The sequence below is a fragment of the Burkholderia diffusa genome, from assembly GCF_001718315.1.
GTDB classification, from domain to species: domain Bacteria; phylum Pseudomonadota; class Gammaproteobacteria; order Burkholderiales; family Burkholderiaceae; genus Burkholderia; species Burkholderia diffusa_B.
Genome location: NZ_CP013363.1, coordinates 2570529 through 2619120 on the forward strand (window position 1 = coordinate 2570529; position 48592 = coordinate 2619120).

The 48592-nt window shown below is 64.5% G+C and carries 34 protein-coding genes and 1 pseudogene (1 of these 35 running past the window's edge); 16 read left to right on the forward strand and 19 right to left on the reverse strand.

From position 1 onward, the window contains the following. Positions 1-232, reverse strand: partial view of a transcriptional regulator GlcC gene (gene glcC, locus WI26_RS26630; protein ID WP_059467372.1) — the 5' portion only. 539 nt of this gene lie to the left of the window's left edge; the window shows 232 of its 771 coding nt (coding positions 1-232); the start codon lies at positions 230-232; the stop codon falls past the left edge of the window. Between the two features lie 232 nt (positions 233-464). Here glcC and glcD point away from each other — a divergent pair, with 232 nt between their 5' ends. The 8 genes from glcD (at position 465) to WI26_RS26670 (ending at position 11214) form a co-directional block, all read left to right on the forward strand. Further along, on the forward strand, positions 465-1964 hold the full coding sequence (gene glcD, locus WI26_RS26635; RefSeq protein WP_069227712.1) for a glycolate oxidase subunit GlcD: 1500 nt from the start codon (positions 465-467) through the stop codon (positions 1962-1964). Then, entirely contained in the window at positions 1964-3046 is a 1083-nt protein-coding gene (gene glcE, locus WI26_RS26640; protein ID WP_069227713.1) for a glycolate oxidase subunit GlcE, read from the forward strand. Before glcD ends, glcE begins: the two co-directional genes overlap by 1 nt. Before the next feature lie 24 nt (positions 3047-3070). Further along, the gene (gene glcF, locus WI26_RS26645; RefSeq protein WP_069227714.1) at positions 3071-4291 is read left to right on the forward strand and encodes a glycolate oxidase subunit GlcF; all 1221 of its coding nucleotides are present in this window, start codon (positions 3071-3073) and stop codon (positions 4289-4291) included. 22 nt (positions 4292-4313) lie between these two features. Beyond that, positions 4314-4718 (forward strand): GlcG/HbpS family heme-binding protein, encoded by a 405-nt coding sequence (locus WI26_RS26650; RefSeq protein WP_059914112.1) that lies wholly within the window; start codon positions 4314-4316, stop codon positions 4716-4718. Between the two features lie 35 nt (positions 4719-4753). Next, positions 4754-6928: a malate synthase G gene (locus WI26_RS26655; protein WP_059508402.1), complete on the forward strand. Its 2175-nt coding sequence runs from the start codon at positions 4754-4756 to the stop codon at positions 6926-6928. 547 nt (positions 6929-7475) lie between these two features. Then, the gene (locus WI26_RS26660) at positions 7476-9038 is read left to right on the forward strand and encodes a sensor domain-containing diguanylate cyclase (RefSeq protein ID WP_069227715.1); all 1563 of its coding nucleotides are present in this window, start codon (positions 7476-7478) and stop codon (positions 9036-9038) included. Between the two features lie 120 nt (positions 9039-9158). Beyond that, positions 9159-10538 (forward strand): cache domain-containing protein, encoded by a 1380-nt coding sequence (locus WI26_RS26665; RefSeq protein WP_069227716.1) that lies wholly within the window; start codon positions 9159-9161, stop codon positions 10536-10538. Positions 10539-10569: 31 nt separating this feature from the next. Next, entirely contained in the window at positions 10570-11214 is a 645-nt protein-coding gene (locus tag WI26_RS26670; protein WP_069227717.1) for a response regulator, read from the forward strand. A gap of 125 nt (positions 11215-11339) precedes the next feature. On the opposite strand, the gene WI26_RS26675 is transcribed toward WI26_RS26670, so the two are convergent. After that, a complete protein-coding gene (locus tag WI26_RS26675) occupies positions 11340-11936 on the reverse strand; it encodes an MlaC/ttg2D family ABC transporter substrate-binding protein (protein ID WP_059467381.1) in 597 nt (198 codons plus the stop codon). A 327-nt stretch (positions 11937-12263) separates the two neighbouring features. On the opposite strand from WI26_RS26675, the pseudogene WI26_RS26680 reads away from it, so the two are divergent. Both WI26_RS26680 and WI26_RS26685 read left to right on the forward strand, forming a co-directional pair. Continuing rightward, positions 12264-14895, forward strand: a pseudogene (locus WI26_RS26680) (MMPL family transporter); the annotation flags it as partial. Further along, entirely contained in the window at positions 14891-15919 is a 1029-nt protein-coding gene (locus WI26_RS26685; RefSeq protein ID WP_069227883.1) for a VacJ family lipoprotein, read from the forward strand. The pseudogene WI26_RS26680 and the gene WI26_RS26685, both read left to right, overlap by 5 nt. A gap of 105 nt (positions 15920-16024) precedes the next feature. Here WI26_RS26685 and tssM read toward each other — a convergent pair whose 3' ends face one another. From tssM to WI26_RS26740, 12 genes are all read right to left on the reverse strand, one after another. Further along, positions 16025-19963, reverse strand: coding sequence for a type VI secretion system membrane subunit TssM (gene tssM / locus WI26_RS26690; RefSeq protein ID WP_069227718.1), 3939 nt, complete (start codon positions 19961-19963; stop codon positions 16025-16027). Between the two features lie 28 nt (positions 19964-19991). Beyond that, positions 19992-20915: a type IVB secretion system protein IcmH/DotU gene (icmH, locus tag WI26_RS26695; protein ID WP_069227719.1), complete on the reverse strand. Its 924-nt coding sequence runs from the start codon at positions 20913-20915 to the stop codon at positions 19992-19994. 50 nt (positions 20916-20965) lie between these two features. Next, a complete protein-coding gene (locus tag WI26_RS31865; RefSeq protein ID WP_081334362.1) occupies positions 20966-21220 on the reverse strand; it encodes a PAAR domain-containing protein in 255 nt (84 codons plus the stop codon). A gap of 277 nt (positions 21221-21497) precedes the next feature. Beyond that, positions 21498-22679 (reverse strand): RHS repeat domain-containing protein, encoded by a 1182-nt coding sequence (locus tag WI26_RS33310; protein ID WP_269465992.1) that lies wholly within the window; start codon positions 22677-22679, stop codon positions 21498-21500. A 717-nt stretch (positions 22680-23396) separates the two neighbouring features. Continuing rightward, entirely contained in the window at positions 23397-23852 is a 456-nt protein-coding gene (locus tag WI26_RS32450) for a hypothetical protein (protein WP_155768823.1), read from the reverse strand. Beyond that, complete coding sequence (tssI, locus tag WI26_RS26710; RefSeq protein WP_069227722.1) at positions 23821-29892, reverse strand: type VI secretion system tip protein TssI/VgrG; 6072 nt, start codon at positions 29890-29892, stop codon at positions 23821-23823. The genes WI26_RS32450 and tssI overlap by 32 nt, the downstream gene beginning before the upstream one ends. Before the next feature lie 70 nt (positions 29893-29962). Next, complete coding sequence (gene tssF / locus WI26_RS26715; RefSeq protein WP_069227723.1) at positions 29963-31840, reverse strand: type VI secretion system baseplate subunit TssF; 1878 nt, start codon at positions 31838-31840, stop codon at positions 29963-29965. A 378-nt stretch (positions 31841-32218) separates the two neighbouring features. Next, the gene (locus WI26_RS26720; RefSeq protein ID WP_069227724.1) at positions 32219-32926 is read right to left on the reverse strand and encodes a phosphorylase; all 708 of its coding nucleotides are present in this window, start codon (positions 32924-32926) and stop codon (positions 32219-32221) included. A gap of 3 nt (positions 32927-32929) precedes the next feature. Next, positions 32930-34903: a squalene--hopene cyclase gene (gene shc / locus WI26_RS26725; protein ID WP_059594051.1), complete on the reverse strand. Its 1974-nt coding sequence runs from the start codon at positions 34901-34903 to the stop codon at positions 32930-32932. 11 nt (positions 34904-34914) lie between these two features. Further along, positions 34915-36168 (reverse strand): hydroxysqualene dehydroxylase HpnE, encoded by a 1254-nt coding sequence (gene hpnE / locus WI26_RS26730; protein ID WP_069227725.1) that lies wholly within the window; start codon positions 36166-36168, stop codon positions 34915-34917. A 4-nt stretch (positions 36169-36172) separates the two neighbouring features. Beyond that, positions 36173-37021 carry a presqualene diphosphate synthase HpnD gene (gene hpnD, locus WI26_RS26735; RefSeq protein WP_059538792.1) on the reverse strand — a complete coding sequence of 283 codons (849 nt, stop codon included), beginning with the start codon at positions 37019-37021 and terminating at the stop codon, positions 36173-36175. Between the two features lie 257 nt (positions 37022-37278). Beyond that, the gene (locus tag WI26_RS26740) at positions 37279-37611 is read right to left on the reverse strand and encodes a hypothetical protein (RefSeq protein ID WP_069227726.1); all 333 of its coding nucleotides are present in this window, start codon (positions 37609-37611) and stop codon (positions 37279-37281) included. Positions 37612-37817: 206 nt separating this feature from the next. Here WI26_RS26740 and WI26_RS26745 point away from each other — a divergent pair, with 206 nt between their 5' ends. Beyond that, entirely contained in the window at positions 37818-38702 is an 885-nt protein-coding gene (locus WI26_RS26745; protein WP_069227727.1) for an alpha/beta fold hydrolase, read from the forward strand. Positions 38703-38740: 38 nt separating this feature from the next. On the opposite strand, the gene WI26_RS26750 is transcribed toward WI26_RS26745, so the two are convergent. Genes WI26_RS26750 through WI26_RS26760 form a run of 3 tightly spaced genes read right to left on the reverse strand, consistent with a single transcriptional unit; the run spans position 38741 to position 40675 of the window. Beyond that, entirely contained in the window at positions 38741-39691 is a 951-nt protein-coding gene (locus tag WI26_RS26750; RefSeq protein ID WP_059467386.1) for a GGDEF domain-containing protein, read from the reverse strand. Then, positions 39688-40314 carry a chemotaxis protein CheC gene (locus WI26_RS26755; protein ID WP_059467387.1) on the reverse strand — a complete coding sequence of 209 codons (627 nt, stop codon included), beginning with the start codon at positions 40312-40314 and terminating at the stop codon, positions 39688-39690. Before WI26_RS26755 ends, WI26_RS26750 begins: the two co-directional genes overlap by 4 nt. Beyond that, positions 40307-40675, reverse strand: a complete 369-nt coding sequence (locus WI26_RS26760; protein ID WP_040138947.1) for a response regulator — start codon at positions 40673-40675, stop codon at positions 40307-40309. The genes WI26_RS26755 and WI26_RS26760 overlap by 8 nt, the downstream gene beginning before the upstream one ends. A 466-nt stretch (positions 40676-41141) precedes the next feature. Between WI26_RS26760 and WI26_RS26765 the strand changes: the two genes are divergently transcribed. Beyond that, positions 41142-43385, forward strand: coding sequence for a hybrid sensor histidine kinase/response regulator (locus WI26_RS26765; protein WP_069227728.1), 2244 nt, complete (start codon positions 41142-41144; stop codon positions 43383-43385). 46 nt (positions 43386-43431) lie between these two features. On the opposite strand, the gene WI26_RS26770 is transcribed toward WI26_RS26765, so the two are convergent. Then, on the reverse strand, positions 43432-43986 hold the full coding sequence (locus tag WI26_RS26770; RefSeq protein ID WP_069227729.1) for an NADPH-dependent FMN reductase: 555 nt from the start codon (positions 43984-43986) through the stop codon (positions 43432-43434). Positions 43987-44360: 374 nt separating this feature from the next. Here WI26_RS26770 and WI26_RS26775 point away from each other — a divergent pair, with 374 nt between their 5' ends. Next, positions 44361-44957, forward strand: a complete 597-nt coding sequence (locus WI26_RS26775) for an RNA polymerase factor sigma-70 (RefSeq protein ID WP_069227730.1) — start codon at positions 44361-44363, stop codon at positions 44955-44957. Further along, positions 44938-45177, forward strand: a complete 240-nt coding sequence (locus WI26_RS31875) for a zf-HC2 domain-containing protein (protein WP_081334363.1) — start codon at positions 44938-44940, stop codon at positions 45175-45177. The genes WI26_RS26775 and WI26_RS31875 overlap by 20 nt, the downstream gene beginning before the upstream one ends. 291 nt (positions 45178-45468) lie before the next feature. On the opposite strand, the gene arsC is transcribed toward WI26_RS31875, so the two are convergent. After that, positions 45469-45825, reverse strand: coding sequence for an arsenate reductase (glutaredoxin) (gene arsC, locus WI26_RS26780; RefSeq protein WP_069227731.1), 357 nt, complete (start codon positions 45823-45825; stop codon positions 45469-45471). A 912-nt stretch (positions 45826-46737) separates the two neighbouring features. On the opposite strand from arsC, the gene parA reads away from it, so the two are divergent. Together parA and WI26_RS26790 are read left to right on the forward strand one after the other, a co-directional pair. Beyond that, positions 46738-47400, forward strand: coding sequence for a ParA family partition ATPase (gene parA, locus WI26_RS26785; RefSeq protein ID WP_040138954.1), 663 nt, complete (start codon positions 46738-46740; stop codon positions 47398-47400). Between the two features lie 23 nt (positions 47401-47423). Further along, positions 47424-48485, forward strand: a complete 1062-nt coding sequence (locus WI26_RS26790) for a ParB/RepB/Spo0J family partition protein (protein WP_059508394.1) — start codon at positions 47424-47426, stop codon at positions 48483-48485. Positions 48486-48592 lie beyond the last annotated feature (107 nt).

The following is a 48592-nucleotide window of genomic DNA, read 5'->3' on the forward strand; positions in this document are numbered from 1 at the left end:
TCGCGACGAACGAACCCTTGCCGTGCGTCGTGTCGATGATTCCGCGCGCGCGCAGCAGCTTCATCCCTTCCCGCACGGCCGTGCGCGACACGCCGAGCTTCTCGGTGAGCCGCCGCTCGGACGGCAGCGCCTGCCCGGCCTTGAGCACGCCGTCGACGATCAGCTGCTCGATCCGCTCGGCGACGACGTCGGCGACATTGCGCGCCGGCGCTTGTCGATCCTGCTTTTCCATACTGGTATGACCACTTCGGAAGAATATCGTCGATTTTCGCACAAATCCTTGTAGTAATTGGGTTTTATATCGTCGATCAAACCAGCCTCGAAGCCCGTTTCGAAAAACTGGTATGACCACACCTTCGACGTCTGGACACACCCCTTCCGCCCGCCAAGAATGCGGTCCATCCGGCGCGCCGTGCATCCCGCGGCCGCCTGCATGGTGGAGTTGGTGGAGACGGAGACACACGATGAGTTTCACCTACGACGAACGGATCGACGGCCCGCTGGCGACCGTCGATCGCGACACAGTCGTCGCAGCACTGCACGCGGCGGCGCCCGGCCTCGACGTACTGCACGAGCGCGAGGCGCTCAAGCCGTTCGAGTGCGACGGCCTTGCCGCATACCGCACGGTGCCGCTCGCGGTCGCGCTGCCCGACACGGTCGAGCAGGTCCGCGCGGTGCTGCGCGTCGCGGCCGCGCACGGCGTGCCGGTGGTCGCGCGCGGCGCGGGCACCGGCTTGTCGGGCGGCGCGATGCCGCTCGAAAAGGGCATCCTGCTCGTGATGTCGAAGTTCAACCGGATCCTCGGAATCGACGCCGATGCCGGCATCGCGCGAGTGCAGCCCGGCGTGCGCAACCTCGCGATCTCGCAGGCCGCGGCGCCGTACGGCCTCTACTACGCGCCCGATCCATCGTCGCAGATCGCATGCTCGATCGGCGGCAACGTCGCCGAAAACGCGGGCGGCGTGCACTGCCTCAAATACGGGCTGACGGTGCACAACATCCTGAAGGTCGAGATCCTGACGATCGACGGCGACACGCTGACGCTCGGCGCCGACGCGCTCGACGCCCCCGGCTTCGACCTGCTCGCGCTGTTCACCGGCTCGGAGGGGATGCTCGGCATCGTCACCGAGGTGACGGTGAAACTGCTGCCGAAACCGCCGAGCGTGAAGGTGCTGATGGCGAGCTTCGACGACGTCGCCGAAGCCGGCGCGGCGGTCGCGCGGATCATCGGCGCGGGCGTGATCCCCGGCGGGCTCGAGATGATGGACAACCTTGCGATCCGCGCGGCCGAGGACTTCATCCATGCGGGCTATCCGGTCGACGCGCAAGCCATCCTGCTGTGCGAACTCGACGGCGCGGCCACCGATGTCGACGAAGACGCGGAACGCGTCGCCGCGCTGCTGCGCGACGCGGGCGCATCGGAGATCCGGGTCGCGCGCGACGAAGCGGAGCGTCAGCGCTTCTGGGCCGGCCGCAAGAACGCGTTCCCGGCGGTCGGCCGCATGTCGCCCGACTACTACTGCATGGACGGAACGATCCCGCGCCGCGAGCTGCCGCGCGTGCTCGAAGGCATCGCCGCGCTGTCCGCCGAATACGCGCTGCCGGTCGCGAACGTGTTCCATGCGGGCGACGGCAACATGCATCCGCTGATCCTGTTCGACGCGAACCGCACCGGCGAGCTCGACCGCGCGGAGGCGCTGGGCGGCAGGATCCTCGAGCTGTGCGTCGCGGTGGGCGGCAGCATCACCGGAGAACACGGCGTCGGGCGCGAGAAGATCAACCAGATGTGCGTGCAGTTCAACGCCGACGAAATCACGTTCTTCCACGCGGTGAAGGCCGCGTTCGATCCGCAGCGCCTGCTCAATCCCGGCAAGAACATCCCGACGCTGCATCGCTGCGCCGAATTCGGCGCGATGCACGTGCATCACGGCAAGCTGCCGTTTCCCGAACTGGAGCGCTTCTGATGCGACGCGAACGCGAACCCGAATCGATCGACGACAGCGCGGCGCTCATCGCGCAGGTCGACGCCGCGATCCACGATCGCCAGCCGCTGCATATCCACGGCGCGGGCACGAAGGCGTTCGTCGGCCGCGCCGTCGAAGGCCGCACGCTCGACGTGCGCACACACCGCGGCATCGTCGCGTACGACCCGACCGAACTCGTCATCACCGCGCGCGCGGGCACACCGCTCGCGGAACTGGAGGCGATGCTCGACGCGGCCGGCCAGATGCTGCCGTGCGAGCCGCCGACGTTCGGCGGCTCGGCCACCGTCGGCGGGATGTTCGCAGCCGCGCTGTCGGGGCCGCGCCGCCCGTGGGCCGGCGCGGTGCGCGACTTCGTGCTCGGCTGCCGCGTGATCACCGGCCACGCGAAACATCTGCGCTTCGGCGGCGAGGTGATGAAGAACGTCGCGGGCTACGACGTGTCGCGGCTGCTCGCGGGCAGCTTCGGCTGCCTCGGCGTCGTGACGGAGGTGTCGCTGAAGGTGCTGCCGAAGCCGCGCGCGACCGGCGATCTGGCGCTGTCGCTCGCTGCCGCCGAAGCCGTGCAGCGGGTCGCCGGATGGCGTCGCGCGGGGCTGCCGCTCGCGGGCGCGTGCCACGCGGACGGCGTGCTGCGCGTGCGACTCGAAGGCGGCGAAGGCTCGGTAAAGGCCGCGCGCGACACGATCGGCGGCGAGCGCATGGACGATCGCGACGACGGGTTCTGGCCGCGACTGCGCGACCTGTCGTTGCCCTTCTTCGACGATCCGCGCCCGCTGTGGCGCGTGTCGGTGGCGGCCGCCGCGCCGCTCGATTCGCTCGCCGGCGCGCAGCTCGTCGACTGGGGCGGCGCGCAGCGCTGGCTGAAAACCAGCGCTGCTCCGGCCGACGTGCAGCGGTTCGCCGCGCAGTGGGGCGGCCATGCGACCTGCTTCACGCCCGGCACGACGTCCGAACCGTTGCAGCCGCTGCCGCCCGCGCTGCTGCGCGTGCACCGCCAGTTGAAGGCGCAACTGGATCCGCATGCGATTTTCAACCCCGGCCGCCTGTACGCGGACGTCTGAACGCCAACCCGATTCGAACCGCCGATGCAAACCAATCTCAGCGAAGCCAGCAAGGCCCTCGACCGGGCCGACGAAGCGGAAGCGATCCTGCGCGCATGCGTGCACTGCGGCTTCTGCAATGCGACCTGCCCGACCTACCAGGTGCTCGGCAACGAGCTCGACGGGCCGCGCGGACGCATCTACCTGATCAAGCAAATGCTCGAGGGTGAACCGTGCGGCGAACGCACGCAGCAGCATCTCGACCGCTGCCTGAGCTGCCGCAACTGCGAGACGACCTGTCCGTCCGGCGTGCGCTATCACACGCTGCTCGACATCGGCCGCGCGGAAGCCGAGAAGCGCGCGCGGCGTCCGGCGCGCGAGCGCATGCTGCGCGCCGGCCTGCGTCACGTCGTGCCGCGGCCGGCGACTTTCGCCGCGCTGCTGAAGGCCGGCCGTGCGCTGCGGCCGCTGCTGCCCGGCGCGCTGCAGGACAAGATCCCGGCCGCCGTGCCCGCGGCCACACCGCGCCCGCCCATGCGCCATGCCCGGCGCGTGCTGATGCTGGAAGGCTGCGTGCAGCCCGCGTTGTCGCCGAACACGAACGCGGCTGCCGCGCGCGTGCTCGACCGGCTCGGCATCAGCGTGACGCCCGCGCGCGAGGCCGGCTGCTGCGGCGCGACCGAATATCACCTGAACGCGCAGGATGCCGGGCTTGCACGCGCACGCCGCAACATCGATGCGTGGTGGCCCGCGATCGAGGCCGGCGCGGAAGCGATCGTGCTGACGGCGAGCGGCTGCGGCGCGTTCGTGAAGGAATACGGCGATCTGTTGCGCTCCGACCCCGCCTATGCGGACAAGGCGCGGCGCGTCAGCGCGCTCGCGCGGGACCTCGCGGAAGTGATCGCGGCCGAACCGCTCGACGCACTGGCCGATGCGACGCCGCGCCGCGTCGCGGTCCACTGCCCATGCACGCTGCAGCACGCGCAGCGGCTCGGCGGCGCGGTGGAGGGCATCCTGACGCGGCTCGGCTTCGATCTGACGAATGTCGCCGACGGCCATCTGTGCTGCGGCTCGGCGGGCACCTATTCGCTGACGCAGCCCGAACTCGCCGCCCGGCTGCGCGACAACAAGCTCGACGCGCTCGAAGCCGCACGGCCCGACCTGATTGTCACGGCCAACGTCGGCTGCCAGACTCATCTGAACGGCGCGGGCCGCACGCGCGTGCGCCACTGGATCGAGCTCGTCGACAACCGACTCGTCAACTGACCGCTGATTCCGGAGGAACACCATGAAAACGAAGCCCGAACTCGAACTCGCCGACGTCGAACGCATGCTCGCCGCCGCCCGCGCGGAAGCCGAGCGTCACGGCTGGGCCGTGTCGATCGCCGTCGTCGACGACGGCGGGCATCTGCTCGCGTTCGCACGCCTCGACGGTGCGTCGGCGGCCAGCGCCAGCATCGCGCAGGACAAGGCGCGCGCGGCGGCGCTCGGCCGTCGCGAGACGAAGGCGTATGAGGATATGATCAACGGTGGCCGCACAGCGTTTCTGAGCGTGCCGCTGACGGGGTTGCTCGAAGGCGGCGTGCCGGTGACGGTGGATGGCCGTATTGCGGGCGCGATCGGTGTGTCTGGCGTAAAGTCCGAACAGGATGCGCAGATCGCCCGCGCCGGCACACAAAGCGTCGCGGCCTGATCCGCGCGCGTTTTTCATCCCCGGGAGGAATCACGATGATCGACCAAGCAGGACTGCAAGTCGCCCCAGCGCTGAGCCAGTTCATTGAAAACGAAGCACTGCCGGGTACCGGCATCGACAAGGCCGCATTCTGGAGCGGTTTCTCGGCCCTGGTGCACGACCTCGCGCCGCGCAACCGCGAACTGCTCGCGGAACGCGACCGCCTGCAGCAGGAACTCGACGCGTGGCATCGCGCGCACCCCGGCCCGGTGCGCGACCATGCCGCGTATCGCGCGTTCCTCGAACGAATCGGCTACCTCGTGCCGGTCCCGTCGAATGTCGCGGCAGCCACCGCGAACGTCGACAGCGAGATCGCGACGCAGGCCGGCCCGCAGCTCGTCGTGCCGCTCTCGAACGCGCGTTATGCGCTGAACGCCGCGAACGCACGGTGGGGCAGCCTGTACGACGCACTGTACGGCACCGACGCGCTGCCGGAGGACGGCGGCGCCGAGCGCACCACGGCCTACAACCCGACGCGCGGCCAGCGCGTGATCGACTACGCACGCGACGTGCTCGACAACGCGGCGCCGCTCGCGAGCGGCTCGCACCGCGACGCACTGCGCTATCGCGTGGAAGACGGCCAGCTCGCCGTCGAAACCGGCAAGGGCGTCGTGCACCTCGCACAGCCCGCGCAGTTCGTCGGTTATCAAGGCGCGGCAGGCGCACCATCCGCGATTCTGCTGAAGCACAACGGCCTGCACCTCGAGATCCAGATCGACGCGTCGACCCCCATCGGCCGCGCCGATCTCGCAAACGTGAAGGACGTCGTGCTCGAAGCCGCGGTCAGCACGATCATCGACTGCGAGGATTCGGTCGCGGCGGTCGACGCCGAAGACAAGGTTCAGCTCTATCGCAACTGGCTCGGCCTGATGCAGGGCACGCTGGTCGAGGAAGTCGCGAAGGGCGGCAAGACCTTCACGCGCCGCCTGAACGCCGATCGCGAATACACGACGCCGGCCGGCGGCACGCTGACGCTGCACGGCCGCTCGCTGCTGTTCGTGCGCAACGTCGGCCACCTGATGACCAACGGCGCGGTGCTCGACCGCGACGGCAACGAAATTCCGGAAGGGATTCTCGACGGCGTCGTCACGGTGCTGTGCTCGCTGCACGACCTGAAGGCGAAGCGCAACTCGCGCACGGGCTCGATCTACATCGTGAAGCCGAAGATGCACGGCCCCGTCGAAGTCGCGTTCGCCGACACGCTCTTCGCGCGCATCGAGGATCTGTACAACCTGCCGCGCAACACGCTGAAGATGGGCATCATGGACGAGGAGCGCCGCACCAGCGTGAACCTCGCCGCGTGTATCGCCGCGGCCGCCGCGCGCGTCGCGTTCATCAACACCGGCTTCCTCGACCGCACCGGCGACGAGATGCACACCGCGATGGAAGCGGGCCCGATGATCCGCAAGGGCGACATGAAGACGTCGGCATGGATCCAGGCGTACGAGCGCAACAACGTGCTCGCCGGGCTGTCGGCCGGCCTGCGCGGCCGCGCGCAGATCGGCAAGGGCATGTGGGCGATGCCGGACCTGATGCATGCGATGCTCGAGCAGAAGATCGCGCATCCGCGCGCCGGCGCGAACACCGCGTGGGTGCCGTCGCCGACCGCCGCGACGCTGCATGCGCTGCACTACCACCTCGTCGACGTGCAGGCCGTCCAGCAGGAACTCGAAAAGACGCCGTATGCAAGCGAACGCGACGCGCTGCTCGAAGGCCTGCTGACCGTGCCGGTCGTCGAACGCGCCGAGTGGAGCGAAGCCGAGATCCTGAGCGAAGTCGAGAACAACGCGCAGGGCATCCTCGGTTACGTCGTGCGCTGGGTCGAGCAGGGTGTCGGTTGCTCGAAGGTACCGGACATCCACGACGTCGGCCTGATGGAAGACCGCGCGACGCTGCGCATCTCGAGCCAGCACATCGCGAACTGGCTGCGCCACGGCGTGATCACCGAGGCGTTCGTGCTCGACGTGTTCAAGCGGATGGCGCGTGTCGTCGATCAGCAGAATGCCGGCGATCCGAACTATCGCCCGATGGCACCCGGCTACGACCAGTCGACGGCATTCAAGGCCGCGTGCGCGCTGGCGCTGCAAGGCACGTCGCAGCCGAGCGGTTATACCGAGCCGCTGCTGCATCGTTTCCGGCTCGCATACAAGGCGCAGCAGCGCGGCGCGTAAACCATCGGCATGCGGGCTTTCCCGCATGCGGTTTCGCGAAACGGGCGGCCATCATGGCCGCCCGTTTTTCATCCGCGAATTCACGCGGCCCCTGAAATCGATAATCGGCCCATATCGCACGACTTCAAGTTGCCGCTTCACCGGCCGTTAAAGCAGTAAAACCGATCGTAAGATTCGTGCCGCTCTCGCCCCCGCGCAAAGCCTTGTACGGCAACGCTCCACGCGCGATTGGCAAGTATCCGCCGCGACGATAATTTGATCCGGATCAACGGTCCGCAACATTCTGCGCGTAGACGAATACGCGCGTTATACTCGGATCAATCCGCGCCGCCCGATTCGTCGGATCGTCGAATCGCGGCCAATCGTCCCGGTGAATGGCGTGATTCCTGCGGTTTATCCGGCCGCAATCATCGATGATCGGCGCCGGTTCCGCCGGTCGATCGGCGGCATGCGCATTGGAGACCGCATACCCGATCGCCGCCGACAAATCATACGAACAATCGCATCGGCCCGCCGCCTGGCGGCGATGCCCATCGATCCACGGACCATGGCAGAAACCGACTACGCAATGCCCAGCGAATCCGGCCTCACGGGCCGTATCGCCGCGCAACTGCGCCGGGTCCTGCTGCCGCACCTGATCTTCTATTCAGGGCTGCTGATCGCGCTGCTTCTATTGCTGCTGTGCGCCATCGTGCTGTACGAAGGCCGCATCGACGCGCGCGATCTCGCGCGCACCACCCAGGAGAACATCGCGCTGATGGCGTCGTGGGACATCGAGCGCAACATCGAGATCTATTCGCTGTCGCTGCAGGCGGTCGTCGACGGCTCGAACGATCCCGCGGTCGCCACGCTGCCGATGTCGCTGCGCCGCCAGGTGCTGTTCGACCGCGCGACGACGGCCAAATACCTCGGCGGCATCTACGTGCTCGACGCGAACGGCGACATCGCGGTCGACGGCATGAGCGATGTGCCGCGCAAGGCCAACTTCGGCAACGAACCGTATTTCACGGTGCACCGCGACCACCCGAACGTCGGCCTGTACGTCAGCGATCCGTACCATTCGCGGCTGCGCGGCGGCTCGCTGAGCATCGCGCTCAGCCGGCGGATCACGCGGCCCGACGGGTCGTTCGGCGGCGTCGCCGTGATGTCGATCCGCCTCGAATATTTCCAGAACCTGTTCTCGCGCCTGGCGCTCGGCGATCGCGGCTCCGTCGCGTTGATCAACACCGACGGCCGGATGGTCGCGCGCAAGCCGTACGATCCGGCGATCGTCGGCCGCGACATCAGCAAGGCCAGCACGTTCCGGCACTTCATGACCGCGAACGAGGGCAGCTTCGCCGATACCGCGTCGATCGACGGCGTGCGGCGCCTGTACGTGTTCCGGCATCTCGACAACCTGCCGCTGATCATCATGGTCGCGCGTTCGGAAGCCGACACCTATGCCGCGTGGTACGACCGCGCGATTCCGATCGGCTCGGCGATGGTCATGCTCGCGCTCGGCTTCGTCGGCCTGTCGCTGCTGCTCGACGTGCAACTGCGCAAGCGTCACCGCGCGGAAGCGGAACTGCGGGCGCTCGCACGCACCGACGGCCTCACCGGCCTCGACAACCGTCGCATGCTCGACGTCACGCTCGAGCGCGAATGGCGCCGCGCGGCACGCTCGCAACACGCGCTGTCGCTGCTGTTCGTCGACGTCGATCACTTCAAGCGCTACAACGACACGCAAGGCCATCAGGCCGGCGACGACGCGCTCGCCGCGGTTGGCCGCTGCATCGCAGGCTGCCTGCGGCGCCCGGCCGACTACGCGGCCCGCTACGGCGGCGAGGAGTTCGTCGTCGTACTGCCCGACGTCGACACGGCCGGCGCCGTGGCGATCGCCGAAGCGGTCCGCACCGGCATCCTCGATCTCGGCATCCGGCACGCCGCGGGCTCGTCCGACCGCCTGACCGCGAGCATCGGCGTGACGACCTGCTATCCGGAACGCGGCGACAGCATCCAGGCCGCGCTGAAGCTCGCCGACGACGCGCTGTACCGTGCGAAGGAACGCGGGCGCAACCGGGTCGTCGTGCAGACGGCCGCGAGCGTCGATCGCACGCCGCGGCGCGCCTGAGTCACGACGGGCCGGCAGGCCGCTGCGCTGCCGCCCGCGGGCGAAATCGCCGACAATATCGGCTCGCCGCGCCGCCGCGCCACCCATGCGCCGGCCGGCCCGCGCCCGCTTCACACCACCATGAGACTCAAGGCAAAGATTTTCCTTCTGGCCATCGTGCCATTCCTGCTCGCGATCGCCGGAATCGGTTTCGGCGTGCGGCAGCAGGCAACGTCGCTCGCGCGCACGCAGCATGCGACGATTCAGGCCGCGTACCTGTCCAGCAAGGAAGTCGAACTGAGGCATTACGTCGAGCTCGCGACGAGCGCGATCATGCCGCTGTACGACGCGAGCGGCCGCAACGCGCGCGACGACGCATTGCTGCGCACGCAGGCGCTCGCGATGCTGCAGAAGATGGATTTCGGCCCCGACGGCTATTTCTTCGTGTACGACCTGCACGGCAATGCGCTGATGCATCCGCGCGAGCCCGAGCGCGTCGGTCACAACTACTGGTCGATGCGCGACCCGCAGGGCGCGCTGACGATCCAGCAGCTGATCGGCGCCGCGTCACGCGGCGGCGGCTACGTGCGCTACACGTGGCAACGGCCGTCGACCGGCAAGGCCGCGCCGAAGCTCGGCTACGTCGTCGCGCTCGAGCGCTGGGGCTGGATGGTCGGCACCGGCATCTATCTCGACGACGTCGACACCGCGCTGCAACGCATCGACGCGCGCGCGTCCGCGAACATCGAGCGGACGATGAGCTGGCTCACCGCGATCGCGCTGACCGGCGCGGCGGTGATCGCCGTCTGCGCGCTGGTGCTGAACGTCAGCGAGTCGCGCAGCGCCGACGCGAAGCTCAAGCAGCTCGCGCAGCGTGTCGTCGAATCGCAGGAGCAGGAGCGCGCGCGGCTGTCGCGCGAACTGCATGACGGGATCAGCCAGATGATGGTGTCCGCGAAGCTGATGCTCGAATCCGCGCTCGCGCGCTTCGAGCGCGGCGCGACGCGGATGACGGAAGCCGAGCAGGCGCTCGCGTCGGGCATCGGACGGCTCGGCGACACGCTGCGCGAAGTGCGACGCATCTCGCATGCGCTGCGCCCGGCGATGCTCGACGATCTCGGCCTCGCGGCCGCGCTCGAACAGCTCGTGCGCGAGCTCGGCGCCGAAAGCGGCATCGACATCGGCTACACGCAGGTGGCACACAGCGGCGCGCGGCCGTTGCCCGCGCCCGTCAACACGGCGCTGTTCCGGATCGCGCAGGAAGCACTCAGCAACATCGTGCATCATGCGCAAGCGTCGCGCGCGGCCGTCACGCTCGACGTCGGCGCGCATTCCGTCACGCTGACCATCGCCGACAACGGCTGCGGTTTCGATGCCGAGCGGTCGCAGACCGATGCGCGCCGCGGCATCGGCCTGCGCAACATGCGCGAGCGCCTCGACGCGCTCGGCGGCACATTGACGATCACGTCGCAGGTCGGCCACACCGTCGTGGCCGCGCGCGTGCCGCTGCGCGCCGCCTGAGCACGCGACCCATAACCGGAGACCTTTGCCCATGAGCGCCCCCGACACCACCCGGCCCGCCGCCCGATTGCTGCTCGTCGACGATCACCCGCTGGTGCGCGACGGCCTGCGGATGCGGCTCGAGGCGGCCGACCTGTCCGTGGTCGGCGAAGCCGGCAACGCTGACGAGGCGCTCGCGCTCGCCGCGTCGCTCGAGCCCGATCTTGCGCTGATGGACGTCGGCATGAACGGGATGAACGGCATCACGCTGGCCGGCGTCTTTCACGAGCGCTTTCCGGGGATTCGCGTGCTGATGCTGTCGATGCACGACAACGTCGAATACGTGACGCAGGCCGTGCGCGCCGGCGCGAGCGGCTACCTGCTGAAGGATTCGCCCGCGAGCGAGATCGTGCGCGCGATCGGCGCGGTGCTCGCCGGTCAGACATTCTTCAGCGAAGGGCTCGCCGCGCGGATGATCCAGGCGAGCGCGGCCGCGTCGCCGCTCGACCGCCTGACGCCGCGCGAACGCGACATCCTCGATGCGCTGGCCGAGGGGCTGTCGAGCAAGCAGATCGCGCAGCAGACGGGGCTGTCGGTGCGCACGGTGGAAACGCACCGGCTCAATCTGAAGCGCAAGCTCGAGATCGAAGGGCAGGCGGAGCTGATCAAGTTCGCGGTCGAGCATCGGCGACGATAGCGCTCCCGACACCCGCGTTGCGTCGCGCCGAACGTGTCGTCGCCAGCCCAACCCGCAACGAAAAGGGCGCCCGAGGGCGCCCTTGATGCATGCAGCCTGCTGAACAGCCGGCGGACCGGCGGCGATCAGTTCGTCCGCGAGTTGTGCTTCTGCAGATACGCGATCAGGCCGTCGATGCCGCCCGACGCGAGCTGACTCTTGAACTGGCCCTGGTAGACCTGGATCAGCCACGCGCCCGACATGTCGATGTCGTAGATTTTCCAGTCGCTGCCGACCTTGCCGAGGCGATAGCCGACCGACTGGCTGTCGCCCGGCGTCGTAACCGTCGACTGCACCAGCGCATCGGCGCCCGACGCGCCGCCGGCCTTGAACGAGAACTTCGCGTCCTGGCCGCCGAGCTGCGCGAGGGACGCGGCATAGGTGCGCGTCATCAGCAGCTTGAACTGCTTGTACAGCTCCTGCTGCTGTTGCGGCGTCGCCTGCTTCCAGGCATCGCCGACCGCGATGCGGGTCGTGCGTTCGAAGTTCGTCGCGGGCAGGAAGCGCTGCTCAACGACTTGCGTGACTTTCGCCATGTCGCCGCCGCGCGCACCCGGATCGGCCTTCATCGCGTTGACGGTGCCTTCGACCGCATTGCGGACGATGTCGACGGGCGCGCTCTGCGCAAAAGCGGAAACCGACACGGCGGCGGCGGCGACGAAAGCAAACAGATGACGTTTCATACGGATATCGCACTCGATGAGAAAAAACGGCCGGCGGATTGCATCGATGGCATCGGCCGGTGGGTCGAAGTATAGCGGCCCGGCGGCCGGCCTGCCGCGCGGTGACCGACTGTTACCTTTCAACCCCTTTTGTCACAGGCCCCGCCGCGGCGCGATTCCGGCCCGTTATGTAAGTATCCCCATACAAATCGCCAGGCGCTGCGCGCCGATTCCTGCGCCGCGGAGCAAATATCCTTCCCGCCCCTTTACGCTCCAACGTCGCGACCGTCGCCACGTTGCGCCGGTATACTCGTTGTTTTGTCCTTGCCAGCCCCTTCCCACCGCCACATGGTGACATCTCTCATCGTCCGACTCGTTGCATGGTCGGTACGCCGCCCCGTCTGGGTCGTCGTGCTGTCGCTCGTCGTCGCCGCCTTCAGCAGCGTCTACGTCGCGCAGCACTTCAAGATCAACACGGACATCAGCAAGCTCGTCGACGCGGAACCCAAGTGGGCCGCGCTCGGGCAGGCTGTCGACAAGGCCTTCCCGCAACGCAACGGCACGATCCTCGCGGTAGTCGAGGCCCCGGCACCCGAATTTGCGACCGCCGCCGCGCATACGCTCACCGAGGCCTTGCGGAAGCAGGCCGACGCCGGCCGCATCGGCCAGGTCGCCGAACCCGGCGGCGGCCCGTTCTTCGAGCACAATGGGCTGCTGTTCCTGTCGACCCAGGAAGTGTCGGACACCACGACGCAGCTCGCGAGCGCGCGGCCGCTCGTCAACGAACTCGCGAAAAACCCGAGCCTGACCGGGCTCGCGACCACGCTGTCCACCACGCTCGGCCAGCCGCTCCTGACCGGCCAGGTGAAGCTGCCCGCGATGGCGAAGCTGCTCGCGCGCAGCGCCGCGACGGTCGACGACGTGCTGGCCGGCAAGCCCGCCGCGTTCTCGTGGCGCGGACTGGTCGACAGCGATGCCGCGCGCCAGCCGGCCCGCGCGTTCGTCACGGTGCAACCGGTCGTCAACTATGGCGCGCTGAAGGCCGGTGCCGCAACGACCCAGGTGGTCCGCGATACGGCGAAGGCGCTCGGCGTCGAGCAACGCTACGGCGCGGTCGTGCGCATGACCGGCGAACAACCGCTCGCCGACGACGAATTCGCATCGGTGGAAGACGGCGCCGCCCTCAACGGCGCACTTACGCTCCTCGCCGTGCTCGTGATCCTGTGGCTCGCGCTGCGTTCGAAGCGGATGATCGGCTCGGTGCTCGTCACGCTGTTCGTGGGCCTCGTCGTGACCGCGGCGCTCGGCCTCGCGATGGTCGGTTCGCTGAACATGATCTCGGTCGCGTTCATGGTGCTGTTCGTCGGCCTCGGCGTCGACTTCTCGATCCAGTACGGCGTGAAATACCGCGAGGAACGCTTCCGCGATCCGCGCATCGATCACGCGCTGATCGGCGCCGCGCACTCGATGGGCATGCCGCTCGCACTGGCCACCACGGCGGTTGCGGCGAGCTTCTTCTCGTTCATCCCGACGGCCTATCGCGGCGTGTCCGAGCTCGGCCTGATCGCGGGCGTCGGGATGTTCGTCGCGCTGCTGACCACGCTCACGCTGCTGCCGGCGTTGCTGCGCCTGTTCGCGCCGCCGGGCGAATCGAAGACGCCGGGCTTTCCGTGGCTCGCGCCGGTCGACGACTTCCTCGATCGCCATCGCAAGCCGATCCTGATCGGCACGCTCGCGGTCGTGATCGGCGCGCTGCCGCTGCTCGCATTCCTGCACTTCGACTTCAATCCGCTGCACCTGAAGGATCCGCACAGCGAATCGATGGCGACGCTGCTCGCGTTGAAGGATTCGCCCGAAGCGGCCGTCAACGACGTCACGCTGCTCGCACCGTCGCTCGCCGAGGCCGACGCCGCCGCGAAGCGCCTCGACGCGCTGCCGGAAGTCGGCCGCACGACAACGCTCTCGACCTTCGTGCCCGCCGACCAGCCGGCCAAGCGTGCGGCGATCGCCGCGGCCGCGAGCGACCTGCTGCCCGCGCTCACGCAACCGGCCGCGCCGGCCGCGACCGACGCGCAGCGCGTCGCCGCGCTCAAGCGCGTGTCGGATCTGCTGAGCTACGCGGCGGAAGATCACCCGGGCCCCGGCTCGGCCGCCGCGCAGCATCTGTCGGCATCGATCGCGAAGCTCGCCGCCGCCGACAGCGCGACGCGCGATCGCGCCGAGCGCGCGTTCTCCGACACGCTGCGCATCGCGCTCGATCAGCTCGCGACGCTGCTGCAACCGCAGGACATCACGCGCGAAGCGCTGCCGCCGCAACTCGTGCGCGACTGGATCGCGCCGGACGGCCACGCGCTCGTGCAGATTTCGCCGAAGGTGCCGAAGGGCGTCGACCCGAACGACGACACGATGCTGCGCCGCTTCGCGAAGGCCGTGAAGGCCGCCGAACCAGGCGCGATCGGCGGGCCGATCTCGATCCTGCATTCGGCCGACACGATCATCAACGCGTTCCTGCACGCGGCGTTGTGGTCGATCCTCTCGATCACGATCCTGCTGTGGATCACGCTGCGCCGCTTCGGCGACGTGCTGCGCACGCTGGTGCCGCTGCTCGTGTCGGGGCTCGTCACGCTCGAGATGTGCGTCGTGCTCGGCATGTCGCTGAACTTCGCGAACATCATCGCGCTGCCGCTGATGCTCGGCGTGGGCGTCGCGTTCAAGGTGTACTTCGTGATGGCGTGGCGCGCGGGCCAGACGGGCCTGCTGCATTCGAGCCTCACGCACGCGGTGCTGTTCAGCGCCGCGACGACGGCAACCGCCTTCGGCAGCCTGTGGCTGTCGCATCATCCGGGCACGTCGAGCATGGGCAAGCTGCTCGCGCTGGCGTTGACCTGCACCCTGATCGGCGCCGTGGTGTTTCAGCCCGTCCTGATGGGCAAACCGCGCGTCAAACGCGCCAAAGAACCAATCGCAAGGAAACAATGAACAAGGTGCGAATCATTGCGGCGACCGTCGCTGCCAGCGCGGTGCTGAGCGGCTGCGCGACGGGCCCGAACCGCAATCCCAACGACCCGCTCGAGCCGATGAACCGGGCGATGTACAAGTTCAACGACACGGTCGACACGAACATCGCCGTGCCGATCGCGAAGGGCTACCAGAAGATCACGCCGACGCCGATGCGCACCGCGATCAGCAACTTCTTCTCGAACCTCGGCGATCTCGGCAACATGGCCAACAACCTGTTGCAGTTGCGCATCACCGATGCGACGCAGGATCTGATGCGCGTGGCGATGAACTCCGTGTTCGGCGTCGGCGGCCTGATCGACATCGCAACGCCGGCCGGCCTGCCGAAGCATCATCAGGATTTCGGGCTGACGATGGCGCGCTGGGGCGTGCCGTCCGGCCCGTACCTCGTGCTGCCCGTGTTCGGGCCGAGCACGATCCGCGACGGCGTCGGCCGCGCGGTGGACGTCCGCTTCAACCTGCTCAACTACATCGAGCCGGCTGCGCGCAATCCGATGTACATCGCGCAGTTCATCAGCGCGCGTTCGGACCTGCTCGGTGCGACCGATCTGTTGAAGCAGGCGGCGCTGGATCCATATTCGTTCGTCCGCGATGCGTATCTGCAGCAGCGCAAGTCGCTGACGTATCACGGCCAGTCGGCTTCGGCCGCGCCGCCGAACTACATCGAGCCGGGTGGATCGGGCGCGGTGCCGGCGGGCACGCCGACCGTGCCGGGTCTGCCGAACTACGAGGATCCGGGCGAGTCGGGCGGCGCATCGAGCACGGCGCCGAACAACGCACCGGCCGCGCCGGGGTTGCCGCAGTACGACGATCCGGGCGCCGACGGCGCGACGCAGGCGAGTGCACCTGCGAGTGCACCTGCGAGTGCACCTGCAGCGGCGCCGGCGGCTGCGTCGGCAGGTGCGACGACAGCGCCGGCCGCAAACGGCGCGCCAATCGCGCCGGCGATGCCGACGATGCCCGCGAGCGGGCCGGCCGCGCAGTAGCTCGAGCGGTCTCAGATCCGACGTACAACACTCCGGCGCTCCGGAAGCGGGCCTGAAATTTCAAACCGGAAGAACGGTGGGCGCATCCATTCCGGACCGCTCTTGCTAAGTTGCGGGCAACGCGCCTTGGGGCAATCCCGGCGGAGGGCCACTATCCGGCAGGTTGATCATGGACATCACTCCAGGACACCGGAAGGTCGTCAGCACGTCGCTTGTCAGCGGATTCGCGACAGTTCCCGCGCTCGTGATATCGAGTGCGGCTTCACGACCATCAAAGTTGAACGTCACCCGTGTGCGGCCCGGTGCGGCCGCCTCGACCACGTGACCTTTCCGGAGCAATCGTATCAGCGCCCACGGTCCGTCCGCCGCGATCGTCGACGTGTCCGGTCGGATGCGCGGGCTCGCGGTGATCTCAGCGTGGACGCCACCACGCGGCCCCGGCCATGTAACGGTGAAAGGTACGACCGGGCCGTGTTGGTAGCTTGTTGTCTGACCGTCGATGTCGAACGACAGGGTCATGACCGTCGGGTCAAGTTCAGGGATTCGAATATCGGCCTTCCAGCTCAGTCGCCTACGATCGGGATCGGCGAAGAACATGTCGCGAATTGCCCTTGCATGTTCGAAGGGCTCGAGATCCGGGCCCTGCACGGGTTCGGTCGCGCCAGGCAGCGTCCGGTAGCGCCACGGCTTGGTGGCAGTGTCAACGAACGGCGCAAGCGTATGCGTGAAGAATTCGTCGATCACACCGCCCCGTGCGAACATGCGCTGGAAATCGTCAATGTTGACGTCGCGTTTGCTATCAGGCGAGAACGGGTAATTTCCTTCGACTGTCATTCGACAGGTGTCTGCGACTGCTGCCTGCATCTGCCGCGACAGTAGCTGGCCAATACCCCGATTCACCCCACGCGAGCCGTCAACAGCGAGTTGATACAAGACTGCCCGGAACGGCGCAGGCATCGTGTCAGCCGTCATCTTGAGCCTCGCGGCGCTGTCGCGCACCGGCGGCATATTGTTGTTCAGTAGCGCGTTGTCGGAAACCGTGAGCGTTGCGTAGTAGTCATTCAAGACCGTGGCGATCCCGTTCAAGCCGGCTCCGGTCGCCAGCGTCCGGGCCAACGGCGTATCCGGTCGCGCACCGGCATGGCCTGTCGTGACTTCACGCAACGCAGCGAAACGACGATCGACCAACTCGCGTTCAACCTGGTCGGATGCCCGGGGTCCGAGTATCTTATCGGCTTTCTGGTTGACCGCCTCGGTCGCTTTTTCAAGGAAGGAACCGTCCAATTTCGACATCGGCTGCGTCAGCGTCGTTTCCCCTACCGCCGCTTGAGCAAGACGATTCAGTGGCGAATCAGGCGCAGCAAGAATCTGGAGCACCTTCAGGTTAAAGGCGAGACTCGTTCCGCTCACGACACGAACGTCGCTGAGAAATGCATCCCATTGTTGGGCGTATTCGATCAGGTACTGACGCGTGATTGCCATCACCAGCACGTCGCCATCCGGGCCCGATACGTTCAACGGACCTGCCGGATTTTTCGGCGGATCGCCCAGTGTCCGGTGTCCCATGACCCACGCATCATCGTCAGTTGCCGCCCGGAGAAACGCTGGCAAGCGTTTGGCGAACACCGCCCGATAACCTTCCCGCGTGAAGATTCCTGGCACGCCGCTGGATAACGGCGCTCCGCTGGCTCTCGTAAACACCACACCTGCTTGCGGCCCCACCACACGCAACAGCGAAAAGTCATCTGGCGCGTCTTGCAGCATCGTCTCCTTGGCGCGCTGATAAAGACGATCGATTGAAAGACTGCCATCGAGAAACGTACGTGCGCGCCGAATCAGCCCGTCGTTACGGGACAGTGGCGACTGTACGACATGTCCTTCGGAAAACAGTCGCTCTACGTGGTCGATCATTGCGGCACGCCCACCAAACATCGCCGCAGAGTCGTATCGCGACCAATCATCCAGCACCCACACCTTGACGTCGTTTGCGTTGAACCGTGCGCTGTCGTAGAACATCAAGTACACGCGTAACGCGTCGTAGGCGGCCTTCGCATCACCGCGCGCCGCAGCGTCTTCAATAACATGCTCGACCCGGCGGACGATGTGCGGCAACAAAACCTGCTCCGACAGGGCCTCGTATACATGGCGACTGTCGGACTCGATCCTGTCAAGACGGTGCGTTCCGATACGTAGCGCAACATCGGAACCGGTGGCGAGACGCGCGGTGTCACGCAGCGTTTCGCTTGCACTGGCCAAGACCATCGGCACTCGCTCAGGATTGGCGGAAAGGTCGCTTCGCGCAAGCAAAGCAGTCAGTGTGCGTACCTTTTGTCCCAGCGTTGCAAGGGATGTCCGTTCTGCAACGAAGCTGTTCCAGAGATTCACGCACACCCCTGCAGCAATCAACCAGACGAGCGAGTGTCCCAGCCATCGCTGCAAGCGCATGCGATGCTCCCGGTTCGAGTTCGGGCGCGCGAGTCGCCTTTCGCGAAATATGACCCCGGACAACAGATCGCGCAGGAAGTAGCTGATTTCACTACGCTCCCCTCGTCGGGTACTCGGCTGCGCCCCGGATGCGTCGATCATGCGCTGCAACAGCGTCTTGCGATCGGCGACGACCTGCTGGCCGGTCTGCGCCGCGCTCGTCAGGTAGAGGCCGCGGAACATCGCATGTGGGACCGCGGACGCATCATTACCGCTTCTGGCGAACACATGCTCGATCAGGTCGATCAGCGGGTTCGTGAGGGCCGCAAACGCCTCTGGCAACATCGCCAGATGGCGACGACGAGTCGGATCGGTTTCACTTCGAAGCAGACCGCTCACGCCATCGGCGAGACGCGTTGTCAGCAGATTCAGCTCCGTCCGGATTGCGTCGACCACCTGCACATCCGGGTCGGACCGCAACGTCACACCCCATATCTGCCCGCGCTCCGACTCCAAAGACGAAGCGAAATAGTCAGTGAAGCCAGGAAGCCGGTCCATCTTCGTGACAATCAGCCAGACGGGGAAGCCAGTTCCGAACTCGGCGTGCATTTCCTCTAGACGCGCCCGCAATGCACCGCTCTCCATCGCACGTACGTCGGGATCGGTGTGCGTCAAGGCAGCGACATTGATCGTCAGTAGCACGCCGTTCATCGGCAAACGAGGCCGGATACGACGAAGCAACCGAAGAAACCCTTTCCACTCCGCCGCATCGGTCCGCTCTCGAATAGCGCTCATGCCAGCCTGCGGCTTGCTATGTTTCCCCTCATTGGGCGTACCCGACGACTCCACCGTCAGCGAGTAGCGCGACGTGCCGTGTTGTACGTAGTGACCCGTCGTATCAATCAGCACCGCGTCATTGGTCAACCACCAACCCGGCAACGCGCGAGCGTCATTGGGTGCGAGCGAGTGCTGAAGTTGTACGTCGAGCGGGAACGCCAGGCCCGCGTTAAGCAGCGCCGTGGTCTTGCCTGTACCTTTCGAACCCAACACGAGATACCACGGCACATCGTAGAGATACGCCGAGTCTCGAAACAGCCTCGACAGCCGTCGGGGGCCCCCGCGCCGGGCTTTCAACTGCATGATCGCTACGCGGGCCATGTCTTCGATCTCCGCCAGACGTGACGCAGCCAACGGCCGGGCACCACGCTTACCGAGTCGGAGCAAACGTCGGAGCTGATTCGGATCTCGGCGCATACGCGTCCACGACCGAATCGACATGGCGACGGCATAAACGAGCACGATGCCGGCCATTGCCAGAATGCGAGCCGTCATGGAAGCAAACAGCGGCTTGCCGGCCAACGTCAGGAGTGGAAAGGCATGCCAGATCGCAAGACAGAGCAGCGCAGCGATCACGATGCCCGTCGACCAGTCGATCAACCACAGGACCCATGCGGCGAGCAGCAGGGCAATCAAAGTCAGTCGAATGTCGATCGATGCGAACGGCTTCAGCCCACCGAAACTCACCAGCGGCCCCGCAAACCAGATCGCGACGGCAGCTACGACAACCGTCAGGACTACCCAGAGATGGCGCGAACGTAGAAACGAAAGGATCTTCTTCATGTGTGCCGTGAATAGCGTGCAGTCCGCGCTACTGAGCTGGACCGGCCGCCGGTGGATCGATCGCGTTGCGTGGCGCGACACGCGTAATGTCGGAGAGTTGTTGCCGCACGCTATCCGCTTGGGTGCCCAACTCGATGCGGCAAAAGGCATAGAATGCGCAGAGCATCACTGACAGCAACACCACCGACATCCATACCGGAATTTCGAAATGGGAAACCTGCTGAGTCGTTTCGGCAAATTGCGCGTGGGGCGAAAGCGCGTCCGGGACAGGTGGGAGATGTACGGCAATCGCGTTGTAAATTCGCTCTCGTACACGGTCGTGCGCGCCGAACGTCCTGCCACGCAGATACCGACCTTCAAACCCCAGGCTGAAAATCCTGTAGATCACTTCGAGCAACGGCCAGCGGTTGGCGTCGTCTTGCAACAAGCGCAGTGACAGCGCATATATCTTCGAACCGCCCTGGTTGTCTTCTCCGATACGCTGAGTCAGCGCTCCGGCAGCCCATGCGACACTCCCCGACGTGTCGCCTCGCGCCGCGAGTACGCGCATCGCAGCTTCGTCCAGCGCCGTACACAGGCAATATCGTGCGCCAATCATGTGTTCTTCGCGAATGTTAGCCCGCACACATAGGCGCTCGAACGCGCGAACCTCGTCCATTATCAGGTCGCGTAAGCGTTCGTCATGGCCGATGTCGATTAACGCAGGGATATCCACCAACGCTCGAAGAAGTACTCTGCTTGCCTCGAGCAAGGTATTACGATGGCCAAGTACCGCAGCCAGTCTCGCCTGCTCGTCTTCCGGCGGCGAAAGCGGCCCCAATGGACGGCTACGGCGCGAACTGGATCGCTGCCCCGTGTTCTTGCGGGAGAGAAAGGTGCCGTTGGGTCGTCGAGGTGGTGTGAACGCACGTCGGGCCGACAGGATTTTGGGCGCGTTAGCGGATTGGGTCATGCGGAGGTGAACTCAAAAGTCGACGCATTATGTTCAACATAAGCCGAAGATCAAACCGTAGGGCCGCCGTCCGACACGATCAGAGTCGCACCGCAACTCGTGCCGCTGCCATGATGAGCAATTTGACGCCCGTTGATCGTGCCGAAGCCGCCGTGTGTAATGACACCCCGGCCATGTAACGGGCACGACACGGAATCGCCTACGCACGCGGCGATGCGTCCGTTGATCGCGACACCCGCATTAGCCGATGTGACTTCACCGCCGTGGGTAGTCAATGTGCCAAGAGTTGCGACGAATGATTGCATTCAAAAAAGTCCTTTAGAACGATATCTCAATGTAGTTAGCATGCTTCCACGCAAAATTCTGCGTGTTCCGCACTATAGCCCCCTTATTTCAAGAAAACGAAAACTCATGCATCCCTTCCAAACCTCTCGGCCACCAACCTTATAACCAACGCACACAAAACATAAATCCCCACAAAATAAGCCGAGTCCAATATATTCTTCAACCACCAATATGGCAAAACACCGACCAACACCAAAACGCAATAAATATTCACTTTGCTGAATTTTTTATCGAATCTCAATCGACCTCCTCATCGCAATCCTCTGCTGCGGGACATCCTGCAATTCCCTTCATAACGGCCTTCCCACCCTGCATTACGCCTTGAAGTTTAACTTGGCTCAGAATTTCCGATTTGTGCGCATCAATCCTATTATTAAGCCTCTGAACTTTAGAAGCGCTACGCGCAGACTTGAGCTGACCAGTGAGAATACGTACCGCCTTTACCGACCTAATAGACTTCCCGATAGAAGCACTCATCCCGGGCAAAATTGCCGAAAACGCACCAGAAATTGCCATATCAGCAACGTCCAAGCACTTCCAATTCACTTTTCCCGTAAAAACCTTCTGCTTTGCAAGTTGAACGCTAGCGTCGACGGCAGCCCCACCCAGTGCTCTCCCGGCAAAGAGTGCCACCGGTATAAGAAACGCGAATGCCCCACTCGGATCGATTTTATTGATGGGATCTCGGTCAGTGTATGAATAGTGATTTGACCCGCCAAGCAATCCAATCGGGTCTTGGCTAACGTAACGCCCGGTTTCGGCTTCGTAGTATCGCAACCGGTTGTAATGCAGCCCCGACTCTTCATCGTAGTACTGCCCCGGAAACCGTATCGGATTGTCAACGCCGTGTGCCAGCCTGCTGGTCGTCCACCCATACGCACTCAGATCCACCGCCCACACCACCTCTCGCTGTTCGTCATACAACTCCTGCGGTGTCCCCAGGTGATCCGTTACGTAATGCCATGCCTGCCCATCCGCCAGCCGCGTCAACGGCCCTTCGTGATCCGGATGCGGCACGTATGTCACCGCCCGATCCTCATGCGACGTGCGCCCCGTCCTCACCTCCTGCATCATCCAGTCGCCGTCCCACATGAACAGCGTCGTCTGGCGCGCCCCGTCCGCTTGCGTGTGGTGCTTCGCCACCCGCCGACCCAGCGCGTCGTATTCGTATTCGCTCCTCGCACCATCCGCGTGTTCGATCGCGATCAGTTGATGGCCGCCGTCGTACCGATACTTCGTCACTTCCGGTGCGGCCATCGGTTCCTCGTACTTCGGCGTGCCCGTCAGCACTTCCATCACCCGCAACAGGTTGTCCGTCCCGCGCTGGCTACGCTTCTCCGCTTCCGTCAGCTCCGGCTTCGGCGGCAACGGCACCGTCCGCGCGATGCGGTTGCCATGCCCGTCGTACGTAAAGTCCACCGGGCGATCCGGCCTCGCCTGCGGCGCAAACCGCAACAAGCGATCCCCGCTCGCCTTCCACGCCTGTATGCCGTTCAAGAGATCGTCAAAATCTGGTCCACATCTACATTACCCACTCAAATTACCCCTTCTCTCGAATCCGTCCAGAACGCTTCATTCCGCTTTGCGCAGATCATCCTAGCCCCCTCACACCGTCACAAATTTATTAATAACACTTACACGTGTAGTTTGCCGCTGTATTTCTTGTTGAATTCGGAAACGGCGCCTCCAAAACACCGAACATGCCACGCCTCGAACATTCGTCAACGCACATTTTTGTTTTCTCATTTATAGTTGGCTCACTGCACTTAGCCAAAAAAAATAATCCCACAAGAAGCACTAACAAAGCATATCCAATTACTTTACAAAACACTCTCACCTCAACCTCACTTTTGAGCATACAAATTTTCTTCTGTCCATCCCCTTTACCGAAAACGACTGCGGCAAACTTTTTGACCTTTCTTTGCACGTTAGATTTGAATTATCGGTTGCCGACCGATTCAGCAATGCATCATCTTCGTAGTACCCTGACGCACAATAGGTTTCCGGCTCCCTCCATGGAAAATTCACACCGCCACTGATCAGAACTGCTTCGCGCGTCCACCGGATTGATGGTTTTCATCGAATTGCCCCGCGCAATGCTCACTACCCGTATCGTGTAGTCCACTACATACACGCTCAAACTCGGCTCTCTACAAACCGGACAACCCTATCCAAGTCCTTCTGACCATATAATTTCGCATTTGACACCACATTGCCGAACTCAGTGACAAACACCAATCTAAACATCGGCTCAAACCTATCCGTATACTTCTCCATCCCCGCCTCCAACCTCACGCCAATTAATTCAGGAATTGAAATTTGCCTGGCAAAAAACATAGTCCTAACAACAATCACATCATTGCGCAAAATAATTAAATTTCTTCTTATATAAACAAATAAAACAACCTCAATCGCACACGACAGCATCAAGAATTTATGCGCTTGCCAACCACCAACAAACAAGACACATAGAAGAGCAATTATCAATGGCCCTCCTCCGACAAAAACCATTAAGAAAATATATGCCGACCGATCCGGCGCTATTTCCCAAAAAAAATCGTCAGTAGCACTTCTTTGGACATGCCTCTGCATCACCACTCCCGATTCCAAGCTTAGCAGCCCCCAAGCCCGCAACTGCCCCGGCTCCTGCACCAGGAAGCATCGCAGTATCAACGGCACGCCCTGCAAACATCTTCATCGCGGTGGCACCAGTAATACGGGATGCGGTTCCATTTTGAGCCTTGGTTACCATTTGCCTAAATATTGAATTAAAACTCCCTCGACCGACAGTAACTCCCGGAATTCTTACACCCGGAATAAAACCTGTGAGAGCACCAATACCTACGTCTGATACCGTGGAAATAAAATCAAAACAACATTGTTTTCCGGTTAGGTACTTTAGACCTTGCTTTGATGTATTCGTGACCAAACCAGCAACTGCACCAGCTCCCAACGGCCCCGTATAAAGCAAGGCTTCCCCACCTGCAGCCCCTCCAATAGCGGATCCCGCATAATCTTCCCAACCACTTAGCTGCCAACCAAGAAGATCACTAACGCCCTGCCCTGCTCCTCCAACGATAGCTCCGCCGACGGAAAAAACAAAATCATCTACTCCAAACCACAAACCAAAATAATCGGATTCTTGGTTAGGTGATGCCCCAACATATCCGTATAGATTTATCCCACCCGCCAGCCCAATCGGATCCTGATTGATATACCGCCCCACCACCGGGTCGTAATACCTGAACCGGTTGTAATGCAGCCCCGACTCTTCATCGTAGTACTGCCCCGGAAACCGTATCGGATTGTCAACGCCATGCGCCAGCCTGCTGGTCGTCCACCCATACGCACTCAGATCCACCGCCCACACCATCTCTCGCTGTTCGTCATACAACTCCTGCGGTGTCCCCAGGTGATCCGTTACGTAATGCCATGCCTGCCCATCCGCCAGCCGCGTCAACGGGCCTTCATGATCCGGATGCGGCACGTATGTCACCGCCCGATCCTCATGCGACGCGCGCCCCGTCCTCACCTCCTGCATCATCCAGTCGCCGTCCCACATGAACAGCGTCGTCTGGCGCGCCCCGTCCGCTTGCGTGTGGTGCTTCGCCACCCGCCGACCCAGCGCGTCGTATTCGTATTCGCTCCTCGCACCATCCGCGTGTTCGATCGCGATCAGTTGATGGCCGCCGTCGTACCGATACTTCGTCACTTCCGGTGCGGCCATCGGTTCCTCGTACTTCGGCGTGCCCGTCAGCACTTCCATCACCCGCAACAGGTTGTCCGTCCCGCGCTGGCTACGCTTCTCCGCTTCCGTCAGCTCCGGCTTCGGCGGCAACGGCACCGTCCGCGCGATGCGGTTGCCATGCCCGTCGTACGTAAAGTCCACCGGGCGATCCGGCCTCGCCTGCGGCGCAAACCGCAACAAGCGATCCCCGCTCGCCTTCCACGCCTGCACACCATTCAGGCTCGGCGCAGCCCCCAGCAGGTTCCCCGCCGGATCGTAATGAAACGCTTCCGCGCCGCTCGCCGCCGTCACGTGCGTCAGCCGGGATAGTGCGTCGTACCCGTACACTTTCTTGTCCCGCCACGCGTCGTCCAGCGTCGTAAGCTGACCGGCCGCGTCATATGCCCACGCCCGCCACGGCCGCGGGCTCTCCAGCGAGCGCCCCCGCTCATCGAGGTTCTGCCAACGATGCGCCGCCAGCAGGCCGTTCGCGCCATACCCGAAGTGGTGTGCGGCAGGACCTTGCGTGCGCTGGATCTCCCGGTGCAGCCCATCCCGTTCGAAACTCGCCAGCGGATGCTCGTCCAGCAGAACACCATGCACGTGCCCCGAACCGTAGCGTTGCCAGACCAGCGAACCGACTTCCGGCACGTGCGTCCAGTCGCGATTCCCGATGGCATCCACTCCATGCGTCAGCCGCCAGACGCGGCCGTGATGCGCCTGCACCTCCGCCGTGCGGCGCCCTGCCGCGTCGTATTCGTATGTGACCTGCACCGGGGGCCGGCCTGGGGAAACCGCCTGTGCCTGCGTGAGCAGCCCCCGCGCGTCGTATCGATAGCTGGCGTGACTCCCGTCGCTTGAGCGTCGCTCCACCGGTCGGCCGAGCACGTCGTAGGCCACATGCGTAGTGATCTGCCCGTCCTGACCGTGATCGATACGCTCAACCAATTCCCCCGCCGCGTTGTACCGATAGCTTTGTCGACGACCGTCGAAGCCGGTCTGTTCGATCAACCGGTTTCGGCTGTCGTAGCGGAACGTCGTCGCTTCCTGGTTCGCATTGGTCAGCATCGTCAGACGGCCGATCGCGTCATATCGGAACCGTTGCGTGCCGTTGGCCGGATCGACGATCCGCGTACGTTGCCCGTATTCGTCCCAGTCCACGCGCGTCGTGCGCTCGAGCGGATCCGTATGTGCGACCGCCGTGCCTGCGTCGTCGTACTCGACTCTCCACCAGCCCATCCCGGCGGGCTGCACCGCCGTCGCGCGTGCCGCCAGGCTACCGCTGCGGCGGCTGACCTGGCCCAATGCGTCCGTGGTCCCGGTCAACTGGCCGAATCGATCGTACTGGTAGACCGTCGTGTACCCCGAGCAATCGGTGCGCGCCACGAGTTGCCCCGCGTCGTCCCATTGCAACTTCGTCACGTTGCCCAGCGCATCCGTGCGGGCAGACGGCAAGCCGTTCTCGTACGCATAAGATGTCACGTTGCCGAGCGGATCGGTTTCGCTCGTCAGGTGACCTTGCGCATCGTAGCTGCGCTGCCAGACCTGCCCGGCCGGATCGGTGATCTGCTCCGGCAGGTTGTGGTCGTTGTAGCTGATCCGCGTGACCTGCCCGGCCGGATCGATGATCGACGTCGGATTGCCCCGCGCATCGTTCACCATCCGTGTCGTACGGCCCAGTCCATCCGTGTAGCCCGCAACACTACCCGTCTCGTCGAAATGCGTTTGCTCGACGCTCCCGTCCGGATGCACGACCTTCTCGATCGCCCACAATCCGTTGTAGTGGTATTCGGTCGTATGCCCCAGTCCATCCGTCACCCGTGTCGCGCGCAGCGATGGCAGGTAGTCGAAACGCGTGTCGCGCGTCACGACCCGCTGGCCGTCGGCGTTTTCGGTATAGGCGTAAGTGCGCAGGCAGTACGCGTTCGGCGTGTCATCGCTCCACTCCGACACGTGTGTTGCGCCGGCCGGCGTGCGGTAGGTCGTCAGCAGATGGTTGTCGTAACCGTACCGCCACGTCAGGTTCTCGTGATCGGTGGCCTCGATCAGGTCGCCGTGCTCGTCGTAGACATAGCTCGTCAGGCGCAGCGGCTGATTCCCGAAACCCTGGTCGAGCAACACGACCGTGATCCGGCCTGCATTGTCCAGTTCGCAGTGCACCGTGTGGGAATTGTTGCGAACCGTGTCCAGCCAACCCTGAGCCGTATAGCCGAGCGTCAGACGCTGCCCGTCGCGTGTCGTGATGCACTGCAACTGCCAGCGCGTCTCGTCGATCGGGTGACGCCCATAATGTTCTTCGATGCCATTCCCAAAGCGCAGCACGTAGGTGGCATCTTCGGCATGGTCTTCACCGCGCGCCAGCGCGAACTTCTCGATCGAATGGAAGTGTTCTTCGCCGGGATTCAGCGCCGGAAACTGCAACTGCCGGCCGTCCGCATCGAAGTAGATCAATCCCGCTGAAGTCGTGCGCACTTCCGTGGCATACGGCAGCTTCCACGCCACACCCAGGCTGCCGTGGCGCTGGTCCGCGCTGCGGTAGCTCCGACTCCAGTGAATCGATACCCGGCCCGGCAGCGTAAAGTCCGTATGCGACAGCACCTTCTGCCCCGTTGCCAGATCGACCGGGTTCGCACTGACCGTCTTCTTCGCGCATTCCGCGCAATCGGCTTCGGTCACCGGCGCGAGGCTGCCTGCATCGCCGTTCGTCATGCTGATCGTCGGCGCTTGCAGGTAAATCGCGGTGCCTTTCAGGTGAATGCCGGACTCGTCGATCATCACCGTCCCGCCCGGACCCGTCAGCTGCGCCTGTTTCGCTCCCGACAAGCTGCTTTCGCCCGTATCCGCGATGCGCAGCTGGTTCGCGTTCGAGCTCGACACCGGAGCAGGCAGTTGCGGCGCGAAGTCGGGCGACGGCTCGATCGGATTCGCCTGATCGGCACTCACGGCGTCGCCGACCGCCTTGCCGCGCACGGTCACCGTGTAGGTGCGTCCCACATCCGCCGTCCAGTCCTGCACGACGCGGTCGGTCCGGTTCTGGCCCACCGTGCTTGCCATGTGCAGCCCGACATTGCGCAGGTACAGCCCGCCGACGTTGACGTTGTATGCCATTCCCACATTGAGCATGGCGCCCATGCCCACGCTCTTCACCGACGCGAGCGTCACCGTCTCGAACTTGTAGCCGCCGGTCGACAGCTTCCAGTGACGCCCGATCTGGTCGGTTTCGTCGTGGCCGATCCGCTTCGTGCGGTCATGTCCCACGGTGTGCGTTTCGTCGGCTTCGATCACCGCATCCAGATTGCGCTCGGCCTGGATCCACACCTGCTCCGCGCCTTTCTTGTCCTCGAAACGGATCGCATTGGCGTTGGCATATCCGCCGCCCTTGGTCGAGCGCGTCAGAATCCCGCTTTGCGTCGCATTGACCGGCAACGGCCAGGGGGGCATCGTCATCGCGTTGTAGACGCGCCCTGTCACGATCGGTCGATCCGGATCACCATTCTCGAAATCGACGATGACCTCGTTGCCCACCCGAGGAACATGAATTGCACCGAAGTTGCTGCCGGCCCACGGATACGATACCCGCACCCAGCAGGACGAATTCTGGTCCGTTACGTCGGATCGGTCCCAGTGGAACTTGAGCGTCACCTCGCCGTTCTTGTTGGTCCAGATCTCAGCACCCGCCGGACCGGTCACGATCGCCGTTTGCGGGCCGCGCGTGCGGGGTTTCGTCATGGTGCGCGGCGGGCGGAATACGGTGTTCGACGGCTGCACGGTGAACGTGCTGCGAATGGCATAGGCGGAAAACCCAGTCGTCTCCCCGATCTCCTTCGCGTCCAGCTCCGACGCGATCACCAGATATTCTCGGTTGGCGCTCGCCATCGGATGGCCGGTCAGCACAAACGTCGTGCCGCACACCACGTTGCGCAGGGTCCCCTCGCCTTTCGCTCGCTCGCCCGGCGCATGAATCTCCTCCATCCGCACCTGCGCGAATGCGTCGCCGTCCTCCGTTTCGGTATAGTCGCCCGGCCACTCGTAACGTTCGAACTGGTTGTGCGCCGTCTCTCGCGGCAAGCTATGCTGCGCGGTCAGCGTTGCCTCCGGTTTCTCGAAATCGAAATCATCGGTGGTCCATACCCCCGATCGCAGGCGCTCCGTTGCTTCGAAACGATCCACGTGCTCCCGGTCGATCTTCTGGCCAGGCGGGTAGTAAGCGAGCGTCCGATACGCGGCGCTTTCCACGGTCCGATATGCCCCGGGACCGTCGACCAGCACCAAGCGATGCACGCCTTGCGAGTGTTCGTAGAACCACGTGATGCCGTGCTCTTCCATCAATCGCTGGGCAAACGCGAAATCCGACTCGCCGTACTGGACTTGATAGCGCAGCGGCTTGTAGGTGCGACCAACGCGCATCTCGAACGAGTACAAGTACGGACTGAATACCTCGCGCAGAATGTCCAGCACGCTCTTGCGCTGGAAGATGCGATAGTCGGTGCGCTCCCGCGCCAGTGCAAACCAGGGCTCCAGCACGACCCGGTAACGTGATTGTCGATTCAGTTGATCCACATAGCTGGCAGACGTGACGACCCCGCTGATTTCTCGCGTGCCGGCCCCCAGGTTGGCTTCGCCCGTCGGGCCCGCCATTCCGGCAACAAAGCTGCCCATGCCGTCCAGCTGGATCGTCACGGTCAGCTCCTTGCCGAGCATCGCCTTGAGATCGAGGTTGGCCAGCATGCCGACGGGCAACAACGGATCAGCGGGAGTGGTCAGCCACAATTCGTACGCGTACAGCGTGGAGAGCTGTTCCGTACCCCGGATCGCGCTCAGGTACAGCATCGACGCAATGCCTTCCACTTCCGGCAACGCCGGGCCACTGACCGAGAATGTCCGGGTCGTTTTGAAATTCAACATACGCGCTGCTCCCCGTTCACTTGGTTGTTGTTCTGTGTTACCGACTGCATGAACCGCCTTCCTCCCTGCGTCAAACAGCGCTGCGCGTTCCGGTCCGAACCGGCCAGCGCATCAACTCGCCGCGTTGCGTCGAGCGCAGCACGGACTGAGTGAACGAATGTGTCGAAACGTGACGAGCCACGTAATGCTCGAGGACGACCCCGAACAGATAAGGGCTTACGCCATCAAAGCCGGCCTCATCTACCGTCAGCACGCATTCAATACCTCGACCGAACCGCAGCTGGCTCTGCCCAGGCAACTTCTTCGTCACGGGACTCGTATCGACACGGATCAGGCTGTCGATCTGGCGGCGGTAACGCACATCGTCTGCAGCGGCAAACAAAGCCAGAATGTCGCGCAGTCTGCTGCCATCCTGAGCCTCCAGGAGGCCGTAGCCGAGATTCAACTGGCCGATCAGCCGCCAAGCGGCGCCCCGCTGCGCAAGTGGCGCGCGAGCGAGGCTCGGCGCCCGAATCAATCCGGTGCGGCTTACCGGCGCACTGATACCAACGGTCAAGTCCGTCGCGCCATCAGGTGTCAACAAGCTCGGCAAGGCGCCATTCGTCAACCAGGCGTCCACTGACAGATATTTCATCGCCTGTGGAAATGGCGCCTCATCCTGATCGACCAACGACACGAAAACATCGGTACCGGTATACGACGCACGAGTGCCATACCGGCGATATGACGTCTTAGCCATGCGATGTTCGCGGCGAGTCGTGAAATAGCAACCGTGATTCGATTCGTCGTTCCTCAGTGCTCGATAGAGCGGCCGAAACTCAAGTGATGCGGCGCCTTGGCTCACAAACCCGTGCAACGCTTCCACCGCGAACACCTCATAGTCCGAGCCATTTTGCTTGTCGGGCTGCAACAGGATTTCGCCGCCGGCGCGCGGAATCTCGGCGGGATCGGTTTTTCGACGAAACAGATTGATGAGTGGTGTACAGAAGAGCGCAAACCGTGACGCGTCGACGTGCTCGGCCAGTGCGCTATCGAAGCGATCCAGCAACACGACAATTTCGGCCTCACGATCGGTCACGTATCGCAATCCCGCATCCAGACCGGTCAGCGTGAAAAACCAGAAGCGCGCGGGAAACGCCGCATATTCGTGCAGCAGGTTATGGCCGTGGAACTTCGATCCGGCCAGCGGCAGCAAGGTTTCGTCGGTAGCCAGCCCGGTGTATTCGACCACTCGATCGGAGACGATCCCCAATTTCTGATCGGTATCAGCGAAGCGGTCCGGCGCTCCGGTCACGGATGACACGGCGCCGGCGTGGATCAACTCGAACAGCCGTGATGCCACGCATTCGTCACCAGCCAGATGGACAGGCAATCGATCCAGACCGCGCAACTCATCGAATCGCACCCCGCCCGTAGTGCGGAGCCTGAGACGCAGCGCACCGCGAATCGACCTGTGTGCGACGGTGTATCGTTCTATCGATGGAATGTCCGGAGGAACTCCCGTCAACCTCGCCGAAACAATCTCCAACGGATACAACATCACATCCAGACCGCTACGAAACGTGCAGGACGTACGTTCGCCATCTGGCACACGGCTTGCGAATTCCGTGCCACGCGGCACGCAAAACCCCTCAAGCAAACTGCCTTCCCGCTCATCGGGGTAGAGGCGAGCCACCGCAATTGACGGCGTCGGAGCAACGTAATTCGGGTAGACAGTTTCCAGCAGCCGACCGGTAAGCAGCGGACATTCGGCATCCAGCTTCAATTGCAGTCGAGCTGTCGTGAAACTCGCGGCCTGCACCAGACGCTCAACAAAGGGATCGGCGATCTCACCGGCATGCACGCCGAGCCGCCGCGCAATTTTTGGATGCGCCTGTGCGAATTCCTCCATCAACTCCTTGAAATAGAGCAATTCCCGGTTGTAGGCCTCAAGGAGATGTGGGTTCATGACGAGAGAAAGTTCTTAATTCCGTACAAGACCTTCGACAGCTTCGCCGTCAGCAATGCGTTGAATGCTAGCCGCAAAGACCATCTCAAAAAACACCTGACAGAATTGATAGGCTGGATTCTCGATTTCGCGACCTCGAGTTTTTTTGAGATATGAGTCGTTATCCTGATCGTTGACGGAATGATCCGGAGATGACTACGAAACTGCGCCGGCGCAGTTTCCTTAGAGAACATACGAATCTCGCCATCTATATCGCTGTACTAACTAAATCGACATCGAATGTGCAAGAGCGCTGCATCATGCAGCGCTCTTTTTTTGCGCGTACGCGAAACGAAAAAGAGTAGGGGAGAAGAGCAGCGGGAAAGCGGCGAGCGCCGCTCAGACGATCCGCATTGCGCCCGCACGCTCGAACGCGTGCCGCGCCTGGATCAACGTCGTGCGTGCCGCGCGCGCGTCGCCGGCGACCTGCAGCAGCGGGCCAAGCTGCGACGGCTGCTTCAGCAGCTCGCGCAGGATCGGCAGGATGGCGGTGCTGCCGTCGTCACGCAACCCGGCCGTCGCCGCGCGCGGCAGCGTGCGCCACGCAGGGTCGACGATCGCGCGGCACACCGCGAACGGCACGCCGCGCGACGCCGCGAAGGCCGCGGCGATATGCGATTCCATGTCGACCGCGAGCGCGCCCTTCGTGCGATGCAGCGACGTCTTTTCCTGCTCGCTGACCACCGGCGCGCCGACCGCCGCCATCGTGCCGCGCGTGACCCGCGCCCACACCGGCGTGTCGTGCAGCGCGGCGACGAGCCGCGCGCTCCAGCCCGGATCGGTTTTCACGCGGCCGAACGGCCCGTCGATCGCATCCGCGATCACGAGCGCGCCGGGCGCGAGATCGGGCGCGAGCCCGCCCGCCGTGCCGAAACTCACGATGCCCGCGCAACCGCGCGCGGTCGCCTCGGCCAACGCGCGCTCGAGCCGGTCGGCCCGCGCCGCGAACACGGCCTCCACGCCGTGACCGCGCGCGATGCGTGCCTCGAACGCCATCCCCGTGACGGCGATGACGGGCAACGTGCCGTTGTGCTGCGTCGGCGCCACGCGTTACATCCCGACCGTCACGCGCGTCGCATTGGCGCGCTTCAGATTGCGATAGCGCGCGAGCGCCCACAGCGGGAAGAACTTGCGATAACCGTGATAGCGCAGGTAGAACACGCGCGGGAAGCCGGTCGCCGTGAAGCGCGTCTCGTCCCACAGGCCTTCTTCGTTCTGCTGGGCGATCAGGTAGTCGACGCCGCGTGCAACGGCCGGGTTGTTCACCTCGCCGGCCGCCATCAGGCCGAGGAGCGCCCAGGCCGTCTGCGACGCGGTGCTCGGCGCCTGCTCGAAGCCGCGATAGTTGAGCTTGTAGCTGTCGCCGTCCTCACCCCAGCCGCCGTCCTTGTTCTGGATCGACAGCAGCCACTGCGCGCCGCGCTTCACGCGCGGATCGTCCGGCGTCAGGCCGGCCGCGTTCAGCGAGCACAGGGCCGTCCACGTGCCGTAGATGTAGTTCATGCCCCAGCGGCCGTACCAGCTTCCATCCGGCTCCTGTTCCTTCAGCATGTAGTCGAGCGCGCGGCGCGCCGGCTCGCTGTTCAGCGCACTCTCGCCAAGCTGCGACAGCATCGACAGGCAGCGGCCCGATACGTCCGCGGTCGGCGGATCGAGCAGCGCGCCGTGATCGGAGAACGGAATGTTGTTCAGGTAGTACTGCGTGTTTTCCGGTTCGAACGCGCCCCAGCCGCCGTCGCTGCTCTGCATGCCGACGACCCATTCGCGCGCGCGCGCCATCGATTCGCGATACGCATCCGTCTGCTTGAGCTTCTGCGCACGGTCCATCGCCATCACGACCACGGCCGTGTCGTCGACGTCCGGATAGTGCGCGTTCGCGTACTGGAACGCCCAGCCGCCCGGCCGCACGTTCGGGCGGCGCGAGATCCAGTCGCCGCGCACGTCGAGGATCTGCAGCGGGCGCAGCCAGTCGAGGCCGCGCAGCACCGCTTCCTCGGCACGCGCGTCACCGGTTTCGAGCAGCGCATGCGCGACAAGCGACGTGTCCCACACCGGCGACAGGCACGGCTGGCAATACGCTTCGTCCTCATGCACGACGAGCAGCTTCTCGACCGACTTGCGCGCGATCGCGCGGTTCGGATGATCTTCCGCATAGCCGAGCACGTCGTACATCATCACCGCATTGGCCATCGCAGGATAGATCGCACCGAGGCCGTCCTCGCCGTTCAGGCGTTCGTCGACGAACGACACTGCCTGGCGGATCGCGCGTTCTCGCGTGTAGCTCGGGAACAGGCCGTCGACCGCGCGCAGCGCGTGGTCGACCACGCGGAAGAACGCGAACCAGCCGGGGCTCTGGTGGCCCTGGCGCGGCAGCAGGCCGGCGTTGACGGGCGGGTCGATGAACAGCTCGTCGATACGCACGCCGCGCGGGTTCTTCGCGATCGGACGCTTCGCGTTCAGCACCAGGAGCGGCACGATCACGGTGCGCGCCCAATACGATACCTTCGACAGGTGGAACGGGAACCACTGCGGCAGCAGCATGATCTCGACCGGCATCATCGGCACCGCGCGCCACGGAATCGCGCCGTACAGCGCGAGCTGGATCCGCGTGAACACGTTCGACATCTCTGCGCCGCCCATCGCATGAATCGCGCGGCGCGCACGCTGCATGTGCTCGGCATTCTCGTCGTCGCCGATCACCTTCAACGCGAAATACGCCTTCACGCTCGCGCTGATGTTCGGCGCGCCGTCGGTAAACAGCGGCCAGCCGCCGTCGGCCTGCTGGATGCGACGCAGATAGCGGCCGATCTTCTGTTCGAGTTCGAGGTTCGGCGTCTCGCCAAGATAGTGGACGAGCAGCACGTATTCGGCGGGAATCGTCGAATCGGCTTCGAGTTCGTAGACCCAGTGTCCATCCGCGTTCTGCGCGGCCAGCAGCGCGTCGGTCGCGCTGGCGACGGCCGCGTCGAGCCCGGCCGGCACGGTGCCGGCGGACAGGGTAGCCATATCGGTGAGATCGTTCATCGGTCCCTCTCTTATTGTGTCTGGAGCACGTCCGCGGCCAGCTGGCCGGAACGGATCGCGCCCTCGATCGTGGCGGGCAAGCCGGTGGCAATCCAGTCGCCCGCCAGCACGAGATTGGTCCAGCGCGTACGCACGGCCGGACGTTTCATTTCCTGCGACGGCACCGCCGCAAACCCCGCGCGCGGCTCGACGACGAGCTGCCAGGCGGGGAGGGTTTCCGGGTTCGCGCCCGTCACGCGCGCGACGTCTTCCCAGATGCGCCGCGCAAGCACATCGCGCGGCATGTCGAGCCAGCGGGCCGCGTCGCGGATCGTCGCCGCGAGCGGACCGCCGCCGGTGCGAACCGCATCGACGACGCCGTTGACGACGCTCGTCTGCAGCGGGCTGCCGGCCGGTGTATCGACCGCGAAATACGCGGTCACGGCCGCGCTGAACGTGTCGGGCGCGGCGAGGTCCGGGACGAGCGGTTGCGCAACCTCCGGCGGCACGGCCAGCACGACCGCGTCGCCCGGCGCGAGATCGACGCGCTCGCCGCCGATCGCGACCGCATCGACCGCGTTGCCGTGCGCGCCGAATTCGAACGCATCGAGCCGCGAGTTCAGCCGGATCTGCGCGCCGCCGTGCTGCAACATCCGCAGCGCCGGTTCGACGAATGCGCTGCCGAGCCCGTGGCGCGCGACGAGCGGGCGCCATCCGGGGCCGCCCGCGGCAAACGCGTCGCGCAGCGCCGCGCGCGCGAGCTCCGCGCTCGCGTGGCGCGGTTCGACGTTCAGCACCCCGAGGAAATACGGCCGCAGCCAACGATCCCACAGCACGCCGTCGCAACGCATCGTCTGTGCGAGCGAGCGGCCGGTGCGCGCGAATGCGAGCGGCGCCAGCGCAAGATAGTCGAGCGGCGTGGTGCCCGGCGCACGCGACGCGGCATCGAACAGCCACGACGGCCAGCGCCCGTTGCCGAAGCGCAGCGTCCAGCGCTGCTGCGACGCGACGTCGACCACCGGATATTCAGGCAGCGCGGGCCCCGCAAGTTGATCGGCAGCGCCGACCGCACGCAGGTAGCGCTGCGTCGCGGACTGCCCGGCGAACACCTGGTGCAGCCCGCTGTCGAGCGTCGTGTTCAGTGCCCCGTCGAACCACGAGCGGCAGCGGCCGCCCGCATGCGCATGCGCGTCGTGCAGCACGATGCGACGCCCACGGCGTTGCAGCTCGACGGCGGCCGACAGGCCCGCGAGTCCTGCACCGATCACGTGGACGGTTCTGGGCATCGGCTCAGAACAGCGCGTAGCGCGCGGCGATCATCAGCATGCGCGCCTTCGGCTTGCGCAGCGGCGCGCGCGGGGCGGCGAAGCCGCGCGCGATCGCGGCGTCCAAAATGCAGCGGTATGCGCCCGACATGATGCGCGGCGCCTTCACCTGCGCACGCGTGCAGGTGTCCATCACCGCGTCCGCCGCGCGGAAGTGCTCGAGTGCGCGTTCGACGAGGGTCGCGCACACGCGCGGCAAGGCCGGGTCGCGCACGATCGTCGCCGGATCGGTGATCGCGATGCCTTCGCGGGCCAGCAGCTCGCGCGGCAGGTAGCAGCGATTGATCGCCGCGTCATCGTCGATGTCGCGCAGGATGTTCGTCAGCTGCAGCGCGCGGCCGAGATGGTGCGACAGCTCGATGCCTTCCGCCTCCGGGATCCCGAAAATCCTCACCGACAGACGACCGGCCGCGCTCGCCACGCGATCGCAGAACAGGTCGAGCGTCGGTTCGTCCGGCGCGCAGATGTCCTCGGCGGCGTCCATCGCCATACCGTCGATCATCGCGTGGAAGTCCTCGCGCTTCAGGTCGAATGCGCGGATCTCGCGCTCGAGCGCGATCAGATGGCGCGGCGGCTGGCCGGCGAAGCACGCGTCGATGTCCGCGCGCCAGCGGTCGAGGCCCGCGTTGCGCTCGGCGCGCGGCAGGTCGCTGTCCGCGATGTCGTCGACCGCGCGGCAAAACGCGTAGACCTGGAACATCGCGTCGCGCTGCACCGCCGGCAGGATGCGCATCGCCAGATAGAAAGAACTGCCCGATGTGACGGCAGCGGCGTCGGTTTCTTGTTCGTCCACGACGAGATTGGAAACGGCCAAGACGAGCTCCACGGAGACACCCACGCGGGGCGATTGAAGAAGCCATGCCCGGCTGGGTTGGTCAGGGCGTCAAATGCGTGCGAGATATGCGAACGATCGACGCAGACAGGCACAAATTACCGGCCGGAAGCCGGAATTGGGCGAAAGTATAGCAATCTTTGAAGTTCGATGGCGGACACACGCCGCGCCCGGCGGGCCGCCCGAGGGCTGGCGGGCCGGTGTGGCCGGCCGCGACGGGAACGGCGTCGCGCCGCTGGTCAGCCGTAGACGATGTCGCGCTGCAGATCGAGCGCGATGAGTTCCATTTCGCGGGTTAACTGGAGCATCGAACGGCGTTCCAGGCGCGAGCCCATGAAGCTCGTCACACGCCCATCGGGCTCCGCCGTGAACTGGAACGACGGGCCGCCGGTGCCGAACCACGCGCCCGGCACGTCGGGCGACTCCTGCCAGTCGATCTGCTCGAACACACGCGCGATTCCCGCGCGCACCATGTCGCTCGGGCCGATCGGCGGCGCGATCTCGCCAAGATCGTCGAGCGAATAGGGGCCAGGCTTGTCCGGCCGCCGGTAGAAGAGATAGTCGACGTTCATGGGGCGCAATCGGTAGCAAAGCGTCAAATTAGCGCGCTTCGGCGCAAATTCAAATCAGATCAGGACAAAATGTGGCCTGAACGAGACAAAAGCGCCTCATCGCGACAGCCGGTGCGAGCATGCACACGGGTGGGCCGCGCGTTCATGCTTGGACGCGCGCGGCTTCGTCTAAGATGAACACCTTTCTGGAAAAAGACACGGACACCATGGAGACGAACGTAACCGCCGCCGCACAATCCGACCATCCCGTTTTCGTGCTGGTGCACGGCGCGTGGCACGGTGCGTGGTGCTATGCGCACGTCGCGGCCGCGCTGGCCGCGCGCGGCTACCTGTCGATCGCGCGCGACCTCCCCGCGCACGGCATCAATGCCCGCTTTCCCGCATCCTATCTCGAACGGCCGCTCGACGAGGACGCCTTCGGCGCCGAGCCATCGCCGGTCGCGAATACCTCGCTCGACGATTACGCGACGCAGGTGATGCAGGCGGTCGACGACGCATACGCGCTGGGCCGCGGCAAGGTGGTGCTCGTTGGCCACAGCATGGGCGGCCTCGCGATCACGGCCGCGGCGGAGCGCGCGCCGGAAAAGATCGCGAAGATCGTCTATCTCGCGGCGTTCATGCCCGCGTCGGGTGTGCCGGGCCTCGACTACGTGCGTGCACCCGAGAACAAGGGGGAAATGCTGGGCCCGATGATGCTCGCGAGCCCGCGCGTCGCCGGCGCGCTGCGGATCGATCCGCGCAGCGGCGACGCCGCGTATCGCCAGCTCGCGAAGCGCGCGCTGTACGACGACGTGCCGCAGGCCGACTTCGACGCGGTCGCGAACCTGATGACGTGCGACGTGCCGGCCGCGCCGTTTGCGACCGCGATCCCGACGACCGCCGCGCGCTGGGGCGCGATCGATCGTCACTACATCAAGTGCCTGGCCGATCGCGTGATCCTGCCCGCGCTGCAGCAGCGCTTCATCGACGAAGCCGACGCGTTCGTGCCTGGCAACCCGACGCACGTGCACCAGCTCGACAGCAGCCATTCGCCGTTCGTGTCGCAGCCGGCCGTGCTGGCCGGCGTGCTCGCGGATATCGCGAAAAGCTGAACGGCGTGCACCGCACGCGTGGAGCGGCGGCGCGGCGGTTATGCGTAGGCGACCGACCGATCGCGCCCGAGCCGCTTCGCGCGATAAAGCGCGGTGTCGGCTTCGTTGACGAGCGCGTCGAACGCCGCCGCGCCCGCCGTCGCGCAGGCGCCGCCGACGCTTGCCGTCACCGGCACGCTGACGCCTTCCGCGTCGACCGGCGTGCTGCCGATCGCGTCGCGCACCTTGTCGGCCACGCGCATCGCCTCGTCGAGATTCGTGCATGGCAGCAGCAGCGCGAATTCCTCGCCGCCGAAGCGGCCGAACGTATCCTGTGCGCGCACGATCGACGCAACGCGGCGCGCCGTCTCGCGCAATACCGCATCGCCGGCCGCATGCCCGAACCGGTCGTTGATCGTCTTGAAGTGGTCGAGGTCGAACAGCAGCACCGACAGGTCGCCGCCGTAGCGCTGCCAGCGCGCGAACTCGTCGCTGAGCCGCGCTTCGAAGAAGCGCCGGTTCGCGATGCCGGTCAGGCCATCGCGATTCGCATGCTCGCGCAGCTTCGCGACCGCCTCCTCGCGCTCGCGCTGCATCACGCTCACGTGCGTGACGTCCGAGATCGTCACGCACACCGCCTCGACTTCGCGGCCGCGCGTAAGCGGCATGAACGTGCAGTCCTGCTGCATGTAATCGACGCCGCCGGTGATCGGCCGGTCGTGCTCGAAGCGAAACAGATAAGGCCGCTGCTCCCATGAGCTGAACGCGAAACTGCCGAGCTGGAACACGCTTTCGAGCTTGCGTTCGAGCCATGCGCGCGGCAGTTCCGGAAAGCGGTCGAACAGGTTGCGGCCGATCACGTCGGCAGCCGGAATACCGCTGTGGTCCTGCATGAAGCGATTCCACATCAGCACGTTCATCGCGCGGTCGAGCACGAACAGGCCGAAGCCCACCCGTTCGATCACGAGGTCGCTCAGCGACGCTGCGGCGGTGGTCGGGGTAGCGTTCATAGTGCGGACAGCAATGCGTCGAGCGCGTCGCCCATCAGCCGGATCGAATCCTCGGCCATCAGCATGACGAAATGTGCGCGGAATGCGTGATCCTCGAGGCCGAAGTTCACTTCGAGCAGCAGCGCGACGCTCCACGCGAGCGCATTCGGCTGGAACACGTCGTCGAACGACACGTTCGCGCCGAGCAGCCCCGGCGGGAAGAACACGGGCTTGCGGCCGAGTTCGTCGAGAATCGACGCGACGCACGCGCTCATCAGCACGTTCGAGACATCGAACACGAGTTCGTCCTGCGTGGCCATGCCGGCGTATACGCCGTCGCCGAACGTGCGGTCCATCAGCGACATGAGCCGTGCGACGCCCGCGCTGCGGCACAGCACGATCGCCTCGCCCTTGATGTCGGAACGGAATCCCTGGCGCACGGCCGTCACGTTCTCGTGGATGCCCGTCATTTCGCGCAGCGCATCGCCCGCATCGGCGGCCTTCACGACGCGCACGCGCGGCACCGACAGCTCGATGAAATGCCCGAGCAGCAGCGCAAGCCGTGCGGCGGCGCGGCCCATCGCGAGGTTGGCGATCTCCTGCAACGCATCGCGTTGCTCCGCCGTGAACACCGATTCAGGCATACAACCCATACTCCTTGAGAATGGGCAGCAACGCCTCCGACGTCACGGGCTTGGCAACGAAAGCGATCGCGCCCAGCTCGCGCACGCGTGCTTGCGCCTGCGGCTGAATATCGGCGGATACCACGATCACGAACGTGTTCAGATCTTCGTGGCGCAGTGTCTCGAGCACCTGATAGCCGTTCATGTCGGGCATCGTCAGGTCCAGAAACATCACGGAAGCTTTGCCGTCACGATAGAGCGCCAGAGCCTCACGACCATTCGCCGCATACGCGACGTCGACATCCCAGTCTCCCGGCAGTGCCTTTGTCAGAAGTTTGCGAGCGAGCAAGGAGTCGTCGGCGATCACGATCGGCAAAGGCATGGCGGCGAAGCGGTGTACGGAATGGTCTCTCTCGCGTTAACGACCGCGCGGCGCGCTTCTTGAGGCGCCATGCAATCAAGCGCGGGCACCACCGTGCGGCCGCGCGCGGGCGTCGCGGCGCGAGGCATGCGACACACCGCGCCGCGAACGCCGGCGGGCGCATATATCTGTCATAGGGAAAGCAAGGCGCGATTCTCTGAGTAAACCGAAGGTAGTGCAACTCGCCATTTTCACCATTTCGAACAGAATCGATTCGATCTCCCGGCATTCCGAAAACAGCCCCGACCATTTTTGAGATAAGTACGCAAAATTTTTCCTTGTGTACGTTTGCGCTGCCGGATTCATAGCGTTTTCAAACTTTCATTTCGCCCTGTCGGAATCATCAGGTTGCCCATCTGTGCGCCGGCACGGCGAGCGGGCGCAACTCGTTTATGATTGAACATCTCCGCTTGGCCCGCCTCCCTCAATGACGTCCGAACGTCCCGCCGACACCCGCACGCCCGCCTCACCGCCCGCCGACGACTGGCAGGACGACGGCAACTATGCGTCCGGCGCACCCGAGCACGATTTCGCGGTCCGGCGCGTGACGCTGATCGTGCTGCTGGTCGCGGCAATCGTGCTGCCATGCATCTATGTGTCGGTCATGGCGTACAACGATCTGCAGGCACGCGAGGCCGCGGCGAGCGACGTGACGATGCGCACCGTGCGCGTCGCCGAGGAGCATGCGCTCAAGGTGTTCGACCTGAGCGAGACGCTCGATGCGCGCATCGTCGACCTCGTGCAGGACATGGACGACGCCACCGTGCGCCGCCAGGAATCCGACATCCACGAAGCGCTGAACACGATCGGCGGCGGCTATCCGCAGGTGGCCGCCGTGTCGATCTTCGGTGCGAGCGGGATGCTGCTCGCGAACAGCCTCTACTATCCGGCGCCCTATGCGTCGATCGCGTACCGCGACGACTTCGCCGGCATCCGCGACGGCAAGGTGATCGAACACATCTCGAAGCTGATGATGGGGCCGCTCAAGCTCGAGAATATCCCCGTGTTCAACACGGGCGTCGCGCGCCGCCACAGCGACGGTTCGTTCGCCGGGATGGTATCGATCGCACTGAAGTCATCGTATTTCAATTCGTTCTACCGCGACCTGCTCGGCGGCGCGGCCACGCCGATGACGATGGCGCTTGCGCGCTCCGACGGCGCGGTGATCGCGTCGTATCCGCCGCCGCCGTCGCTCGCGCACACCGATCTCACGGCCACGTTCGGCAACGTGCGCAACGATCCGCGCGCGGGCGTCGTGCGCGTGCGCCACGACGGCGCCAGCAGCGAGATCGTCGCGTACCGCCAGGTCGGCAGTTATCCCGTATACGTGACGTGCGCGTACCGCACCTCCGCGATCTGGCATGAATGGTACGAACACCTGAGCGTGCTGTTCATCTCGATGTTCGCGCCGTCGATCGCGCTGTGGTCGGTGATCTGGCTGTCGCTGAAGCGGCTGAAGGCGGAGGAAGAGGCCTGGGACCGCTGGCAGGCCGAAGCGTCGATGCGGCGCTCGATCGAATCGGCATACCGGCAGTCGCGCAAGATGCAGGCGCTCGGCAATCTCGTCGGCAGCGTCGCGCACGACTTCAACAACCTGCTGATGATCATCTCGAGCAACGTGCAGATCGCGCGACGACGCGGCGTCCAGCATCTCGACAAGGAACTCGGCGCGATCGAACGCGCGCTGAAGAACGGCCAGTCACTCACGCGCCAGTTGCTCGGCGTCGCGCGCAAGCAGCCGCTGCACAACGAGACGATCGACGTCGGCCAGTGGCTTGGCACGTGCCGCGAACTGCTGAAGACGTCGCTCGGTTCGAAGTCGTCGCTGGTCGTCGCGATCGACCCCGGCATCTGGCCGATCCGGGTCGATGTCGCGGAGCTGGAGCTCGCGGTGATCAATCTCGCCGTCAACGCACGCGACGCGATGACGGTCGGCGGGCGCTTCACGGTCGGTGCGCGCAACGTGACGCTGCGCCGCGAGGACGGCTTTCCGCTGATCGGCGACTTCGTGCAGATCTCGCTCGACGATACGGGCTCGGGCATGGCGCCCGAGGTGCTCGCACGCGCGTTCGAGCCGCTGTTCACGACGAAGGCGCAGGGGATGGGAACGGGGCTCGGCCTGCCGCAGGTGTTCGCGTTCTGCGAGCGCTCGGGCGGGCTCGCGACGATCGACAGTGCGGTCGGCGCCGGGACGTCGGTGCGCCTTTACCTGCCGCGCGCTCGCGCCGAGGACATCGTCGCGCGGTCGCAGCCCGTCTCGCACGACGTGGGCGCGCTCACGGGCCTGCATGTGCTGCTGGTCGAAGACAACAGCGAAGTCGCGGCCGGCACTGAAGCGCTGCTGACGCTGCTCGGACACCGCGTTACGTACGCGCCCACAGCCGACGACGCGTTACGACTGATCGAAGGCGCGGCCGCGAACGATGCATTCGATCTGGTGATTTCGGATATCCACATGCCGGGCCGCCTGAACGGCATCGATCTCGCCGAAGCGATCGACAAGCGGCCGGGGAAGCTGCCCGTGATCCTGGTCACCGGATACGCGGAGGAACTCGACCGCACGCGTACCGTCAACGTGCGCGTGCTGTCGAAGCCGTTCGACATCGCGCTGCTCGACGAGATCCTGCTCGGCATCCGCGAAGCGCGCGATGCGCGGCACGCCGGCGCCTGACCCGCGGCGTGCGGGCCGATGCCGGCGGCGGGGAGGGGAACGGCGGTCAAGCCGCCTTCAACACGCGCACCCAGTCGACGTAGCGGTCGACGAAGCCCTGCAGGAACTTTCGGGTGTCTTCGCTGACGATCCGCCCCTCGTCGTCGATGCGCGCCGGGTCATGCTTGATGAACATTTCCGGCTGCCCGAGCGTTTTCACGTCGAGATACGCGAGCACGTTGCGCAGATGCTGCTGCGCGAGCGCGGTGCCGACCGCGCCGGGCGACGTGCCGAGCACGGCGCCGGGCTTGCCGGACCATGAGTTGTGACCCCACGGGCGCGAACCCCAGTCGAGCGCATTCTTCAGCACGCCCGGGATCGAGCGGTTGTATTCGGGCGTGACGAACAGCAGCGCGTCGGCGGCTTCAATCGACTGCTTGAAGCGCTTCGCGACCTCAGGAAAATCCGCGTCGTAGTCCTGGCTGTACAGCGGCAGCTCTCCGATCTCGACGAATTCGAACGAGAAATCGGTGGGAGCGAGCGAGATCGCGGCGTGCGCGAGCGCGCGGTTCCAGGAACCGCGACGCAGGCTGCCGACGACGACTGCAACACGATAGGGCATGGCTTTCTCCTTCCGGTAGGTGAAGAATCGGATCGATTGATTCCGAACAGGCGACAAAGGTCTGTTTATAGGCAAGCCAGCCCGCGAACCGCGCCACGGGGCCGACCGGCCGACTTTCCACAAGGTTTTCCACAGAAATTGTGGATAACTTGGTCGTTATGATCTGATGTTACAGACCGCCCGCGTCGCGATTTCATGACGCGTGGACGCGGGGCTCCGGCAAGCATAGCGCAGCGGGCCGCCCGGCTTCGTGAATTCGTGACGGAACATCCGTTGCAGCGCCGCGTCTCGCCCAGTAAGCTGCTCGCACCGCGATGCGCCCGCCAGATGGCGCGCACACGATCGCCTCCGCTTCGTAAGGCTTCCGACCCACCATGCCGTCCGCATACGACGACCCTGCCTATCTCGCGCAACTACGCCGCGACCTGTTGCGCTTCGCACGACTTCAGTTGCGCGATGCCGATGCGGCCGAGGATGCCGTGCAGGAAGCGCTGACCGCTGCGTGGACGCACGCGGGCGAGTTCGCGGGACGGTCGGCCCACAAGACCTGGGTGTTCGGCATCCTGCGCAACAAGCTGATCGACACGCTGCGCGCGCGGCAGCGGACGGTGAATCTGTCTGCACTCGATGCAGAACTCGACGGCGAATCCATACTCGATCGCGAGTTGTTCAAGGAAAACGGGCACTGGGCCGCGCACACGAAGCCGCGCCCGTGGGCGCGCCCCGAAACGCTGTTGCAGCAACAGCAATTCTGGACGCTGTTCCAAGCCTGCCTCGATCATCTGCCGGAGCACATCGGACGCGTGTTCATGATGCGCGAATTCCTCGACGTCGAGATTGCCGACATCTGCAGCGAACTGACGTTGACGACGAATCACTGCAGCGTGCTGCTGTATCGGGCGCGCACGCGCCTGCGCACCTGCCTCAGCGAAAAAGGACTGACGACCGAAGATGCTGCCGGGGAAATGTAGAGACGTGACGCGACTGCTGTCGGATGCGCTCGACCGAGCGTTGACGCTTCATGAGCGCATGCAGGTGCACGTGCATCTGCCGACTTGCAGCGGTTGCCGCGCATATCGCGGGCAGATCGCGCTGCTGCGGACGGCAGCGCATGCTGCGGCGGGACGGGAGGTAGCGGATGAAGCGGGTGGTGATCGGGACGAGTCGTCGGGCGACGCGAGGAAGGGCTGAGTTACCGACGTCGGTCTGTGGTTTGGCGTCGCGGTTGATGGTGCCGGTTGATGGTGCCGGTTGATGGTGCCGGTTGATGGTGCCGGTTGATGGTGCCGGTTGATGGTGCCGGTTGATGGTGCCGGTTGGCGTCGTAGGGTCGACGCTGGAGACGGCTCGCAGGGCGGGCGAGTCGAGTACGGATTGTCCGCTGCGTGGCGTCGGAAGTCGTGCGCGGTTGCGAATTCTGTCGGTCAATCCCGGCGCGCTCGCGCCGGGATGATTCGATAAGAAAAATACGCCGAATTAGAATTATTCGAACAGTGCCCGCACCGACTCGGGCGGGCGACCGATGGCTGCCTTGCCCCGATACACGACGATCGGACGCTGCAGCAAAATCGGATGCGCCGCAATCGCTGCGTAGGCCTCGGCGTCCGTCAGATCCGCACGGGCCAGATCCAGCGTCTTGTACGGCTCCTCGCCGTCGCGAAGCATGTCGCGCACCGGGCGCCCAAGTTGACGATGCAGCGCTTCCAGTTCTTCGACCGTCGGCGGCGTCTTCAGGTACTCGACGACGCTCACCGGCGTGCCGGTTGTGTTCAGCGCCTCGACCAGTGCGAGCGTCTCACGGGACTTCGAGCAGCGGGGGTTGTGGTAGATCGTTATCATCGTTCGGCCTGAATGGGAAAGGCCCGTATTGTAGCCAGTCTGGTTACGGGTGTTTCGGCGCGGTGTGGGGACACGGGTGTTGAGGCCTCGATGTAGCGTGCGGAAAACACTCAGCCCGCTTGATGTGTTTATGCGCATAAAGTGCGCTGCATAGTCGATTTCCGGCACCTTCTTCGTTGGCGACTAGCTCAGGGGATGACTCATCATCATGCAGCGTTGCATGCGCCGGCGCCGAGCGACCGCATGTGTCCGTCGCTGGCTTTATGCGCATAAAGCCGTGGCGTATCCAGCGCGAGGTGCGCGCTGATATCGCGGTCGGCCCGGGCACTTCGATGCCCCGAACGATCAGCGCAATATGCGATGGCATCTGGGGCATCGCCGTAGAGTTCGTCTTTACGCACGCTTGCCAGCCGTGCGACCGCTAACAACTGCCGAGCCTCTCGACGGTTTATGCGCATAAACACAGTGGGGGAGCACTGCCAGTGCGATTCGTCACGAGACATGGCACGTATCGCGTCGTATCGGTCTGAGCCGCGCGGCATTCGTCATCGGCGAGCATGCTCGAGTGAGGACGCAGACTCGTCGGTGCTTTCCGGCAGCGCGGAAGTTTATGCGCACAAACTCCCCGACACCAAGGCAGTTCCCCTTCAACGAGCGAAAGGGCAGCACCGATACATTGCGCCGCTCAGCGTGCGAGTGCGAGACCGAAACCGCCTGTCGTCACGACAATCTCCGCTCATCATCCAACGCAGCAATCTCGCGTCCGCCCGCGCCAGCCATCCGGTATCCGCCATTCGTTTATGCGCATAAACCGATAGCCCAAACGGCTAACGCGTCGTTGTCGAACGACAATTTCATTGAAATATAAATATCGTCCTGTAGAATTCCAACGACCAAAAACAGGAGTGAAAATTGGCCGCGGAAATCATTGCAGTCACTCAACAAAAAGGTGGCGTTGGCAAAAGCACGATTGCCATGCACCTCGGCGCGGCATTCCATGAGAAAGGCAAGCGCGTCCTCGTCATCGACGCCGACGGTCAAAACACGCTGGTTCACTGGTCGAGCGCATCCGGTGACAGCGACGCCGGCATCCCGTTCCCGGTCGTCAACCTCGCCGAAGCCGGCGGCCAGATCCATCGCGAAATCAAGAAGTTCATCAATGACTACGACATCATCGTCGTCGATTGCCCGCCGTCGATCACCGAGAAGGTCTCCGGCGTCGTGCTGCTGGCCGCATCGATCGCCGTGATCCCGACTTCGTCGTCGCCGGCTGATTACTGGTCGAGCGTGGGGCTGGTCAAGCTGATCCAGCAGGCTCAGGTGATGAACGAAGACCTTCGCGCGGTCTTCCTGCTGAACAAGACCGAAGAGAAGCGCATGCTGACCCGAGAACTCAAGCGCGCGCTCGAGGAACTCGGCTTCCCGTTGCTGAAAACGCAAATCCCGACCCGGGAAGCGTACAAGCAGGCGATGGCGCTCGGTCAGACCGTGCTGCAGATGAACGATCGCGGCGCCAAGCTGGCCGCTGCGGAAATCCGAGCATGTGCCGACGAAATCGTCGCCATGCTGCCCTGACTTTATGCGCATAAAGGAGTCGCATGAAACCCTCCCAATTTGCAAAAGGATTCCAAGCGCGCCCGGATATCACGACGAGCGAGAAGCGCACGGCGCTTGATCGGCTCAACGCCATCGATGGCATCGTCAAGTCCGAGACGGCCACGCCGACCCCGACGAAGTCCGCCAAGAAGGACATCGCCCCGCCGCCCGTTCCGGACGTCCTGCTCGATCCATCGACCGACGAGTCGCCGCAATATCGCGCATGGCGCCTCGAGAACCGCTATGCGCCCGGCCAGGTGATCGAGTTGTCGCTAAAGGCGATCAAGCATAGCCCGTTCAATCCGCGACACTTCTATCTGAAGTCGTCGATTGCCGAGCTCGCAGTCAACCTCGCGAAGCAAGGGCAACAGCAGGCAATCCACGTGATTCCGGACTACGACAATCCGGGTTCGTATTTCGTCAGCGATGGCGGCCGTCGCGTGCGTGCGTTGAAGGAAGCGAACAAGGAGTCGGTGAAGGCGATCGTGATCGACGTGCCGATCGGAATCCAGAGCTACAAGCTCGGCTACGACCTGAACGTACAACGCGATTCGCAGACGGTGTTCGACAATGCCGTCGTGTGGCGTCGCTTCCTCGACGAAAAACATTTCCAGAGCCAGAAGGAACTGTCCGAACATCTCGGCCTCGACGAGTCAACGGTCGCGGTTGCGCTGTCGATCGGCAAGCTGCCGGAAAGCGTGATGCAGGAGATGGTCGCGCGCCCCGATCGTTTCGGTTCGAACATGGCGTATCAGGTCGGTCGTTATCACAATGCGCGCGGCACCGAGGCGACGCTGCGACTGATCAACAAGATCGTGTCCGACGATCTCAGCACGCGCCAGGTGTCGGACATCGTCAAGGGTCGCGTCGCGGCGCAGGAAACGCCGAAGCCGGCCGGCCGTCAGCGCTATGCGCAGCGTCTCGAGATCAAGCTTGGCGGCAAGTCGGTCGGCGACCTGAAGTCGTATGGCGAAGACCGCATCGAACTGCGCCTGCGCGGCCTCCCGAAGGACAAGCGCGACGCAATCCTCGAGCAGCTCGAGCGGATGCTGTTGTCGGAGTGATGGAAACGGCTGGCAGGGCCTGGCAAGGCGCCGGGCCCGCCAAATGGGCGGGCGGCCGGCGACGGCCCGTCGAAGGGGCCGGCCCGTCGAAGGGGCCTGAACGGGCC

Excerpts from the sequence above, each read along its gene's own strand:
- WI26_RS31865 (WP_081334362.1), bottom strand. The coding sequence starts at position 21,220 with ATGCAATCATTCGTCGCAACTCTTGGCACATTGACTACCCACGGCGGT.
- WI26_RS26685 (WP_069227883.1), top strand. The coding sequence starts at position 14,891 with ATGAACAAGGTGCGAATCATTGCGGCGACCGTCGCTGCCAGCGCGGTG.
- glcD (WP_069227712.1), top strand. The coding sequence starts at position 465 with ATGAGTTTCACCTACGACGAACGGATCGACGGCCCGCTGGCGACCGTC.
- WI26_RS26755 (WP_059467387.1), bottom strand. The coding sequence starts at position 40,314 with ATGCCTGAATCGGTGTTCACGGCGGAGCAACGCGATGCGTTGCAGGAG.
- tssF (WP_069227723.1), bottom strand. The coding sequence starts at position 31,840 with ATGAACCCACATCTCCTTGAGGCCTACAACCGGGAATTGCTCTATTTC.
- WI26_RS26770 (WP_069227729.1), bottom strand. The coding sequence starts at position 43,986 with ATGCCCTATCGTGTTGCAGTCGTCGTCGGCAGCCTGCGTCGCGGTTCC.
- WI26_RS26745 (WP_069227727.1), top strand. The coding sequence starts at position 37,818 with ATGGAGACGAACGTAACCGCCGCCGCACAATCCGACCATCCCGTTTTC.
- WI26_RS26750 (WP_059467386.1), bottom strand. The coding sequence starts at position 39,691 with ATGAACGCTACCCCGACCACCGCCGCAGCGTCGCTGAGCGACCTCGTG.
- WI26_RS26790 (WP_059508394.1), top strand. The coding sequence starts at position 47,424 with ATGAAACCCTCCCAATTTGCAAAAGGATTCCAAGCGCGCCCGGATATC.
- icmH (WP_069227719.1), bottom strand. The coding sequence starts at position 20,915 with ATGACCCAATCCGCTAACGCGCCCAAAATCCTGTCGGCCCGACGTGCG.
- WI26_RS26655 (WP_059508402.1), top strand. The coding sequence starts at position 4,754 with ATGATCGACCAAGCAGGACTGCAAGTCGCCCCAGCGCTGAGCCAGTTC.
- tssI (WP_069227722.1), bottom strand. The coding sequence starts at position 29,892 with ATGTTGAATTTCAAAACGACCCGGACATTCTCGGTCAGTGGCCCGGCG.
- WI26_RS26660 (WP_069227715.1), top strand. The coding sequence starts at position 7,476 with ATGGCAGAAACCGACTACGCAATGCCCAGCGAATCCGGCCTCACGGGC.
- tssM (WP_069227718.1), bottom strand. The coding sequence starts at position 19,963 with ATGAAGAAGATCCTTTCGTTTCTACGTTCGCGCCATCTCTGGGTAGTC.
- WI26_RS26670 (WP_069227717.1), top strand. The coding sequence starts at position 10,570 with ATGAGCGCCCCCGACACCACCCGGCCCGCCGCCCGATTGCTGCTCGTC.
- WI26_RS26675 (WP_059467381.1), bottom strand. The coding sequence starts at position 11,936 with ATGAAACGTCATCTGTTTGCTTTCGTCGCCGCCGCCGCCGTGTCGGTT.
- WI26_RS32450 (WP_155768823.1), bottom strand. The coding sequence starts at position 23,852 with ATGCAGAGGCATGTCCAAAGAAGTGCTACTGACGATTTTTTTTGGGAA.
- WI26_RS26650 (WP_059914112.1), top strand. The coding sequence starts at position 4,314 with ATGAAAACGAAGCCCGAACTCGAACTCGCCGACGTCGAACGCATGCTC.
- WI26_RS26775 (WP_069227730.1), top strand. The coding sequence starts at position 44,361 with ATGCCGTCCGCATACGACGACCCTGCCTATCTCGCGCAACTACGCCGC.
- WI26_RS26740 (WP_069227726.1), bottom strand. The coding sequence starts at position 37,611 with ATGAACGTCGACTATCTCTTCTACCGGCGGCCGGACAAGCCTGGCCCC.
- glcE (WP_069227713.1), top strand. The coding sequence starts at position 1,964 with ATGCGACGCGAACGCGAACCCGAATCGATCGACGACAGCGCGGCGCTC.
- WI26_RS26765 (WP_069227728.1), top strand. The coding sequence starts at position 41,142 with ATGACGTCCGAACGTCCCGCCGACACCCGCACGCCCGCCTCACCGCCC.
- glcF (WP_069227714.1), top strand. The coding sequence starts at position 3,071 with ATGCAAACCAATCTCAGCGAAGCCAGCAAGGCCCTCGACCGGGCCGAC.
- WI26_RS31875 (WP_081334363.1), top strand. The coding sequence starts at position 44,938 with ATGCTGCCGGGGAAATGTAGAGACGTGACGCGACTGCTGTCGGATGCG.
- WI26_RS26665 (WP_069227716.1), top strand. The coding sequence starts at position 9,159 with ATGAGACTCAAGGCAAAGATTTTCCTTCTGGCCATCGTGCCATTCCTG.
- shc (WP_059594051.1), bottom strand. The coding sequence starts at position 34,903 with ATGAACGATCTCACCGATATGGCTACCCTGTCCGCCGGCACCGTGCCG.
- WI26_RS26760 (WP_040138947.1), bottom strand. The coding sequence starts at position 40,675 with ATGCCTTTGCCGATCGTGATCGCCGACGACTCCTTGCTCGCTCGCAAA.
- arsC (WP_069227731.1), bottom strand. The coding sequence starts at position 45,825 with ATGATAACGATCTACCACAACCCCCGCTGCTCGAAGTCCCGTGAGACG.
- hpnE (WP_069227725.1), bottom strand. The coding sequence starts at position 36,168 with ATGCCCAGAACCGTCCACGTGATCGGTGCAGGACTCGCGGGCCTGTCG.